We start from the raw sequence: 49962 nt of genomic DNA, 5'->3' as shown, positions 1-49962 counted from the left end.
GCCTGCGCCGGCCAGCGCGGGCACGAACACCGGCACCGTCGCGGGCTCGGGTTTCTTGCGCGCGAGCGCGGCCTGGCGGGCGGCGGCCAGGCGATCGGTGGTGGCGGCGGGCAGCGCGGCGGTACGCTCATCGAGCGCGCGGCGCACCTTCAGCGCGAATTCGAGTTCTCGGTTTTCGGGAGCGGAGCTCATAGCGTGATTCCTTTGGCCTTGAGCGCTTGCGCCAGGGTGTGGGTGGCTCGCGAGCAGTGCGTCTTGACGCTGCCTTCGGAGCACCCCATTGCGGCGGCAGTCTCGGCGACATCCATATCTTCCCAATAACGCATCAGGAACGCTTCCCGTTGACGCGCTGGGAGTTTCTGGATTTCTTCGTCGATCAGGGCCAGAACCTGCTCCCGTTCGAGCTGGTGCTCGCTGCTCTCGACGCCCGGCGTCTGGTCCGCCGATTCGAGCGTCTCGAGGGGGTCGAAGTCGTCGTCGTCCGTATTGTTGAGCGACGAAAAGAGCGTGACCCAGGTGTTGCGGACTTTCTGGCGGCGGAACCAGTCGTGGATCGCGTTCTGCAGGATCCGCTGGAACAGCAGCGGCAGTTCGGCAGGCGGGCGGTCGCCGTATTTCTCCGCCAGCTTGATCATCGCGTCCTGCACGATGTCGAGCGACGCATCGTCGTCACGGACCGCGTACGCAGCCTGCTTGAACGCGCGCCTTTCGACGCCCGCCAGAAAGTCGGCGAGTTCCTTGTCTGATGCCATTCCGTGAAGGTATGCGCTGCGAGCTGCTGCGTGAAGAGGGTCGAAAAATTTCGTAAAACCCGCGGATGCTAACAAATTTTCGCGATGCTTGGCACCGCATTGGGGGCCGCGCGTTGCGCGCGAACCGCGGCGCAGGGCCGTCCGAGGGCGGCGATGATGCACTGCGGGACATTTTGCTTGACGGCGCTCGCACGACCCGCTATCGTCGTCCGTTCGCAACATAAGTGATGGTCTCATTTGAGGCTGGCCCAAGAAGCCCGCCCTTCATCTGGACGCGCCGCTTGAACCCGAGCCACAAGCCCGGCAGAGAGCACCCGATCAATTTTTTGCCGAAAATTCGAAAGGTCAAAATGAACATGCCCAGCGCGGAATTCTCCACGTCGGAACCCCTTTCCCCTCCCGATAGCGACTCCATCGGCGCCACCGTGCTCATGAAGGCACTGGCCGACGAAAACGTCGAATTCATCTGGGGCTACCCCGGCGGCTCGGTACTCTACATCTACGACGAGCTTTACAAGCAGGACAAGATTCAGCACGTGCTGGTGCGCCACGAACAGGCGGCCGTGCACGCAGCCGACGCATATGCGCGTTCCACCGGCAACGTCGGCGTCTGTCTCGTGACGTCCGGCCCCGGCGTCACCAATGCGGTGACCGGCATCGCGACGGCCTATATGGATTCGATCCCGATGGTCGTGATCAGCGGCCAGGTGCCGACTGCGGCGATCGGCCAGGATGCATTCCAGGAGTGCGACACCGTCGGCATCACGCGTCCGTGCGTGAAGCACAACTTCCTCGTGAAGGACGTGCGCGAGCTCGCGGAAACGGTCAAGAAGGCTTTCTATATCGCCCGCACCGGCCGTCCCGGCCCCGTGCTGATCGACATCCCGAAGGACATCTCGAAGACGCCGTGCCAGTACGAGCCGGTCAAGAGCGTGTCGCTGCGTTCGTACAACCCCGTCACGAAGGGCCACTCGGGCCAGATCCGCAAGGCCGTGTCGCTGCTGCTGTCGGCCCAGCGCCCGTACATCTACACGGGCGGCGGCATCATCCTCGCCGACGCGTCGCGCGAGCTGAACCAGTTCGCGGACCTGCTCGGCTACCCGGTCACCAACACGCTGATGGGCCTTGGCGGCTATCGCGCGTCGGACAGGAAATTCCTCGGCATGCTCGGCATGCACGGCACGTACGAAGCGAACATGGCGATGCAGCACTGCGACGTGCTGATCGCGATCGGTGCGCGCTTCGACGACCGCGTGATCGGCGATCCGGCGCACTTCGCGTCGCGGCCGCGCAAGATCATCCATATCGACATCGACCCGTCGTCGATCTCGAAGCGCGTGAAGGTCGACATCCCGATCGTCGGCGACGTGAAGGAAGTGCTGAAGGAGCTGATCGAGCAACTGCAGACGGCCGAGCATGGCCCCGATACCGAAGCGCTCGCGCAATGGTGGAAGGACATCGAAGGCTGGCGCGCGAAGGACTGCCTGAAGTACGACCGCGAAAGCGAGATCATCAAGCCGCAATACGTGGTCGAGAAGGCGTGGGAGCTGACGGACGGCAACGCGTTCGTGTGTTCCGACGTCGGCCAGCACCAGATGTGGGCCGCGCAGTTCTACCGCTTCAACAAGCCGCGCCGCTGGATCAATTCGGGCGGCCTCGGCACGATGGGCTTCGGCCTGCCGGCAGCGATGGGCGTCAAGATGGCGCACCCCGACGACGACGTGCTGTGCATCACGGGCGAAGGCTCGATCCAGATGTGCATCCAGGAACTGTCGACCTGCCTGCAGTACGACACGCCCGTGAAGATCATTTCGCTGAACAACCGCTACCTCGGCATGGTCCGCCAGTGGCAGCAGATCGAATACAGCAAGCGCTATTCGCATTCGTACATGGATGCGCTGCCGGATTTCGTGAAGCTCGCCGAGGCGTACGGCCACGTCGGCATGCGCATTGAAAAGACTGCGGACGTCGAGCCGGCGCTGAAGGAAGCGCTGCGCCTGAAGGACCGCACCGTGTTTCTCGACTTCCAGACCGATCCGACCGAAAACGTCTGGCCGATGGTCCAGGCCGGCAAGGGCATCACCGAGATGCTGCTCGGATCGGAAGATCTGTAACGGCGCGACGCGCGTGGCCGCGGGCGGCCGCCTTCACGAAGGGCGGCACGGCACGCGGCAGTGCGCGGCGCGGGCCAATCGACACGGACATATTCTGGAAGAAGCGAACATGAGACACATCATTTCCGTCCTGCTGGAAAACGAACCGGGCGCGCTGTCGCGCGTGGTCGGTCTGTTTTCCGCACGCGGCTACAACATCGAAACCTTGACGGTGGCGCCGACCGAAGACCAATCGCTGTCGCGGCTCACCATCGTTTCCATCGGCTCCGACGACGTGATCGAACAGATCACGAAGCATCTGAACCGCCTGATCGAGGTGGTGAAAGTGGTGGACCTGACCGACGGTTCACACATCGAACGCGAGCTGATGCTGATCAAGGTACGGGCAGTGGGCAAGGAGCGCGAAGAGATGAAGCGGATGTCGGATATTTTCCGGGGCCGCATCATCGACGTGACCGAGAAGACCTACACGATCGAATTGACGGGCGCGAGCGACAAGCTCGACGCATTCATCCAGGGGCTGGACGCGAGCGCGATCCTCGAGACCGTGCGCACCGGCAGCTCCGGCATCGGACGCGGCGAGCGCATCCTGAAGGTGTGATGCCGAACAGGCACGCCGGGTGCGCCGTCATGTCCCGGCCCGCAGTACTCCAATTGAACGAATTGTTGAATTTTTGAATTAGCGAAGGAACCATCATGAACGTTTTCTACGACAAAGACGCCGACCTCTCCCTCATCAAGGGCAAGCAAGTCACGATCATCGGCTACGGCTCGCAAGGCCACGCACACGCGCTGAACCTGAAGGACAGCGGCGTGAACGTGACGGTCGGCCTCCGCAAGGGCGGCGCGTCGTGGAGCAAGGCCGAGAACGCCGGCCTCGCGGTCAAGGAAGTTGCTGAAGCCGTGAAGGGCGCCGACGTCGTGATGATGCTGCTGCCGGACGAGCAGATCGCCGACGTGTACGCGAAGGAAGTGCACGCGAACATCAAGGAAGGCGCGGCGCTCGCATTCGCGCACGGCTTCAACGTCCACTACGGCCAGGTGATCCCGCGTGCCGACCTCGACGTGATCATGATCGCGCCGAAGGCGCCGGGCCACACGGTGCGCGGCACGTACTCGCAGGGTGGCGGCGTGCCGCACCTGATCGCGGTTGCGCAGAACAAGTCGGGCGCAGCGCGCGACATCGCACTGTCGTACGCGGCAGCGAACGGCGGCGGCCGTGCCGGCATCATCGAAACCAACTTCCGTGAAGAGACGGAAACCGACCTGTTCGGCGAGCAGGCCGTGCTGTGCGGCGGTACCGTCGAGCTGATCAAGGCCGGTTTCGAGACGCTGGTCGAAGCGGGCTACGCGCCGGAAATGGCGTACTTCGAGTGCCTGCACGAACTGAAGCTGATCGTCGACCTGATCTACGAAGGCGGCATCGCGAACATGAACTACTCGATCTCGAACAACGCCGAATACGGCGAGTACGTGACGGGCCCGCGCGTCGTCACGGAAGAGACGAAGAAGGCGATGAAGCAGTGCCTGACCGACATCCAGACGGGCGAGTACGCAAAGAGCTTCATTCTCGAGAACAAGGCCGGCGCCCCGACGCTGCAGTCGCGCCGCCGCCTGACGGCCGAGCACCAGATCGAGCAGGTCGGCTCGAAGCTGCGCGCGATGATGCCGTGGATCGCGAAGAACAAGCTCGTCGACCAGTCGAAGAACTAAGCAGGATCTGCGCTTGCGGCCCTTCTAGTGGAGGGTCGGTATCAAAAAGCCGCCCGAAGGCAGCAGTGCCCCGGGCGGCTTTTGCTATCCTACGGGCTTTGGTGCGACGCGAGTCGCAACGACTGTCGGCGATGAGCCGACCTATTGGTGACCTTTGGTCACCCTTGTGAGAGGTGGGAACTGGCAGCAGTACGCTGGAACCTACCGGTGGCGAGGGGCGGTTGAAACTGACCGTCCATCGCATTGCATTGGCCTGATTACCGTCAGGTCCCGCATAGTTAGCGGCTTCAACTCCGCTAACAAAGCGGGTTGGTGTTTGCAATATCCCTGTAGCTTCCGGATGCAGGGACGCGATCTTAGTCGAGCGAATGCTCGGTGTGTCATTGTTTTACCTCGCCGGAACATTGGTGAGGGAGGAAACCCGTTGTACGACCAACGGTAGCCTAGGAGGACATGCGTCACTGGTAACGGTGGGGTGTGAAGCTCTTCCAACAACGTAGCCCCCGGAATTTTCGGGCATGCACGTGCCGTGAGGTGCGTGTGTGGCGACTCCTAGCAGCGATGGGGTCAAGGAGCAAGGCTGACCGACATGGTTAACGTATGTGAACTGCTGATAAACCTCGTAAGTAGTGGAAGTGCCTAAGCTGCTGTCAGGCATGAACCAAAAGGTGTGCGGTCGGATAACCCGCTCAAAGCTCGGGTTACGTCGTCGTTAGACCGTCGGGGGAGAGGCAGAACCTAAATCGGTCGTGTGACATGCCGGGAACGCGGTAAGCCCGTATCGCTGCCAACGCTGTAGGGTTGGCAGGCGAACCGTGAGGGACGCTGTTAGCGGTGCGGGTATGGGACGACGGAAAAAGCAAATGTCGGGCTGTAATGGCCCGGATAGAGGTTGAGACATTACCTCACGCGAAAGCGGGCAGACTTCCGTCTGGTCTACCGTCGCAAGACGGCTGACTGACCTTTTGACTTGGAGCAACGCGGGCACATGTGCCCGCTTGCAAGTACCAGTTCGAAGTATGGACGCACGTGCCCATACCTAGAACGAGAGTGGTTCCCCAGTGGGGCATATCTGCCCCACTGGGGCAGCTGTGTCCCTACTGGAGGGCTGATCACCCCAAGGTAGGAGAGCAGCATGAGAGTATCCGTTCGAAAGGACGGGTCTGCGCTTTCCCACGCGCCGGACCACTGGCACGCCGTAAATTGGCGTCGTGTGGAACGGAACGTGAGAGGGATGCAGATTCGAATTGCGAAGGCGACGCGGGAAGGTGACTGGCGCAGAGTGAAGGCCCTGCAAAGGATGCTGACCCGCACGTTGTCCGCAAAGTTGTACGCGGTACGACGTGTTACGCAAAACCAAGGTGCGCGAACGGCTGGAGTCGATCGCGAACTGTGGGACACGCCTGAGAGCCGATGGGAAGCTGTCGGCAAGTTGAAGCGGCGCGGATACAAGCCTCTGCCATTACGGAGAGTCTTTATCCCCAAAGCCAATGGAAAGTTACGTCCTCTGGGCATACCGACCATGCGGGACAGGGCGATGCAAGCCCTGTACTTGTTGGCTTTGGAGCCGGTGTCGGAATCGACGAGCGATCCGAACTCATATGGGTTCCGAAGTAATCGCTCGACGGCCGACGCTATGTCGCAGTTGTTTGTCTCGCTGTCTCAGAAGGCTTCGGCCCAATGGGTCTTGGAGGCAGACATCAAAGGCTGCTTCGACTACATCAACCATGATTGGCTGGTGAACCATGTCCCAATGGACAAGGAGATCCTTCGGAAGTGGTTGAAGGCTGGCCTGATTTACAAGGGACAGCTGCAGGCAACAGAGGCCGGTACGCCACAGGGAGGCATTATTTCCCCGACGCTGGCCAACGTGACGCTGAACGGGTTGGAACGTGAACTTATCGAGCACTTGCGTGCGCGATTCGGGATCGCGAAGGCCAAGAAGTTGAAAGTGAATGCGGTGCGGTACGCGGATGATTTCGTGATCACCGGCGACTCGCAAGAGACGCTGGCCAGCGAAGTCAAGCCTTGGGTGGAAGCATTCCTTGCGCAGCGAGGGCTGCAACTTTCCGAGGAGAAGACGCGCATCGTGCACATTGACGAAGGCTTCGATTTCCTCGGGTGGAATTTCCGGAAGTACTCGGGAACGCTACTCATCAAACCGAGCAAGAAGAACGTGCAGACGTTCTATCGCAAGGTTGCGGAGACGATCAGCGGCAACAAGGCGGCAAAGCAGTCGGACTTGATTCGATTGCTAAGCCCGATGCTACGAGGGTGGGCGCAGTATCACCGCCCCGTGGTGGCGAAGCAGGCGTACAGCCGCATGGAGTCTTTGGTCTTTCAGAGGCTCTGGCGGTGGTCGAGGAGGCGGCACCCGAAGAAGAGGGCCGATTGGGTGAGAAAGAAATATTTCCACACTGTCGGAACTCGACACTGGGTATTCGCTGTCCGAGCGGTTCGTGAAGACGGCAGTCAGGGGCTGAATGAGCTGTACCACCTCAGTGGTACGGAAATCAAACGGCACAAGAAGATCAAGGGCGGATACAACCCCTTTGATCTGGAGTGGGAGCAGTACGGCGAGCAATTGCGGCAGGAGCGGATGGGAGACACCATGCGCTACCGAAAACAATGGGCGAGCCTGTACATGTCGCAGGGCGGGTTGTGTGCGCACTGCGGCTGTGCCCTATCGGACGAGACGGGTTGGCACGACCACCATCTGGAATACCGGATGCATGGCGGCACCGATGCTCTGTCTAACCGGGTTTTGCTTCACCCCGACTGCCACCGGCAGGTGCACGCCGGTAAAATTGCGGTAACTAAGCCGGTCCGACCCCAGGTCGGGCTTTGATATACATGTAGGCTCGAGCCGTATGCGGGGAAACTCGCACGTACGGTTCCTAGGGGGCCCCTTTTCCGCAAGGAGAGGGGGCTACCCTACCATTTCACCGAGCACAGAACGAATCCATGAACTATCCTCATCCGATCATCGCGCGCGAAGGCTGGCCGTTCATCGCGATCGCAGCCGCCGTCGCGCTGTTGATCCATGCCGTCGGGGGCTTTGGCTTCGCGTGGCCGTTCTGGCTGCTGGTCGTCTTCGTCGTCCAGTTCTTCCGTGACCCGCAGCGCCCGATCCCGGCGCAGCCGAACGCGGTGCTGTGCCCGGCCGACGGTCGCATCGTCGCGGTCGAAACGACGCAGGACCCGTACGCGAACCGCGAAGCGCTGAAGATCAGCGTGTTCATGAATGTCTTCAATGTCCACTCGCAGCGTTCGCCGGTCGACGGTGCGGTGACCAAGGTCGAGTATTTCCCGGGCGCGTTCCTGAACGCGGCGATCGACAAGGCATCGACCGAGAACGAGCGCAACGCGGTCGTGATGCAGACGGCGAGCGGCAAGACCGTCACTGCGGTGCAGATCGCGGGCCTCGTCGCACGCCGAATCCTGTGCTACGTGCGCGCCGGCGAGCCGCTGTCGCGCGGCCAGCGCTACGGTTTCATCCGCTTCGGTTCGCGCGTTGACGTGTACCTGCCGATCGGCAGCCGCGCGAAGGTGTCGATTGGCGAGAAGGTCTACGCGTCGTCGACGATCCTCGCCGAACTCGAACAATAAGCGGCGGAGCGCACGATGGCCGCATTCAAACCGCGCCGGCCGCGCAACGGCAATACCCAAGTGCCGCGGCCGTTCCGCCGCAACAAGTCGATCACGCCCGATCCGGCGCCGATCGAAAGCCGCCGCGCCAAGCGCCAGCAGTTCCTGAAGACGCGCGGCATCTACCTGCTGCCGAATTCGTTCACCACGGCCGCGCTGTTCTGCGGATTCTTCGCGGTAGTGCAGGCGATGAACGTCCGCTTCGAGATCGCCGCGATCGCGATCTTCGCGGCGATGGTGCTCGACGGGATGGACGGGCGCGTCGCGCGCATGACGCATACGCAGAGCGCCTTCGGCGAGCAGTTCGACAGCCTGTCCGACATGGTGTCGTTCGGCGTCGCGCCGGCGCTCGTGATGTACGAATGGGTGCTGAAGGATCTCGGCCGCTGGGGCTGGCTCGCCGCGTTCGTCTACTGCTCGGGCGCCGCGCTGCGTCTCGCGCGCTTCAACACGAACATCGGCGTCGTCGACAAGCGCTTCTTCCAGGGGCTGCCGAGCCCGGCCGCCGCGGCGCTGATCGCCGGTTTCGTGTGGCTCGCGACCGACAACCGCGTGCCGATGAAGCTCGGCTGGCTGCCGTGGGTCGCGTTCGTGCTGACCATCTATGCAGGTGTGACGATGGTATCGAACGCGCCGTTCTACAGCGGCAAGGCGCTCGACGTGCGGCACCGCGTGCCGTTCGCGGCAACCCTGCTCGTCGTCGTCGCGTTCGTGCTCGTGTCGTCCGATCCGCCGCTGATGCTGTTCTGCCTGTTCGTGCTGTACGGCCTGTCCGGCTACGTGTTCTGGGCGTACATGGCGGTGCGCGGGCGCCCGAATCCGGCGCGCTCGTCGCAGCGCGAGCACTGACGCGCAAGCGCGCGCCATACGAACTCATACGCACATACACGCACATATACGCACCTGTATGCGCGGAAGCGGCGGCCTGAGGGTCGCCGTTTTTTATGCGCCCCTTTTCCGGCGCGCTTCGGGTGCGGTCCGATTGCGCGCGTTGCGGAATGCCGCTATAGTCGTCGGCATGACCGCATTTTCCCGCCTCTCCCTTCTTCTAGCCGGTGCGCCGCTACGCGCGCTAGCGCTAGCGCTAGCGCGCCTGCCGCGCTGACCGTTTTCGCCCCCCCGTCCAGGCTCGTCTGCTGTTCAGCGTCGCCAGCGGTGGCGCGAATCCATCTCGTTGTACCCCCGAACAAAGAGCCTTGGAGCCCCCCATGACAGACAAGCTGATCATTTTCGATACGACGTTGCGTGACGGTGAACAGTCGCCCGGCGCGTCGATGACGAAGGAAGAGAAGATCCGGATCGCGAAGCACCTCGAACGGATGAAGGTCGACGTGATCGAGGCCGGCTTCGCCGCCAGCTCGAACGGTGACTTCGACGCGATCCACACGATCGCGGGCCTCGTGAAGGACAGCACGATCTGCTCGCTGGCACGGGCGAACGACAAGGACATCCAGCGCGCGGCCGACGCGCTGAAGCCGGCCAACAGCTTCCGGATCCACACGTTCATCGCGACGTCGCCGCTGCACATGGAAAAGAAGCTGCGGATGACGCCGGACCAGGTGTTCGAGCAGGCGCGCCTCGCGGTGCGCTTCGCACGCAAGTTCACCGACAACGTCGAATTCTCGCCGGAAGACGGCAGCCGCTCCGACATGGATTTCCTGTGCCGCGTGCTGGAAGCCGTGATCGCCGAAGGGGCGACGACGATCAACATTGCCGACACGGTCGGCTACGGCGTGCCGGAGCTGTACGGCAACCTCGTGAAGACGCTGCGCGAGCGCATTCCGAACTCGGACAAGGCGATCTTCTCGGTGCACTGCCATAACGACCTCGGGATGGCGGTCGCGAACTCGCTCGCCGGCGTGAAGATCGGCGGTGCGCGCCAGGTCGAATGCACGATCAACGGTCTCGGCGAGCGCGCGGGCAACACGTCGCTCGAGGAAATCGTGATGGCGGTGAAGACCCGCAAGGACTATTTCGACCTCGACGTCGGCATCGACACGACGCAGATCGTGCCGACGTCGAAGCTCGTGTCGCAGATCACCGGCTTCGTCGTGCAGCCGAACAAGGCGGTGGTCGGCGCGAACGCGTTCGCGCATGCGTCGGGCATCCACCAGGACGGCGTGCTGAAGGCGCGCGACACCTACGAGATCATGCGCGCGGAAGACGTGGGCTGGACCGCGAACAAGATCGTGCTCGGCAAGCTGTCGGGCCGCAACGCGTTCAAGCAGCGCCTGCAGGAGCTCGGCATCGCGCTCGACAGCGAAGCCGACCTGAACGCCGCGTTCATGCGCTTCAAGGATCTGGCCGACCGCAAGGCGGAAATCTTCGACGAGGACATCATCGCGATCGTGTCCGAGGAGGCCGCGCAAGCCGCCGAGCAGGAGCACTTCAAGTTCGTGTCGCTGTCGCAGCATTCGGAAACCGGCGAGCAGCCGCACGCGAAGATCGTGTTCGCGGTCGAGGGCAAGGAAGTGACCGGCGAAGCGCGCGGCAACGGCCCGGTCGACGCGACGTTCAATGCGATCGAGGGCGAGGTCGGCAGCGGCTCCGAGCTGCTGCTGTACTCGGTCAACGCGATTACGACCGGCACCCAGGCGCAGGGCGAAGTGACGGTGCGCCTGTCGAAGAGCGGGCGGATCGTCAACGGTGTCGGCACCGATCCGGATATCGTCGCGGCATCCGCGAAGGCCTACATCTCGGCGCTGAACAAGCTGCAGGCGAAGGACGACAAGGTCAATCCGCAGCGCTCGTAAGCGCGTCGCGCGTGATCGAAACGCCCCGTGCGGCCGTGTGCCGCCGGGGCGTTTTTATTGGTCGCTCACTCGGCGGCCGGCGCGCGTCACGTCGACGATCATCGCCGCGCGGTCAGAAGAGATTGCGGCGGTCGGGGTCGTGCAGCGGGTCGGGTGTTTTCTGCGTGAGCCGCAATATGCCCTGGCTGTCGAAATAGAAGCTGTACATCATGTACCAGACGTTGTCCTCGAGATAACGGTAGGTCCACGCCTCACGCTTCATCAGCGGGAAGTAGGACGTCTCGACCGGGCGGCCGAAATTGACGAGCACGTCGGTCTTGGTCCACTTGCCGATCTCCGCCCGATAGAACTCGTTCGGCTGCAACACCTGCCGAACGTTGGTGATCTTGCCGGATCCGTCGACGTCGGCCGCGACGGTGATCTCGCCCATCGGCTGGGTCGGCCACATCAGGCGCTTGCCGCCGCCGGGCAGGTCGTAGATCTCGCGCGGCGGGCCCATGCGCGCGACGATCGCCGACTGGTCCTGGCCAGCCTGATATTGCTGCCACGGCTGCGCACAACCGGCGAAGAGCGCCGCGGTGCAGGCGAGCAGCACCGGCAGACGCGCGGGAATGCGAAAACGCATGGGGTTCTCCAGAAACACGGGAATATGCCTGTTGTATCACGGACCGCGCGCACCGGCACACCGTCCGGGGAAAAGCGGTGCGGGATCGCCGGCCGGCACCCGCGCTTGCCGCCGCGGGCGCGGACGGCCTATGATCCGCGCTTCTCATGCAGATTCGGGGGCAGGAAACCGATGCAGGTCTGGAAGCGTTGCGCGCTCGCATGGAGCGCAGGATGGTTGGTCGCGGCGTCAGCGTTCGCGGCCGGCGAGCCGGTGCAGATCGCGCTGATCGAGGGCATGTCCGGCCCGTTCGCGAACGCGGGTGCCGCGGTCGAGCGCAACCTGCGGTTCGGCGTCGAGCAGGTCAATGCGGCCGGCGGCGTGAAGCTGCGCGATGGCGCGCATCCGCTCGAACTCGTCGTGCTCGACAGCAAGGGCAGCCCGGAAGAGGCGCTCGTGCAGCTGCGTGCGGCGGCGGACCGGCACATCGGCTTCGTCGCGCAGGGCAACAGCTCGGCGGTCGCGGCCGCGCTCGTGGCTGCGCTGGACAAGCAGAACGCGCGCAATCCGGACGCCCGGATGCTGTTCGTCAACTACTCGGCCGACGACCCGGCGCTGACCGGCGCACGCTGCAGCTTCTGGCATTTCCGCTTCGACGCGCACGCGGGGATGCGGATGGCGGCGCTCGCCGACGTGATCGCGCGCGACCGCGCGCTGCGCAAGGTCTACCTGCTGAACCAGGACTACAGCTTCGGCCATGACGTCAGCACGCTCGCGCGGCAGGCGCTCGCCGCGCGGCGGCCGGACGTCGCGGTGGTCGGCGACGAGTTCCATCCGATCGGGCGGATCAAGGATTTCGCGCCATACGTCGCGAAGATCCGTGCCAGCGGCGCGGACGCAGTCGTCACCGGCAACTGGGGCAACGACCTGACGCTGCTCGTGAAGGCCGCGCGCGAGCAGGGGCTGAACGCGAAGTTCTACACGTTCTATGGCAACAGCCTCGGCGCGCCGGCGGCGCTCGGCGACGCGGGCGTCGGGCGCGTGGTCGCCGTTGCGGACTGGCATCCGAACGCGGGCGGCGCGAAGTCGGATGCATTCTACCGCGCGTTCCGGACCCGTTTCCCGGCCGCGCAGGACGACTACCCGGTGCTGCGGATGAGCCTGATGATCGAGATGCTGGCGGCCGCGATGAACCGCGCGGGCTCCGCCGATCCGGTGGCCGTCGCGCGCGCGCTCGAAGGGCTGTCGTTCGACAACGGCTTTCATGCGTCGACGATGCGCGCGCAGGATCACCAGCTGATCCAGCCCCTTTATGTGATGGACATGGACAAGGTCGGCGCGCCCGGCGTGCGCTTCGACAACGAGGGCTCGGGCTATGGCTTTCGCACGGTGCTGGCGGTGCCGGCGCAACGCACGGAGATGCCGTCCACCTGCTCGATGACGCGGCCATGACAAACCGGTTCGGCGTGGCGAAGACTTGTGCTACAATGCCCGCCGGTTGTAAATCACGGCACGGCCATTCTTCCGTGTCCGCCTGTTCAGTCAGAAAGGAAATCAAATGTCTGTCGCAGATATCAAGAAGTCGGAAGTCGTTGCTCAGTTCGCACGTGGCACCAATGACACGGGGTCGCCCGAAGTCCAGGTCGCACTGCTGACCGCACGTATCGTGGAACTGACGGGTCACTTCAAGACCCACGCGAAGGATCACCACAGCCGCCGCGGCCTGCTGCGCATGGTGAGCCGCCGCCGCAAGCTGCTCGACTACCTCAAGGGCAAGGATGCCGACCGTTACCGCGCGCTGATCGAGAAGCTGGGTCTGCGTAAGTAAGCGGCGCGATTGCCGTCAGCAAGATGCCTGTGTCAGTGCGCTGATACAGGCATTTTGTTTTTGCGCGGTGCGTAGCGTCACACGCACCGCGGGCAGTCCGGCCGTTTGATGCCGGGCCGCCCGAACGGCCGATACCGGGGTCGGGATTTGTGTCATTCCAGCGCGGTGCTGCGCAAGCGCCACGCTGGAATGGCATAAAAAACACACCTTGCTCCGGGTGATTCGGCCGGGACGCCGCCGCAACGGTTTGCCGGTGCGGCGAATGTTATGAACGAATCGAAAGGAGCAACCATGTCCATGTTCAACAAGGTCGTGAAGGAATTCCAGTGGGGCCAGCACAAGGTGCGCCTCGAAACCGGTGAAGTCGCGCGCCAGGCAAGCGGCGCCGTGATCGTCGACGTCGAAGACACCGTCGTGCTCGCGACCGTCGTCGGCGCGAAGTCGGCAAAGCCGGGCCAGGATTTCTTCCCGCTGACCGTCGACTACATCGAGAAGACCTACTCGGCCGGCAAGATCCCGGGCGGTTTCTTCCGCCGCGAAGGCCGTCCGTCGGAGCACGAGACGCTGACGTCGCGCCTGATCGACCGTCCGCTGCGCCCGCTGTTCCCGGAAGGCTTCTACAACGAAGTGCAGGTCGTGATCCACGTGCTGTCCGTGAACCCGGAAATCCCGGCGGACATCCCCGCACTGATCGGCGCATCGGCTGCGCTCGCCATTTCGGGCCTGCCGTTCAATGGCCCGGTCGGCGCGGCGCGTGTCGCGTACATCGACAACGCGTACGTGCTGAACCCGACGCGTGACCAGATCAAGGCGTCGAGCCTCGACCTCGTCGTTGCGGGTACGGAACGCGCGGTGCTGATGGTCGAATCGGAAGCGGAACAGCTGACGGAAGACGTGATGCTGGGCGCCGTGGTGTTCGGCCACGAGCAGATGCAGACGGCGATCGACGCGATCCACGAACTCGTGCGCGAAGGCGGCAAGCCCGAGTGGGACTGGCAGCCGGCGCCGAAGAACGAGGCGCTGATTGCGCGCGTGACCGAACTGGCGCAGAACGACCTGCTCGCCGCTTACCAGCTCCGCGACAAGCAAGCCCGCTCGGCGAAGCTGAAGGAAGTCTACTCGGCGACTTCGGCGAAGCTCGAGGAAGACGCGCAGGCGGCCGGCACGGTCGCGGCCGACAAGGCCACCGTCGGCAACGTCCTGTTCGACATCGAGGCAAAGATCGTCCGTTCGCAGATCCTGAACGGCGAGCCGCGTATCGACGGCCGCGACACGCGTACCGTGCGTCCGATCGAGATCCGTACGGGCGTGCTGCCGCGCACCCACGGTTCGGCGCTGTTCACGCGCGGCGAAACGCAGGCGCTGGTCGTCGCGACGCTCGGCACGAAGGGTGACGAGCAGATCATCGACGCGCTCGAAGGCGAATACCGCGACCGCTTCATGCTCCACTACAACATGCCCCCGTTCGCGACCGGCGAAACGGGCCGCGTCGGCTCGCCGAAGCGCCGCGAAATCGGCCACGGCCGCCTCGCGAAGCGCGCGCTCGTCGCGTGCCTGCCGAGCGCCGACGAATTCGGCTACTCGATCCGCGTCGTGTCGGAAATCACCGAGTCGAACGGTTCGTCGTCGATGGCGTCGGTGTGCGGCGGCTGCCTCGCGCTGATGGATGCCGGCGTGCCGATGAAGGCGCACGTCGCGGGCATCGCGATGGGCCTGATCCTGGAAGGCAACAAGTTTGCAGTGCTGACCGACATCCTCGGCGACGAAGATCACCTCGGCGACATGGACTTCAAGGTGGCCGGTACGGAGCAGGGCGTGACCGCGCTGCAGATGGACATCAAGATCCAGGGCATCACGAAGGAAATCATGCAGGTCGCGCTCGCGCAGGCGAAGGAAGGCCGCATGCACATCCTCGGCAAGATGACGTCGGCGGTGTCGGGTGCGAACACGCAACTGTCCGAATTCGCGCCGCGCATGATCACGATCAAGATCAACCCGGAAAAGATCCGCGACGTGATCGGCAAGGGCGGTTCGGTGATCCGCGCGCTGACCGAAGAAACGGGCACGACGATCGACATCTCGGATGACGGCGTCGTGACGATCGCGAGCACGAACAGCGAAGGCATGGCCGAAGCGAAGAAGCGCATCGAGAACATCACGGCCGAGATCGAAGTCGGCCAGGTGTACGAAGGCACGGTGCTGAAGCTGCTCGATTTCGGTGCGATCGTGAACCTGCTGCCGGGCAAGGATGGCCTGCTGCACATCTCGGAAATCGTCAACGAGCGTGTGAAGGACATCAACGATTACCTGAAGGAAGGCCAGCACGTGAAGGTCAAGGTGATCCAGACGGACGAGAAGGGTCGCGTGCGTCTGTCGGCCAAGGCGCTCCTGAACGAAGCGGCAGCGTCACAAGCGGATACGCCGCCGCAGCAGTAAGCGGACGGGCGGGTACGAACGGCCGGCTGCGCGAAAGCGCGCCGGCCGTTTTTTCTGTAGCATCGTGCGCGTGCAGCAGGCCCGTCATGCAACAGGCACGCGCGGTGGCGCCTGCGATGCGTCCCATGCCTGCGGGCGGGGCGCGCAATCCGAACCCGATCCTGGAGCGACGTACATGAAAGCCATCGAAATCACCGAATTCGGCGCCCCCGAAGTCCTGAAGCTCGCCGAGCGTCCGCGCCCCGAGCCGCAGCGCGGCGAAGTGCTGATCAAGGTGGCGGCGTCCGGCATCAACCGTCCGGACGTGTTCCAGCGCAAGGGCGCATATGCGCCGCCGCCGGGCGCGTCGGACCTGCCGGGCCTCGAGGTCGCGGGCGAGATCGTCGGCGGCGACCTGTCCGATCCTGCGCTCAACCCGTTCGGCCTGAAACTCGGCGATCGCGTCTGTGCGCTGCTCGCGGGCGGCGGCTACGCGGAATACGCGGTCGCGCCGCTGCCGCAATGCCTGCCGGTGCCGGACGGGCTGACCGACATCGAGGCCGCGTCGCTGCCGGAGACGTATTTCACGGTGTGGAGCAACGTATTCGACCGCGCGCAGCTGGGCGCGGGCGAGGGCGGTGCGCAGGAAACGCTGCTCGTGCAGGGCGGCTCGAGCGGCATCGGCGTGACGGCGATCCAGATCGCGCACGCACTCGGCTTCCGCGTGCTCGCGACCGCCGGCAACGCCGACAAGTGCCGCGCGTGCGAGGCGCTGGGTGCCGAGCGCGCAATCAACTACAAGACCGAGGATTTCGTCGAAGTCGTGAAGTCGCTGACGCACGATCGCGGCGTCGACGTGATACTCGACATGGTCGCGGGCGCGTACGTGCCGCGCGAGCTCTCCGCGCTCGCGGACGGCGGCCGTCTCGTGCTGATCGCGCTGCTCGGCGGCGCGAAGGCCGAGATCAACCTGAACGAGATCCTGCGCCGCCGGCTGACGGTGACCGGCTCGACGCTGCGGCCGCGCCCGGTCGAGTTCAAGGCGCGCATTGCCGCGCAACTGAAGGCGCGCGTGTGGCCGCTGCTCGCCGACGGTCGCATCAAGCCCGTGATCTACCGCGTGCTGCCTGCCGCGGAGGCCGCGCAGGCACATGCGCTGATGGAAAGCGGCGAGCATATTGGCAAGATCGTGCTCGATTGGGGCGCGAACAGCTGATCGGTACTTGACATGCGCGGTTTGACCGGTTCAATCGCGCCGCAGTAAAATCGCCGGTTTGCTTCGCCAGATCAAACCTGACGGCCGGTTACCGGCCCGTCGATGACGGGACAAACGATGTCGAAACAGAGAACAAAGCGTGTGATCGGCAACTGGAAGATGCACGGCCGGCTGGCCGGCAACCAGGCATTGCTGAACGAGGTGGCGCAGGGCGCGGAATCGGTGCCGGCAGAAACGGCGATCGGCGTGTGCGTGCCGTTCCCGTATCTCGCGCAGGTTCAGGGCCAGCTCGACGGCGGCCGGGTCGCGTGGGGCGCGCAGGACGTGTCCGCACACGAGCAGGGCGCGTATACGGGCGAGGTTGCCGCGGCGATGATCGCGGAATTCGGTGCGCGCTATGCGATCGTCGGTCACTCGGAGCGCCGCGCGTATCACGGCGAGCGCAACGAGACGGTCGCCGCGAAGACGCAGCGTGCGCTCGCGGCCGGCCTGACGCCGGTCGTGTGCGTCGGCGAGACGCTCGACGAGCGTGAGGCGGGGGCGACCGAGCAGGTCGTCGGCGCGCAGCTCGACGCGGTGCTGGCCGTGCTGTCGACCGACGAGGCTGCGCGCATCGTCGTCGCGTACGAACCGGTCTGGGCGATCGGTACGGGCAAGAGCGCGACGTCGGCACAGGCGCAGCAGGTGCACGCGTTCCTGCGTGCGCGGCTCGCGGCGAAGGGCGCGGCTGACGTGTCGGTGCTGTATGGTGGCAGCGTGAAGCCGGACAACGCGGAAGAGTTGTTCGCACAGCCGGACATCGACGGCGGCCTGATCGGCGGCGCGTCGCTGAAGGCGGAAGATTTTCTGGCGATCTGCCGGGCCGCGCGCTAAGCGGGCCGGGATCGAATTGAACCATGACGGCGGCCCGCGCAAGCGGGTCGCCTGATCCATACGGGTGGGTGTGATGCTGTATTTGAAAACGCTGATTATCGTGGTGCAGGTGCTGTCTGCACTGGGTGTGATTGGTCTCGTGCTGCTGCAGCACGGCAAGGGTGCCGACATGGGCGCTGCATTCGGCAGCGGCGCGTCGGGCAGCCTGTTCGGTGCGACGGGCTCCGCGAACTTCCTGTCGCGCACGACCGCCGTGCTGGCGACGCTCTTCTTCGTCGCGACGCTCGCACTGACCTACCTCGGTTCGTACAAGTCGCAGCCGTCGGTTGGCGTGCTCGGCGCTGCGGCAACCGCGTCGGCGCCGACGTCGGCAGCGTCCGCGCCTGCCGTTGCTGCGTCCGCGGCTGCGGGTTCGGCTGCGCATGCGCCGGGCCAGGACGTCCCGAAATAAAAATTTAAATTTTTTGCGTTTGTGCGTTGAACAATTCTGACAGTCAGGTTAGAATTTAATTCTTGAAGCGATTCGCGGGAAACAAGTAGTTACAACCCCGGTTGCATGCAGTGCCGACGTGGTGAAATTGGTAGACACGCTATCTTGAGGGGGTAGTGGCGAAAGCTGTGCGAGTTCGAGTCTCGCCGTCGGCACCAAAGTTACTCAATGCCAGCCGCTTCACGTGGCTGGCATTTTTCATTTGTGGGGTACGCTTGCGGTTGTCTTGCGATCGCAGGTAGTCCGAAATGATTCCTTCCGCCGGATAGTGTTATTCTCCGGACGCTCAGAACCAACCGATAGAGGATTGCCTTGAACCTCGCAGCCTATTACCCCGTCTTGTTGTTCCTCCTTGTGGGCACTGGTTTAGGTATAGCGCTGGTCAGTATCGGCAAGCTTCTCGGTCCCAGCAGGCCCGACGTCGAAAAGAACGCGCCGTACGAATGCGGCTTCGAAGCCTTCGAAGATGCGCGGATGAAGTTCGATGTCCGGTACTATCTCGTCGCCATCCTGTTCATCATCTTCGATCTCGAAACCGCGTTCCTGTTTCCGTGGGGCGTCGCGCTGCGCGACATTGGCTGGCCCGGTTTCATCGCAATGATGATTTTTCTGCTCGAATTCCTGCTGGGCTTTGCCTACATCTGGAAGAAAGGCGGCCTCGACTGGGAGTAATGGGTTAATCGCCGGTTTGCATGGGTGGCCACGCTCGGTCGCCCGTCTGGAGTGGAAAGCAAATGAGTATCGAAGGGGTCTTGAAGGAAGGGTTTGTCACCACCACGGCTGACAAGCTGATCAACTGGACGCGCACGGGCTCGCTGTGGCCGATGACGTTCGGGCTCGCGTGTTGCGCCGTCGAGATGATGCATGCGGGCGCGGCCCGCTACGATCTGGATCGGTTCGGGGTCGTGTTCCGTCCGAGCCCGCGTCAGTCGGACGTGATGATCGTCGCCGGCACGCTCTGCAACAAGATGGCGCCCGCGCTGCGCCGCGTCTACGACCAGATGGCCGAGCCGCGCTGGGTGATCTCGATGGGGTCGTGCGCAAACGGCGGCGGCTACTACCACTACTCGTATTCGGTGGTGCGCGGCTGCGATCGAATCGTGCCGGTCGACGTCTACGTGCCGGGCTGTCCGCCGACGGCCGAGGCGCTGGTCTACGGCGTGATCCAGCTGCAGGCGAAGATTCGCCGCACCAACACCATCGCCCGTCAATAAAGCCCCGAGCGTCCCCTCAATATGGCAAGCAAAATCGAGACCCTCAAGGCGAACCTCGAAGCCGCGCTCGGCGCGCGCGTGGTGAGCCTCACCGAAGCAGTTGGTGAACTGACGCTCGTCGTGAAGGCGAGCGATTACCTCGAAGTCGCAAAGACGCTGCGCGACGATCCGAAGCTCCGTTTCGAGCAGCTGATCGACCTGTGCGGCATCGACTACCAGACGTACGGCGACGGTGCGTACGACGGTCCGCGTTTCGCGGCCGTGTCGCACCTGCTGTCGGTGACGAACAACTGGCGCCTGCGCGTGCGTGTGTTCGCGCCGGACGACGATCTGCCGATCGTGCCGTCGGTCGTCGACATCTGGACCTCCTCGAACTGGTACGAGCGTGAAGCGTTCGACCTGTACGGCCTCGTGTTCGAAGGCCACCCGGACCTGCGCCGCCTCCTGACCGACTACGGTTTCATCGGCCATCCGTTCCGCAAGGACTTCCCGGTGTCGGGCTACGTCGAAATGCGCTACGACCCGGAAGAGAAGCGGGTCGTCTACCAGCCGGTGACGATCGAGCCGCGCGAAATCACGCCGCGCGTGATCCGCGAGGATCGCTATGGCGGTCTGAAACATTAAGAGGGCGTCATGGCAGACATCAAGAACTACACGCTCAACTTCGGCCCGCAGCACCCGGCAGCGCACGGCGTGCTGCGCCTCGTGCTCGAGCTCGACGGCGAAGTCATCCAGCGTGCCGATCCGCACATCGGCCTGCTGCATCGCGCGACCGAAAAGCTCGCCGAAACCAAGACCTTCATCCAGTCCGTGCCGTATATGGACCGTCTCGACTACGTGTCGATGATGGTCAACGAGCACGGCTACGTGCTCGCGATCGAGAAGCTGCTCGGCATCGACGTGCCGGAGCGCGCGCAGTACATCCGCGTGCTGTTCGACGAAGTCACGCGCGTGCTGAACCACCTGATGTGGATCGGCGCGCACGCACTCGACGTCGGCGCGATGGCGGTGTTCCTGTACGCATTCCGCGAGCGCGAAGACCTGATGGACGTGTACGAAGCGGTGTCCGGCGCCCGGATGCACGCGGCGTACTACCGTCCGGGCGGCGTCTATCGCGATCTGCCTGACGCAATGCCGCAATACAAGGCGTCCAAGATCCGCAACGAGAAGGCGCTCGCGCGGATGAACGAGGCGCGCCAGGGTTCGGTGCTCGACTTCATCGACGATTTCTTCACGCGCTTCCCGAAGTGCGTCGACGAATACGAAACGCTGCTGACCGACAACCGGATCTGGAAGCAGCGTCTGGTCGGCATCGGCGTGGTCAGCCCGGAACGTGCGCTGCAGATGGGCCTGACGGGCCCGATGCTGCGCGGCTCGGGCATCGCGTGGGACCTGCGCAAGAAGCAGCCGTACGAAGTGTACGACCGCATGGATTTCGACGTGCCGGTCGGCGTGAACGGCGACTGCTACGACCGCTACCTGGTGCGTGTCGAGGAAATGCGTCAGTCGGTGCGTATCGCGAAACAATGTATTGAGTGGCTCCGCAAGAATCCGGGCCCCGTGATGACGGACAATCACAAGGTTGCGCCGCCGTCGCGCGTCGGCATGAAGACGAACATGGAGGACTTGATCCACCATTTCAAGCTCTTCACCGAAGGTTTTCACGTGCCGGAAGGCGAAGCGTATGCGGCGGTCGAGCATCCGAAGGGCGAATTCGGCATCTATCTCGTGTCGGACGGCGCGAACAAGCCGTACCGCCTGAAGATCCGCGCACCGGGCTTCGCGCATCTCGCGTCGCTCGACGAAATGGCGCGCGGCCACATGATTGCTGACGCCGTCACGATCATCGGTACGCAGGACATCGTGTTCGGCGAAATCGATCGCTGATGGTTGCGCCGCCCGCGATACGGGCGGCGAGCAGCAAGTCACACGCGAAGCGCGCTGAACCGGCGCGGCTTCGCAAGCTGTCAACAGTGAGCGCCAGGTCTGCCGTCCATGCACCCCAGTGTGCGGCAGGTTGTTCGTTCGGTAGGAATTGAAAGAGTCGTGTCTGAAAATGATCTCAGCTGAAGGCCTGAAGGAAATCGATCGAGCGTTGACGAAGTATCCCGCCGATCAGAAACAGTCCGCCGTGATGTCGGCGTTGGCCGTTGCTCAGGAAGAGCATGGCTGGCTGTCGCCCGAACTGATGCAGTTCGTCGCGGACTATCTCGGCATGCCGGCCGTCGCCGTGCAGGAAGTCGCGACGTTCTACACGATGTACGAGCTCAAGCCTGTCGGCAAGCACAAGATCACGCTCTGCACGAACCTGCCGTGCCAGCTCGGTCCGCACGGTGGCGCGGAAGCGACCGCCGATTACCTGAAACAGAAGCTCGGCATCGACTTCGGCGAAACCACGCCGGACGGCAAGTTCACGCTGAAGGAAGGCGAATGCATGGGCTCGTGCGGCGATGCGCCGGTGCTGCTGGTGAACAATCACAGAATGTGCAGCTTCATGAGCCGCGAGAAGATCGACCAGCTGCTTGAGGAGCTCTCGAAATGACGTCCCTCCACGACCGTCACATCAAACCGCTGATCCTCGCTGGTCTGAACGGCGAGAACTGGCATCTCGAAGATTACGTTGCGCGCGGCGGCTACAAGCAGCTGCGCCGCATTCTCGAAGAAAAGATTACGCCCGAGCAGGTGATCGCCGACGTCAAGGCGTCGGGCCTGCGCGGCCGCGGCGGTGCGGGCTTCCCGACCGGCCTGAAGTGGAGCTTCATGCCGCGTCAGTTCCCGGGGCAGAAGTACCTCGTCTGCAACTCGGACGAAGGCGAGCCGGGCACGTTCAAGGATCGCGACATCCTGCGCTGGAACCCGCACGCGCTGATCGAAGGCATGGCCATCGGCGCGTACGCGATGGGCATCACCGTCGGCTACAACTACATCCACGGCGAAATCTTCGAAGTGTATCGACGCTTCGAGGCTGCGCTCGAGGAAGCGCGCCAGGCGGGCTTCCTGGGCGACAACATCATGGGCTCGGAATTCTCGTTCCAGCTGCACGCGCACCACGGTTACGGCGCGTACATCTGCGGCGAGGAAACGGCGCTGCTCGAATCGCTCGAAGGCAAGAAGGGCCAGCCGCGCTTCAAGCCGCCGTTCCCGGCGAGCTTCGGCGTGTACGGCAAGCCGACCACGATCAACAACACCGAGACGTTCGCCGCGGTGCCGTTCCTGCTGTCCATCGGGCCGCAGAATTACCTTGAAATCGGCAAGCCGAACAACGGCGGCACGAAGATCTTCTCGGTGTCGGGCGACGTCGAGCGTCCGGGCAACTATGAAGTGCCGCTCGGCACGCCGTTCGCGACGCTGATGGAGCTCGCGGGCGGGATGCGCGGCGGCAAGAAGATCAAGGCCGTGATTCCGGGCGGCTCGTCCGCGCCGGTGATCCCGGGCGACATCATGATGCAGACCGACCTCGACTACGACTCGATCGCGAAAGCGGGTTCGATGCTCGGTTCGGGCGCGGTGATCGTGATGGACGAGACGCGCTGCATGGTGCGCTCGCTGCTGCGCCTGTCGTACTTCTACTACGAGGAGTCGTGCGGCCAGTGCACGCCGTGCCGCGAAGGTACGGGCTGGCTGTATCGCGTCGTGAACCGTATCGAGCACGGCGAAGGCCGCCAGGAAGATCTGGACCTGCTGAATTCGGTGGCAGAGAACATCATGGGCCGCACGATCTGCGCGCTCGGCGATGCGGCGGCGATGCCGGTGCGCGGGATGCTCAAGCACTACTGGGACGAATTCGCGTACCACGTCGAGCACAAGCACTGCATGGTCGGCGGTCATGCGCACGCGGCAACGGCCGCGGCGGCTGCCTGAAGCGAAACCCGGTTGCGGAATTTGAGCGCGCGGTCGAGCGAATGCGCGAACGAGCGGAAATAGGTTAAGGACCATTCACCATCATGGTTGAACTTGAAATAGACGGCCAGAAGGTCGAGGTGCCCGAAGGCAGCATGGTGATCCAGGCTGCGCACAAGGCGGACAAGTACATTCCTCACTTCTGCTATCACAAGAAACTGTCGGTTGCGGCCAACTGCCGGATGTGTCTCGTCGAAGTCGAGAAGATGCCGAAGGCCGTGCCTGCCTGTGCGACCCCCGTGTCGGCCGGCATGATCGTCCACACCCAGTCCGACAAGGCGGTGAAGGCGCAGCAGTCGGTGATGGAATTCCTCCTCATCAACCACCCGCTCGATTGCCCGATCTGCGACCAGGGCGGCGAATGCCAGCTGCAGGATCTCGCGGTCGGCTACGGCAAGTCGTCGTCGCGCTACTCGGAAGAGAAGCGCGTGGTGTTCCACAAGAACGTGGGCCCGCTGATCTCGATGGAAGAGATGTCGCGCTGCATCCACTGCACGCGCTGCGTCCGCTTCGGCCAGGAAATCGCCGGCGTGATGGAGTTCGGCATGCTGGGCCGCGGCGAGCACTCGGAAATCACGACGTTCGTCGGCAAGACGGTCGATTCCGAAATGTCGGGCAACATGATCGATCTGTGCCCGGTCGGTGCGCTGACCAGCAAGCCGTTCCGCTACAGCGCCCGTACTTGGGAACTGTCGCGTCGCAAGTCGGTGAGCCCGCACGATTCCGTCGGCGCGAACCTCGTCGTGCAGGTGAAGAACAACCGCGTGATGCGCGTGCTGCCGTTCGAGAACGAAGCGATCAACGAGTGCTGGATCTCGGACAAGGACCGTTTCTCGTACGAAGGCCTCAACAGCGAAGAGCGCCTGACCAAGCCGATGCTGAAGCAGGGCGGCCAGTGGATCGAGACCGACTGGCAGACCGCGCTCGAATACGTCGCGAAGGGCCTGAAGGGCATCAGCGCGGATCACGGCGCGAATGCGCTGGCGATGCTCGCGAGCGCGCACAGCACCGCTGAAGAGCTGTTCCTCGTGAAGCAGCTCGCGAACGAACTGAAGACGCCGAACGTCGATTTCCGTCTGCGCCAGCAGGATTTCTCGGCACCGGTCCAGGGCGCGCCGTGGCTCGGCATGCCGATCGCCGACCTGTCGAACCTGAACGCCGCCTTCGTCGTCGGTTCGATGCTGCGCCGCGACCATCCGCTGTTTGCCGCACGCCTGCGTCAGGCCGCGAAGAGCGGTGCGAAGCTGCACTTCCTGCACGCGACCGGCGACGACGCACTGATCCCGACCGCGCAACGCATCGTTGCCGCGCCGTCGGCATGGCTCGACGAACTGGCCGGCGTGGCCGCAGCCGTCGCGCAACTGCGCGGCGTCGCGCTGCCCGACACGCTCGCGGGCGTCACGGCATCGCCGGCCGCGCAGGCTGTCGCGCAATCGCTCGCGAACGGCGAGCGCCGCGCAGTGCTGCTCGGCAACGCAGCGGTCCGTCATCCGGAATTCGCGAAGCTGCACGCCGTCGCGCAGTGGATCGCCGACAACACCGGTGCGACGTTCGGTTTCCTGACCGAAGCGGCGAACACGGTTGGCGCGCACGTCGTCAACGCGCTGCCGGGCGAAGGCGGCCTGAACGCGCGCGAAGCGTTCGCGCAACCGCGCAAGGGCTACGTGCTGCTGAACGTCGAGCCGGAATTCGACACCGTCGATCCGGCGCAGGCGCTCGCGGCACTGAACCAGGCCGAAATGGTCGTCGTGATGTCGCCGTTCAAGCATGGCCTCGACTACGCGGATGTGCTGCTGCCGATCGCGCCGTTCACCGAGACGTCCGGCACGTTCATCAACGCGGAAGGCACGGTGCAGAGCTTCAACGGCGTCGTACGCCCGCTCGGCGACACGCGTCCGGCGTGGAAGGTGCTGCGCGTGCTCGGCAGCCTGCTCGGCCTGCCGAACTTCGAATACGAAACCGCTGAAGAAGTGCGCGTGGCCGCACTCGGCGACGCGGGCGTTACGGGCGTCACGGGCCGGCTGTCGAACAAGACGGCAACCGCACCGTCGCGCGCTGCGCTGGCGGCGAACGGCGGCTTCGAGCGCCTCGCCGACGTGCCGATCTATCACGCCGACGCACTGGTGCGCCGCGCAGGTGCGCTGCACCTGACGGTGGCCGCGAAGACGGCGAACGCCGCAGGCCTGCCGGCTGCGCTGTTCGACAAGCTGGGCCTGAAGGATGGCGACGCGGTGCGCGTGCGCCAGGGCGATCGTACGGTGCAGTTGCCGGCCGTGCGCGACGAAAATCTTGCGGAGACGGTCGTTCGCGTGTCGGCGGCAACGCCTGCCGGCGCAGCGCTCGGCAGCCTGTCCGGTGAACTGGTGGTGGAGAAGGCGTAAATGAGCTTGTTCGATACGATCAACTCGGGCGGAACCGAGCTTCTCGGCGTCGCGTGGCCGACGGTGTGGGCGCTCGTGCGCATCCTCGTCGTCGCCGTCGTGATCCTGCTGTGCGTTGCGTACCTGATTCTGTGGGAACGCAAGCTGATCGGCTGGATCCACGTGCGTCTCGGCCCGAACCGCGTCGGCCCCGCCGGCCTGCTGCAGCCGATCGCCGACGTGCTGAAACTGCTGCTGAAGGAAGTGATCCAGCCGACCGCCGCAAGCCGCTGGCTGTACCTGATCGCACCGGTGATGACCGTGGTGCCGGCATTCGCGGTGTGGGCCGTGATCCCGTTCCAGGCCGAGGCGGTGCTCGCGAATATCAACGCAGGCCTGCTGTACGCAATGGCGATCTCGTCGGTCGGCGTGTATGCGGTGATTCTCGCCGGCTGGGCGTCGAACTCGAAGTACGCGTTCCTCGGCGCGATGCGCGCGGCCGCACAGATGGTGTCGTACGAAATTTCGATGGGCTTCGCGCTGGTGCTCGTGCTGATGACGGCCGGCAGCCTGAACCTGTCGGAAATCGTCGGCTCGCAGCAGCACGGCTTCTTCGCGGGCCACGGCGTGAACTTCCTGTCGTGGAACTGGCTGCCGCTGTTGCCGGCGTTCGTCGTCTACTTCATCTCGGGCATCGCCGAAACGAACCGCCACCCGTTCGACGTGGTGGAAGGGGAGTCGGAAATCGTTGCCGGTCACATGATCGATTACTCGGGCATGGCGTTCGCGCTGTTCTTCCTCGCCGAGTACATCAACATGATCGTGATCTCGGCGCTCGCGGCAACGCTGTTCCTCGGCGGCTGGGACGCGCCGTTCGAATTCCTGTCGTTCATCCCGGGCATCTTCTGGCTGGTGCTGAAAGTCTTCGCGCTGCTGTCGGTGTTCATCTGGGTCCGTGCGACGTTCCCGCGTTACCGTTACGACCAGATCATGCGTCTGGGCTGGAAGGTGTTCCTGCCGGTGACCGTGATCTGGGTGGTCGTGGTCGGCTTCTGGATCATGTCGCCGCTCAACATCTGGAAATAAAGGTCGGACGAAATCATGACGGCAATCCAACATTTCTTTAAGACCTTCTTCCTGACCGAGCTGCTGAAGGGGCTCGCACTGACCGGGCGTTACGCGTTCCGACGCAAGTTCACCGTGCAGTTCCCGGAAGAAAAGACGCCGATTTCGCCGCGTTTCCGCGGGCTGCACGCGCTGCGCCGCTACGAGAACGGCGAAGAGCGCTGCATCGCGTGCAAGCTGTGCGAAGCCGTGTGCCCGGCGATGGCGATCACGATCGAATCGGAAACGCGTGCGGACAATACGCGCCGCACGACGCGCTACGACATCGACCTGACGAAGTGCATCTTCTGCGGTTTCTGCGAAGAGAGCTGCCCGGTCGATTCGATCGTCGAGACGCAGATTCTCGAGTACCACGGCGAAAAGCGCGGCGATCTGTACTTCACGAAGGAAATGCTGCTCGCGGTGGGCGATCGCTACGAGAAGGACATCGCAGCGGCGAAGGCTGCCGACGCGCCGTATCGTTGATTGTGTATGGAGTGCCGGCCCGACACGTGCGGGCCGAGCCGCCGCGACGGGTGCGGCACGCGACCTGCGTTTCGCAAGCCGCGCCTGACTATGGCCTAACGATGAACCGGTAATCATGGAATTCACGACCGTACTGTTCTACATCTTCGCGCTGCTCCTGGTGGTATCAGGGCTGAAGGTGATCACTTCGCGCAACCCGGTGGCGTCTGCGCTTTTCCTTGTGCTGGCGTTCTTCAACGCCGCTGCGATCTGGATGCTGCTGGAAGCGGAGTTCCTCGCGATCCTGCTGGTGCTGGTCTACGTGGGCGCCGTGATGGTGCTGTTCCTGTTCGTCGTGATGATGCTCGACATCAACATCGACTTCCTGCGGCGCGACTTCAGGAAGTTCGTGCCGATGGCGACCGTCGTCGGCGCGATCATCGTCGTCGAGACCGCACTGATCCTGTGGCGCGGCTACGGCGCGACGGAAGCGCCGGTGCATGCGATGGCGTCGGGCGCGTACACCGGCTGGGCGAACACGCGCCTGATCGGCAAGATCATCTACACCGACTACATCTTCGCATTCGAAATCGCGGGCCTCGTGCTGCTCGTCGCGATCATCGCCGCGGTCGCGCTGACCGAGCGCAAGGGCAAGGACAGCAAGCGCCAGCGCGTGTCGGATCAGGTCAAGGTGCGTCGCAACGACCGCGTGCGCCTCGTGAAGATGGAAGCGGAAAAGCCGCAGCCGGAAACGGCCCAGAGCGAAGCCGGCACGGGCGCCAACGGCTAAGCGGAGGAGAGAAAACCATGTTGAGTCTTGCTCATTACCTTGTGCTCGGCGCGATCCTGTTTGCGATCGCGATCGTCGGGATCTTCCTGAACCGCCGCAACATCATCATCATCCTGATGGCGATCGAACTGATGCTGCTCGCGGTGAACACCAACTTCGTCGCGTTCTCGCACTACCTCGGCGACGTGCACGGCCAGATCTTCGTGTTCTTCGTGCTGACCGTCGCCGCAGCGGAAGCCGCGATCGGTCTCGCGATTCTGGTGACCCTGTTCCGTAAGCTCGACACGATCAATGTCGAGGATCTCGATCAGCTCAAAGGTTAATTTCAGGCAACGCTGTTATGTCAACGACACTCAATGAAAACCTGCTGCTGGCGATTCCGCTCGCTCCGCTGGCCGGCTCGCTGATTGCGGGGCTGTTCGGGAACGCAGTCGGGCGCAAGGGCGCACACCGGATCACGATCCTCGGCGTGATGATCGCGTTCCTCCTGTCGGCGAAAGTCTTCGTCGACGTGATGGGCGGCGCGAGCTTCAACGCGACCGTCTACGAATGGATGAACGTCGGCTCGCTGAAGATGGAAGTCGGCTTCCTCGTCGATTCGCTGACCGCGATGATGATGGTCGTCGTGACCTTCGTCTCGCTGATGGTGCACATCTACACGATCGGCTACATGTCGGAAGAAGACGGCTACCAGCGCTTCTTCTCGTACATCTCGCTGTTCACGTTCTCGATGCTGATGCTCGTGATGAGCAACAACTTCCTGCAGCTGTTCTTCGGCTGGGAAGCGGTGGGTCTGGTGTCGTACCTGCTGATCGGCTTCTACTTCACGCGTGAGAGCGCGATCTACGCGAACATGAAGGCGTTCCTCGTGAACCGCGTCGGCGACTTCGGCTTCCTGCTCGGCATCGGCCTGCTGCTCGCGTTCGCCGGTTCGATGAACTACGGCGACGTGTTCGCGAAGCGCGCGGAACTCGCGAGCCTGCACTTCCCGGGCACCGACTGGGGCCTGCTGACCGTCGCCTGTATCTGCCTGTTCATCGGCGCGATGGGTAAGTCGGCACAGTTCCCGCTGCACGTGTGGCTGCCGGACTCGATGGAAGGCCCGACCCCGATCTCGGCGCTGATTCACGCGGCGACGATGGTGACGGCCGGCATCTTCATGGTCACGCGCATGTCGCCGCTGTTCGAGCTGTCGGACACCGCGCTGTCGTTCATCACGGTGATCGGTGCGATCACGGCGCTGTTCATGGGCTTCCTCGGGATCGTCCAGAACGACATCAAGCGCGTCGTCGCGTACTCGACGCTGTCGCAGCTCGGCTACATGACGGTCGCGCTCGGCGTGTCCGCCTACCCGGTCGCCGTGTTCCACCTGATGACGCACGCGTTCTTCAAGGCGCTGCTGTTCCTCGGCGCGGGTTCGGTGATCATCGGCATGCACCACGACCAGGACATGCGCAACATGGGCGGCCTGCGCAAGTACATGCCGATCACGTGGATCACGTCGCTCGTCGGTTCGCTCGCGCTGATCGGCACGCCGTTCTTCTCGGGCTTCTACTCGAAGGATTCGATCATCGACGCGGTGAAGCTGTCGCACCTGCCGGGTTCGGGCTTCGCATACTTCGCAGTCGTCGCGAGCGTGTTCGTCACGGCGCTGTATTCGTTCCGCATGTACTTCCTGGTGTTCCACGGCGAAGAGCGCTTCCGCAAGCCGAAGCATCCGGAATCGCCGATGGGCGCGGCGGCCGCGCACGGTCATGACGATCACGGCCATGGCCACGGTCACGACGACCACGCGCACGAGCCGCACGAGACCCCGTGGGTCGTGTGGGTGCCGCTGGTGCTGCTCGCGATTCCGTCGGTGATCATCGGTGCGTTCGCGGTCGGCCCGATGCTGTTCGGCGACTTCTTCCAGCACGGCGTGGCATTCGAGAAGGTGATCTTCATCGGCGAAAACCACCCGGCGCTCGAGGAAATGGGCCATGAGTTCACCAACTGGTGGTCGATGGGCCTGCACTCGGTGTCCGGCCTGCCGGTGTACCTCGCGCTCGCCGGCGTCATCGTCGCATGGTTCCTGTACCTGAAGCGTCCGGAACTGCCGGCGTCGATCCGCCGAGCGTTCGGTCCGATCTACACGCTGCTGGACAACAAGTACTACATGGACAAGATCAACGAAGTGGTGTTCGCCCGCGGTTCGGTGGCGATCGGCCGCGGCCTGTGGAAGGAGGGCGATGTCGTCGTGATCGACGGCCTCGTCAACGGCAGCGCCAGGTTCATCGCCTGGTTCGCCGGTGTGATCCGCTTCCTCCAATCCGGTTACATCTATCACTACGCGTTCGCCATGATCATCGGCATGCTGGGGCTCCTGACCCTGTTTGTAACGCTCGGCGGCAAATAAGGCGGGGGACAACTTAATGCACGCTTTTCCGATTCTCAGTACCGCGATCTGGCTGCCGATCGTCTTCGGCCTCCTCGTGCTCGCGGTGGGTAACGATAAAAATCCGGGGCCGGCTCGCTGGCTCGCGTTGATCGGCTCGCTGCTCGGGCTCGTGGTGACGATTCCGCTCGTCACCGGCTTCGATGCCAGCACGGCCGCGCTGCAGTTCGTCGAGCAGTCGACGTGGATCGAGCGCTTCAACATCACGTATCACCTCGGCGTCGACGGCATCTCGATGTGGTTCGTCGTGCTGACTGCGCTGATCACCGTGGTCGTCGTGATCGCAGGCTGGGAAGTGATCACCGAGCACGTGGCGCAGTACCTGGCGGCATTCCTGATCCTGTCCGGGATCATGGTCGGCGTGTTCTCGTCGGCCGACGGCCTGCTGTTCTACGTGTTCTTCGAGGCGACGCTGATCCCGATGTACATCATCATCGGGGTGTGGGGCGGCCCGAACCGCGTGTACGCGGCGTTCAAGTTCTTCCTGTACACGCTCGCCGGCTCGCTGCTGATGCTGGTCGCGCTGATCTACCTGTACACGGAAACGCACTCGTTCGACCTCGCGACGTGGCAGAACGCGAAGATCGCGATGACGCCGCAGATCATGCTGTTCATTGCGTTCTTCCTCGCATTCGCGGTGAAGGTGCCGATGTGGCCGGTGCACACCTGGCTGCCGGACGCGCACGTGGAAGCGCCGACGGGCGGCTCGGTCGTGCTGGCGGCGATCATGCTGAAGCTCGGCGCGTACGGTTTCCTGCGCTTCTCGCTGCCGATCACGCCTGACGCGAGCCACTTCCTGGCGCCCGTCGTAATCACGCTGTCGCTGATCGCGGTGATCTACATCGGCCTCGTCGCGATGGTGCAGGCCGACATGAAGAAGCTGGTCGCGTATTCGTCGATCGCGCACATGGGCTTCGTCACGCTCGGCTTCTTCATCTTCAACCAGCTCGGCGTCGAAGGCGCGATCGTGCAGATGATCTCGCACGGCTTCGTGTCGGGCGCGATGTTCCTCTGCATCGGCGTGCTGTACGACCGCGTGCACTCCCGCGAGATCTCGGCCTACGGCGGCGTCGTGAACGTGATGCCGAAGTTCGCGGCATTCGCGATGCTGTTCTCGATGGCCAACTGCGGCCTGCCGGGCACGTCGGGTTTCGTCGGCGAGTTCATGGTGATCCTCGCGTCGGTCCAGTACAACTTCTGGATCGCGTTCGGCGCGGCGTTCACGCTGATCCTCGGCGCGGCCTACACGCTGTGGATGTACAAGCGCGTGTACTTCGGCGCGGTTGCGAACGATCACGTCGCGAAGCTCAAGGACATCAACCGCCGCGAGTTCACGATGCTGGCGATTCTCGCCGCCTTCACGATGCTGATGGGCCTGTATCCGAAGCCCTTCACCGACGTGATGCACGTTTCGGTGGAGAACCTCCTCTCTCACGTCGCGCAGTCGAAGCTGCCGCTGGCCCAGTAAGCGCGAGCGGAGGAAATCAAGATCATGCAAAACGCTCCTATGAATGTCCTGTTGCCTGACGCGCTGGTGATGGCCGCCATCGTCGTCGCATGGCTGAACGACACCTTTACCGGCGCGGCCGGCCGCCGCCTGACCTACCTGATCGGGGTGGTGGCGTCGGTGGTCGCCGGCGTCTGGTTCGCCGTGCAGGCGCTCGACCCGCAGCAGTACTACTTCTTCTCGAAGATGATCGTCGTCGACTCGTTCGCGAGCCTGATGAAGGCCGTCGTGTCGATCGGTTTCGCGGTGACGCTCATCTATTCGCGCAAGTACCTCGAAGATCGCGACCTGTTCCGCGGCGACGTGTTCCTGCTCGGCATGTTCTCGCTGCTCGGGCAGCTGGTCATGGTGTCGGGCAACAACTTCCTGACGCTGTACCTCGGTCTGGAACTGATGTCGCTGTCGCTGTACGCGATCATCGCGCTGCGTCGCGATGCGGCGCAGTCGAGCGAAGCCGCGATGAAGTACTACGTGCTGGGCGCGCTCGCGTCGGGCTTCGTGCTGTACGGCATCTCGATGCTCTACGGCGCGACCGGCTCGCTCGAACTGGGCGAGGTGTACAAGGCCGTCGAAGGCAACACCGATCCGGCCGTGCTGATGTTCGGCGTGATCTTCATCGTCGCCGGTGTCGCGTTCAAGCTCGGCGCCGTGCCGTTCCACATGTGGGTGCCGGACGTCTACCAGGGCGCACCGACCGCGATGACGCTGTTCGTCGGCGGCGGCCCGAAGGTCGCGGCTTTCGGCTGGGGCCTGCGTTTCCTGGTGATGGGTCTGCTGCCGCTCGCGCAGAACTGGCAGACGGCGCTCGTGATCCTCGCCGCGCTGTCGCTGATCGTCGGCAACATCACCGGTATCGTCCAGCGCAACATCAAGCGGATGCTCGCGTATTCGGCGATCTCGAACATGGGCTTCGTGCTGCTCGGCCTGCTCGCGGGCATCGTGAAGGGCGACGCGACGGCACCGGCGAGCGCATACAGCTCGGCGATGTTCTACGCGATCGTGTACCTGATCACGACGCTCGGTTCGTTCGGTGTGGTCATGCTGCTCGCCCGCCGCGATTTCGAAGCGGAAACGATCGACGACTTCAAGGGCCTGAACAAGCGCAGCCCGGTGTTCGCGTTCGTGATGATGGTGATGATGTTCTCGCTGGCCGGCATCCCGCCGACCGTCGGCTTCTATGCGAAGCTCGCGGTGCTCGAGGCGACCGTCAACGCGGGCCTCACGTGGCTGGCCGTGCTTGCGGTGATCACGTCGCTGTTCGGCGCGTTCTACTACCTGCGCATCGTCAAGCTGATGTACTTCGATGCACCGCAGGATACGACGCCGATCACCGGCGATTTCTGCAAGCGCACGATCCTGGCGCTGAACGGCGTCGCGGTCGTCGTGCTCGGCCTGATCCCGAGCCCGCTGCTGACGGCCTGCCTGCAGGCAGTTCGTCACACGCTGCCGCTCTAATGTCGGCAGCTGGCTGGTTTATCGTGCTGTTGGCGCTCGCGGGCGCCAACCTGCCGTTCCTGAACCAACGCCTCTTCGCCGTCGTGCCGCTCGGCGCGACGAAGAAGAGCGCGTGGGTGCGGATCGGCGAGCTGATCGTGCTGTACTTCGTTGTCGGCGCGCTCGGCTTCTGGCTCGAATCGCGCGCCGGCAACCGTTTTGAACAAGGCTGGCAGTTTTACGCGATCACGTTCAGTCTCTTCGTCGTGTTCGCGTTTCCCGGCTTCACGTTCCAGTATCTCGTCAAACGACGCTGACGGCACAGGGCCTGTTCCCCTGGCCGTCGCGCTCAACCTTGGAGCCGCCGATGGCCGAATTGCCGAATCACGACGCCGCACTGACCGAAACGTGTCTCGAAAGCGAGGCCATCTTCGACGGCGCGTTCCTCAAGCTCAAGCGTGACACCGTGCGCCTGCCCGACGGCAAGCACGCGACGCGCGAATACGTGCAGCACCCGGGCGCGGTGATGGTGATCCCGCTGTTCGACGATGGTCGCGTGCTGATGGAAAGCCAGTACCGCTACCCGATCGGCAAGGTGATGGCCGAATTCCCGGCCGGCAAGCTCGACCCGAACGAAGGGGCGCTCGCGTGCGCGGCGCGCGAGCTGCGCGAAGAAACGGGCTATACCGCGCGCGAATACGTGTTCCTCGCGCGGATTCACCCGATCATTTCCTACTCGACCGAGTTCATCGACCTGTATCTCGCGCGTGGCCTGACGGCCGGCGAGCGCAAGCTCGACGACGGCGAATTCCTCGAGACCTTCACCGCGACGCTGCCAGACGTGCTCGAATGGGTGCGGACCGGCCAGATCACCGACGTGAAGACGATCATCGGCACGATGTGGCTCGAAAAGGCGCTGTCCGGCACCTGGCCGCTCGGCCCGGCCGTCACGCCCTGACGGCGTCAGCGGCCGCGGGAACGCCGCGCTACAATTCGATGACACGGCGCCGCGCGCCGTCGGATTCTGATTTAGCACGACCGTTCACAAAATCGCTTTTTGCGCTACACTCGTCAAACGCCCTGATTCAGCATGAAGGTCCTCGATTTACAGTGCCCGCACGGTCATCGGTTCGAAGGCTGGTTCGCTTCCGCCGATGAATTCGAAGCGCAGTTGTCCCGCAAGCTGGTCGAATGTCCGGTGTGCGGGGCGACCGAGGTCAGCCGCATGCCGTCCGCGCCGCGCCTGAACCTGTCGGGCGCGACGCAGGCGAAGCCGGCCGATCCGCGCGCGCTGCAGGCGCAGGTGATGCGCGCGCTGCGCGAGGTACTGGAGAAGACCGAGAACGTGGGCGAGCGCTTTGCCGAGGAAGCGCGGCGCATTCACTACAACGAAGCGCCGGCGCGCAGCATCCGGGGCGTCACGACGCCGGAGGATGCGCAAGCCTTGGTTGAAGAAGGCATCGACGTGATGCCGCTGCCGATTCCTGCCGCGCTGAAAGAACCGCTGCAATAAGCCTGCGCAGCGTGTCCTTGCCGGGGCCGGTCGGCCGCGGCGAGGAGACACTTCGCATGGATCTGGATTATTCCCCCGCCGACGACGCGTTCCGCGCCGACATTCGCGCATGGCTCGAGGCGAACCTGCCTCACGCACTGCGCGCCAAGGTTCTCGATCACAAACGACTCAACCGCGACGACTACGCAAGCTGGCACCGGATTCTCGGCCAGCGCGGGTGGTCCGCGCCTGCGTGGCCGGCCGAGTATGGCGGCCCGGGCTGGAACGCGACGCAGCGGCACATCTGGGACGAGGAATGCGCATGGATCGGTGCGCCGACCGTGCTGCCGTTCGGCGTGTCGATGGTCGCGCCGGTGCTGATGAAGTACGGCAGCGACGCGCAGAAGCGCCGCTACCTGCCGCGCATACTCGACGGTTCCGACTGGTGGTGCCAGGGCTACTCGGAGCCGGGTTCCGGCTCGGATCTCGCGTCGCTGCGCACGCGGGCCGAGCGCCACGGCGACCATTACGTCGTCAACGGACAGAAGACCTGGACGACGCTCGGCCAGCACGCCGACATGATGTTCTGCCTCGTGCGCACCGATCCCGCCGCGAAGAAGCAGGAGGGCATCTCGTTCCTGCTGATCGACATGAAGACGCCCGGCATCACCGTGCGGCCGATCATCACGCTCGACGAGGATCACGAAGTCAACGAGGTGTTTTTCGAGGACGTGAAGGTGCCAGTCGAGAACCTCGTCGGCGACGAGAACCGCGGCTGGACCTATGCGAAATACCTGCTCGGGCACGAACGCACGGGGATCGCCCGCGTCGGCGGGTCGAAGCGTGAGCTCGCGTTCCTGAAGCGGGTGGCGCTGAACCAGCAGAAGAACGGCAAGCCGCTGCTCGCCGATCCCGTGTTCGCCGCAAAGGTCGCGGCGCTCGAGGTCGAGCTGATGGCGCTCGAGGTGACCGTGCTGCGCGTGGTCAGCCGCGAGACGAGCGGCAAGGGGCCGGGCCCCGAAGCGTCGATGCTGAAGATCAAGGGCACCGAGGTGCAGCAGGCGCTCACCGAGCTGATGTTCGAAGCGATCGGCCCGCTTGCGGCGCCGTTCGACGTGCGGTTCCTCGAAGGCGAGAGCGACCATAGCGCCGCCGGCGACGATGATGCCGCGCCGCTCGCCGCGTACTACTTCAACTTCCGCAAGACGTCGATCTATGGCGGGTCGAACGAAATTCAGAAGAACATCATCGCGCAGATGATTCTCGGACTGTGAGGAGCGGTATATGGATTTCACCTTTACCGATGAGCAGCAGCAATTCGCCGACGCGCTGCGTCGTTATCTCGGCGAACAGTACGGCTTCGAAGCGCGCCAGGCGATCGTGCGCAGCGCTGCCGGCGTGTCGGACACGCAATGGCAGGCGTTCGCGGAGCTCGGCCTGACGGCGCTGCCGGTGCCGGAAGCGCAGGGCGGTTTCGGCGGGAACGCGGTCGACATGCTGGTCGTGATGCAGGAACTCGGCCGCGCGCTCGTCGTCGAGCCGTACTGGGCGACGATGGTTGGCGTCGAGGCGTTGCGCATCGCCGGGTCCGCCGGCGCTCAGGATGCCGCGCTGCTGGAACGCGTCGCGCAAGGGCAGGCGCGCGTTGCTGTCGCATTCCACGAACCGCACGCGCGCTACGACCTGTTCGCGCTCGACACGCATGCGCGCGGCCAGGACGGCGCCTATCGCGTGACCGGCGCCAAGTCGGTCGTGCAGCACGGTGCGCAGGCCAGCGCGTGGATCGTGCCCGCGCGGCTCGACGATGGCGCGGTGGGCCTGCTGGTCGTCGAGCAGGGTGCGGCAGGCACGGATATCGTCGACTATCGGACGATCGACGGGCAGCGCGCGGCCACGATCCGTTTCAACGACACGCCCGCGCGCCTGCTGACGGGCGGCGCACGCGACGCGGCGGCGCTCGAGCAGGTCGCTGACTATGCGACCGTGCTGCTGTGCGCGGAAGCGATCGGCGCACTCGACGAACTGAATCGTGCAACGGTCGAATATACGAAGACGCGCGAGCAGTTCGGCGTGCCGATTGCGCGTTTCCAGGCGTTGCAGCACCGGATGGTCGACATGCTGATCCACGCGGAGCAGGCGCGCTCGCTGACCTTTCTGGCAGCGGTGCGTTATGCGAGCGACGACGCGGATGCGCGACGCAAGGCCGTGTCCGCAGCGAAGGCGCGGGTCGGCCAGGCTGCGCGCTTCGTCGGCCAGCAGGCGGTCCAGCTGCACGGCGGAATGGGCGTGACCAACGAGGTCGCCGCCGCGCATCTGTTCAAGCGGCTCGCGATCATCGAGACGACGCTCGGCGACACCGATCATCATCTCGCCCGCATCGCGGCATTGCCCGGTTTCATGCAGACCGAAACCGCATGACGGCAGCGCGCATGCGCGTCACACAAGGAGAGACAACATGGGCGTCAGTTACGAGGACATGGTAGTGGGCAGTACCACCGAAGTCGGCCGCTATACGTTCGAGGCGGACGACATCAAGGCGTTCGCGGAGCGCTACGACCCGCAGCCGTTCCATGTCGACGAGGTCGCTGCGGCGGCGTCGCCGTACGGCGGGCTCATCGCGAGCGGCTGGCATACCTGTTCCGTGTTCATGGGCATGCTCGTGCGCAATGTGCTGCCGGGCTCGACCGGCATGGGGTCGCCGGGCATCGACGAGATCCGCTGGCTCAAGCCCGTGCGCGTCGGCGACACGATCACGATGTACCAGAAGATCAACGACAAGCGCGTATCCGGGAGCAAGCCCGATCGCGGCATCGTGTCGACCGAATGGATCGGCGTCAACGGCAGCGGCGAGACCGTGATCACCGTACGCTCGAAGGTGATCTTCGGGCTGCGCGATCCGGCAGGAGGGAACGCTTGACGCAAGCTCCGCTGCCGCTGATCGCATCGGCGCAGGCGCTTCAGGCACTGGCCGCGCGCGTCGGCGAAGCGCCGCTCGCGAGCGGCTGGATGGAGGTCGACCAGCACCGCGTCGATCGTGTCGATGCGCCGCTAGTCGTGCGCGCGGCGGAATTCATCACGCTGCATTACTTCTGACGCGCGTTCGGGTTCGCGCATGGGGGCGCGACACAATGTGTGGCCCCATGCGCGACGCTCAGTGCTTCGCGTACTGCGTTGCGCCGAACAGCACTTCGCGCGCCTTGTCGTCCTGCAGCGGCTGACGCAGCGACGCCAGCACCTCGACGCCACGCTGCACGGCGGGACGCGCGGCAATCGCTTCGTGCCAGCGCTTCACATTCGGCAATTCGTCGAGCACGATCCCCTGGTTTTGCCACGAACGCGTCCACGGGAACGTCGCAATGTCCGCAATCGTGTACTCGTCGCCGGCGAGATACGCGGTTTCGCCGAGCCGCTTTTCCATCACGTTGTAGAGGCGCTTCGCTTCGTTCGTGTAGCGGTTGACTGCGTACTCGATCTGTTCGGGCGCGTAGAGGCGGAAGTGATGTGCCTGCCCGAGCATCGGGCCGATGCCGCCCATCTGGAACATCAGCCATTGCAGCGTCGCGTAGCGCGCGGCCGGATCGGTCGGCAGGAAGCGGCCGGTCTTTTCCGCGAGATAGATCAGGATCGCGCCGGACTCGAACAGCGCGATCGGCTTGCCACCCGGACCGTCCGGGTCGACGATCGCGGGGATCTTGTTGTTCGGGCTGATCTTCAGGAACTCCGGCGTGAACTGGTCGCCGTTGCCGATATCGATCGGGTGCACGCGATACGCGAGGCCGGTTTCCTCGAGCAGGATATGCACCTTGTGGCCGTTCGGGGTCGCCCAGCTGTAGACGTCGATCATCGTCAACTCCATGGTTGCATGCGCGAAAGCGGCGCCTCAGGGGGCCTCAGGGGGGCGCCGCGACAGGCGCTCATTAGAGCATGGATCGTCGCGCGCTGCAGACGCCCGCTTCGCGCTATCCGGCGTAGCGCGCGAGCTCGAGTTTCGCGATCGCGATGCGCTTCAGCGCACCTTCAGCGCGTACTGCCACGCCAGTTCCGCCATCGGCCACGCGCGCCGGCCGGCGTCGAACGCCTGCGCACACGATGCGGTGCCAACGAACGCCGTGTAGTCGGTGCCCCGCGACGCGTTATCGTTCGGATGCGCCATCGTGTCTCCTCCAGGCGATGTAACGATCAGCGTTGCGCGAACGCCTGGTACTGCTGATACAGCACTTCCATCGTCGTGTTGCGCGTGTCCCGGTGCAGCGCTTCGGGCGGCGAGTAGTTGAGCAGGCGGATCACCCAGTCGTGCGGCGCGTCGCCGACGTCGAGCGCGTTGATGCAGCCGGTCGACTGCGACAGGTGGCCGATGAAGATCCGCTGGCCGGGCACCGTCGCATGCGACAGCAATGCGCAGTTGACGCCACCGTGCAGCACGAGCAGCACCGTGTCCCATGTCTGGTCGTCCCGCAGCGCGTCGAGCGGCGGCAGCACGCGGTCGATCAGTTCGCCGATCGTCTCGCCGCCGAGAAAGCGCGTGTCCTCGGGCACGATGCCGTCGAGCACGCGAAGGAATGCGTCGCGATGCTGGTCCGACGGAATCTCTGCCAGATGTCCGCCGCGGATTTCGCGCCACGCGGGTTCGATCTCGATGTCGATACGTTGCCCGGTTTCCGCGAGCACGCGTTGCGCGGTTTCGATCGTGCGCGGCAGGCCGCTTGCGATCACGCGGTCGAAGCGGATGTCCTGTTCGGCGAACACGCGGCCGGCAGCGCTCGCCTGCTCGCGGCCGCGGGCGTTGAGCGGCACGCTGTCGGGATCGATCGCACGACCGGAATCGTCGAAATAGGTGACGTCGCCGTGCCGCATCAGGTAGATGCGGCGGCGTCGGGGCAACTCGTAACGTGACATGGCGGGCTTAGCGTTTGTAGACGGGCGGACGTTTTTCGAGGAACGCGGTGATGCCTTCGTGCGCATCCGCGTGATACAGCGACGCGACGAAATGGTCGCGTTCGGTCACGAGATGGGCGTCGAGCGGCTGCGCGGCGGCGTCGTCGAGCAACGCCTTGATGCGCGTCAGCGCATTCGGCGAGATGCCGGCCAGCGTGTCGGCCCATGCGAGCGCATCGGCGAGTGCGGCGCCGGGTGCCGCGACGCGATTGACCACGCCGAGTGCGTGCAGGCGCTCGGCCATCACGGGCTTGCCTTCGAACAGGATCTCCGCGGCGAGTGCGCGCGGCAGTGCGCGGGCGAGGAACCACGAGCCGCCGCCGTCCGGCGTCAGGCCGACGCGCGCATATGACATCACGAACTTCGCGTCGCGCGCGGCGACGATCAGGTCGCAGGCGAGTGCAAGCGAGAAGCCGGCGCCGGCCGCGGCGCCTTCGACCGCCGCGATGACCGGCTTCGTCGACGCGCGGATCGCGGCGGCCCACGCACCGAGCAGATCGATGCTGTCGGCCTGGTACGCGGGATCCTTCGAACGGTTGTCGAGCAGCCGGTTCAGGTTGCCGCCCGCGCAGAAGAAATGGTCGGCGCCCGTGAGCACGACCGCGCGAATCGCGGGGTCGCGTTCGGCGGTGGCGAGCGCTTCGACGCCCGCTGCATACATGTCGGGGTGAAGCGCGTTGCGTGCACCGGGGTTGGATAACGTGAGGACAAGCGTCGATTCGCTTTCAGGCGGGCGTGATGCGAGCAGTTCAGCACTCATGCGAGTGTGTCTCCATCGGATGGCGTGGTTGCGAGCGATGCCGAATCCGTTGTATCGGCAGCCGGCGATGCTGCTACCTTGAATATATGGACGTCATGGCGGACGTGAAACTGTTTTAGACTAGCACGAACGTGCTTTTCAGCGCGACGAATCCCCGCGTGCCAGGCGTCGATCCGGCCGCGTCCCAGCGAGGAAGGAGGCTCCGATGCTACAGCTGTGCGGTATTCCGTTGTCCAACTATTACAACAAGGTGAAATTCGTCCTGCTCGAGTACGGCATTCCGTTCGAGGAATCGACGTGTGGCCTGCCGATCACCGACGAGGCCGTGCTGGCCGATACGCCGCTCGGCAAGATTCCGTTCCTGAAGACCGAACAGGGCGCGCTGTTCGAATCGCAGGTGATCATCGAATATCTCGCGGCGCGTTATCCGGACAAGCCGATTTTCCCGTCCGACCCGTTTGCGGCCGCGAAGGTGCGCGAACTTGTCGAGACGCTCGAGCTGTATCTCGAATGGACCGCGCGCGAAGTCTATACGGAAGCATTCTTCGGCGGGAAAGTCAGCGACGGGATGAAGGCGCACGTCGAGAAGCGTCTGCCGCGCGCGATCGACGCATTCAAGAAGATGACGCGATTCTCGCCGTATGTGCTCGGCGATTCGTTCGGATTGGCCGACATCGCCGCGTCGATCCACCTGCCCGTGATCGGGATGGCGACGAAGGCGATCTTTGGCCGCGATTTCCTGCTCGAAGCCGGCATCGACTGGAAGGCGCACGCGCAGAAGGTCGCCGAACGTCCGGCGGCGCAACGTGTCGCCGACGATCGCAAGGCGTATCTCGCGGCGGCGAACGGCAAGCGTCCGTGAGCGCAGTGCGGGTCGCAGTGTCGGTCGTAGTGTTGGTATAACGCATGCCCCGCGATGCGCGGGGCATGGGCGTCGGCAGGGTGCCACGCGCGACGCGGGAGGCGGGCGACACGTCGTCGCCCGGATGTGGATTACAGGCTGAGGCTTACAGGCGCGCGAGCCGTTCGAGCGCCGTCGCGAGCGTGCTTTCCTGCTTCGCGAAGCAGAAGCGCACGACACCCGATTCGTGCGGCTCGTGATAGAACGCGGACACCGGAATCGCGGCGACACCGACTTCCGCGGTGAGCCACTTCGAGAACTCGGCTTCGGGCAGATCGCTGATCGCCGAATAGTCGACGCACTGGAAATACGTGCCCGAGCACGGCAGCAGCTTGAAGCGGGTGCGCTCGAGGCCGGCGCGGAAAAAGTCGCGCTTGTTCTGATAAAAATCGGCGAGCGTCAGGTAGGGCGCCGGGTCGCGCATGTAATCGGCAAGCCCGAGCTGCATCGGCGTATTCACCGTGAACACGTTGAACTGGTGGACCTTGCGGAACTCCGCGGTCAATGCGGCGGGCGCGGCGACATAGCCGACCTTCCAGCCCGTCACGTGATAGGTCTTGCCGAAGCTCGACACGATGAAGCTGCGCGCGGCCAGCTCCGGATAGCGCGCGACGCTCTCGTGGCGCGCACTGTCATACACCATGTGTTCGTACACTTCGTCGGAAACGATCAGCACGTTGGTGCCGCGCACGATCTCCTCGAGCTTGCGCATGTCCGCGTCGCGCCACGTGGTGCCCGTCGGGTTGTGCGGCGTGTTGATCAGGATCATGCGCGTCTTCGGCGTGATCGCGGCCGCGACGCGATCGAACGGGATCGCGTAGTCCGGCGCTTCGAGCGTGACGAATACCGGCTTGCCGCCCGCGAGCTCGATCGACGGCAGATAGCTGTCGTAGGTCGGCTCGACGACGATCACTTCATCGCCCGGATGCACCGCGCACAGGATCGCGGTGAGCAGCGCCTGGGTCGCGCCGGCCGTCACCGTGATCTCGGTCGCCGGGTCGTAGCGGCGGCCGTAGACGTGCGCGATCTTGTCCGCGATCGCTTCGCGCAGCGGCGCGACACCGGCCATCGGCGGGTACTGGTTGTGGCCGCTGCGCATCGCGGCCGCGACCGCATCGACGATGCGCGGGTCGCAATCGAAATCCGGAAAGCCCTGGCCGAGGTTCACGGCGCCTTTCTCGGCGGCGAGCGCGCTCATGACCGTGAAGATCGTCGTGCCGACGTTCGGCAGGCGCGAAGGGAAAACGGGAGTCGTAGGCATGTCGGAAGAAGCGTTCATCGGAACAGTCGGAAGAAATGGGCGTGGCGCGGGTCAGGCCGGCGTTGCGGTTTGGTCCGGCGCCGTGTCGAGCGCGCAGGCGTCGACGAATGGCGCGGGCTGCGCAATCCGGAAACCGAAGTCGCGCGCGGTGCGTTTGGCGAGCTTCAGCAGCGCCCGGTCCTTCGATACGAGCCAGTCGGCCTGCACGGCGCGAGCGAGTTCGAGAAACTTCTGGTCGTCGCGGTCCTTGCATTTGGGCAGCGGCGGCGCGTCGGCGTCGACAGGGGGCGGCTCGACATCACGTGTGAGACGCGCGACGGTCGCGAGCGCGGCCGCCTTGTCGACCGCGCGTGCCTGGAATTGCGGATAGTCGAGCACATGCTCGAGCTCGGTCCGGCAGCGGCCGTCGATCATCGCGACGAGCGTGCCGCGTTCCAGTGCGGCCCGGATCGGGCGGGTGGCGGGATCGTCGAAGACAAGAATATCGATCCAGACATTCGAATCGAGCACGACGCGACATTCGGCGTGCGGGGCGAGGGAGCTGGGCATTCGTTACAATCGGTGGTTTTCGTCTGACCGCGCGGCACGGCGTGCCAGCGAGCCTCTATGATAATCGTTCTCTCTCCCGCGAAATCCCTCGACTACGACACCCCCGCCCATGTCCCGACCTACACGGAGCCGGCGTTCGTCGGCGACGCGTCGGAGCTGATCGACGGCCTGCGCAAGCTGTCGCCGCAGGACATCGCGACGCTGATGGACATTTCCGATCCGCTCGCGCGCCTGAACTTCCAGCGCTATGCGGACTGGTCGCCGGTGTTTTCCACAGCGAACGCGAAGCAGGCCGTGCTTGCGTTCAACGGCGACGTCTACGAGGGATTCGACGCGAAATCGCTGTCGGCCGCGGATCTCGACTACGCGCAGCGGCACGTGCGCGTGCTGTCGGGGCTGTACGGGCTGCTGCGCCCGCTCGACCTGCTGCAGCCTTACCGGCTCGAGATGGGCACGCGTTTCGCGAACGCGCGCGGCAAGGATCTGTACGCGTTCTGGGGCGACCGGATCACGCGGGCGCTGAACGAGCAGCTGGACGCGCGCAGCGGCGCATCGCGCGTGCTGATCAATTGCGCGTCGACCGAATACTTCAAGTCGGTCAAGCCGAAACTGCTGAGCGCGCCCGTGATCACGCCGGTGTTCGAGGACTGGAAGGGCGGCCGCTACAAGATTATCAGTTTCCACGCAAAACGCGCGCGCGGCCTGATGGCGCGTTATATCGTCGAGAACCGCATCGCCGAGCCGCAGGCGCTGAAGGATTTCGCGGTGGAAGGCTATGCGTTCGACGATGCCGCGTCGAACGATTCGACTTACGTATATCGCCGGCGTGTCGGCGAGTGATCGCCCGGGCAATTCACAAGACTGCCGGGCAGCTGTGCATGGAGCCGGAGCAAGCGCTAAAGCGCCGACTCTGGTCGACCGCGAAGCATGGGACCAGAGTAAGCGCTAAAGCGCTAACTCTGGTCGACAAAGGAGAGATGATGACCCTTTCAATCACCAGTAATTTCGACGCCGGCGCGATCGACGTCGTGTCGTGCGAGCGCCCGGACGCGATCCGTCTGCGCGTGCGTGGCGACAACCAGGCCGAGTTCGCGCAATGGTTCTACTACCGCGTGACGGGCGCGCGCGGCGAGCAGTGCGTGATGACGTTCGAAAATGCAGCCGAATGCGCGTACCCGTCGGGCTGGCGCAATTACCACGCGGTCGCGAGCTACGACCGCGTCGACTGGTTCCGCGTGCCGACGACGTTCGACGGCAAGACGATGACGATCGACCATACGCCCGAATTCGACAGCATCTATTACGCGTACTTCGAGCCGTACTCGGAAGAGCGGCATGCGGCGTTTCTCGGCGCGGTCCAGCAATTGCCGCACGCGAGCGTCACCGAACTCGGCCGGACCGTCGAAGGGCGACCGATGTCGCTGCTGACGCTCGGCACGCCCGAGACCGACGGCGCGCCGAAGAAGAAGGTGTGGATCATCGCGCGTCAGCATCCGGGCGAGACGATGGCCGAATGGTTCGTCGAGGGGCTCGTGAAGCGCCTGGCCGGGTGGGGCGACTGGGCGGGCGATCCGGTCGCGCGCAAGCTCTACGACCGCGTGACGTTCCATATCGTGCCGAACATGAACCCGGACGGCAGCGTGCATGGCAACTTGCGTACCAACGCGGCCGGCGCGAACCTGAACCGCGAATGGATGGAGCCGGACGCGGTGCGCAGCCCCGAAGTGCTGGTCGTGCGCGACGCGATCCACGCGATTGGCTGCGACATGTTCTTCGACATTCACGGCGACGAGGATCTGCCCTATGTGTTCGTCGCGGGCTCGGAGATGCTGCCGAGCTTCACCGAGCAGCAGGGTCAGGCGCAGACGGCCTTCATCGACGCGTTCAAGGTCGCGAGCCCTGATTTCCAGGACGAGCACTGCTACGCGGCAAGCAAGTACAAGGAAGATGCGCTCAAGCTGGCGTCGAAATACATCGGGCATCAGTTCGGCTGTCTGTCGCTGACGCTCGAGATGCCGTTCAAGGACAACGCGAACCTGCCCGACGAGCGTGTCGGCTGGAACGGCGAACGCAGCGCGTCGCTCGGCGCGGCGATGCTCGCTGCGATCCTGCGTCAGGTCGAAACCTTCGCATAAGCGCGTACTCGGCAGCTGTCAGGCGCTAGAAAAAAAGTCGGGGCATCGTTTGATGCCCCGACTTTTTTGCGTCTGTCGTTGCCGCCCGGTCGACGGTCGTATCAGGACTTTTTCGCCGACGATTTCTTCTTCACGGCTTTCTTCTGGCCGGTGGATTTCTTCGTTGCGACAGCCTTCCTGGTGGTGCGGCCCGTGGCCTTGGCCTTGCCCTTGGCCGATTTGCCCTTGAATTTCTTCGTCGTCGGCGCGGGCCGTTCGACGCGCGGTTTCAGCGGCGGAACCGGGTCGTTCCAGCTGAACGCGAGCATCTGCTGGCCGACGTAGCCGCAGCGAAACTTCAATGGAACGGAGTCGCCGCCGTCCTTGGGGATGCCGAGCCCGTCGACGGTGACGATATTGTCGACCTTGGTGCGCTGTTTGCCCTGATCGAACGAGTCGTTCCAGGGCGTGATCGCTGCATTGCCGTTGTCGAACGCGTTCGGCGGGAAATCGACACGATCGAAGGCCGACGACGTGCTGGCGATGAAGCTGCCGTGCGCTGCGCAGTCTGCGACGAGCGGGTCGGCGTGCATGTCGTTGACGAATTTGTTGATCAGTTCGGAGCGCTGGTCGAGTAGGTCGGCGAGTACCGGCGCCGGGAGCGCAAGCGACAGGCCCGCGACACAGGCTGCCAGCTTGCCGAACGCTCTGAAAATCCGGAGCGAGGCGGGTGAGCTGTCCATCTGGTTATTGGTGAGGAGCGAATGAGACATCGGGCAGGTATAGAGGCCCGATGAAGAACAGGAGTTCAATCTTAGCGCAAAAAAATCGTGCAGCAGTAGACGGCGTACTCTCGTGCGCTTCGCAAGCGACGCATCGGCATGCACAACGGCATCGCAGCAGATTCGCGGCCGACGCAGACTTATGCGCGCGGCCCGCCAAGGCGATAGCGGCGGACGTCGAACGTCGTGACCCATGCCGGCCGATAGACGGCGATGAGTGCTGTCGCGAGGCCGGTGAACCAGGCTTCGCCGAGGGCGAGCAACGTGGTGTTCAGCAGGTAGCCGGACGGAATCACGATCGCGGCGCCGTCCGCAAGCGCGAACTGCACGCCGGCTGCTGCCGCTGCCACCACGACGATCGTGATGGCCGGCGACAGGAACCCCTGGCCCGTGATGAACGACGACAGGTTGTGCGGCAACCACGCGATTGCGGCGCGCTGCAGCAATGACGACACCACGACCGGCAACGCGCCGTAGATCAGGTATGTCATCCCGATGCCCTGCCAGGGGGCGTCGAAGATGATCGCGGCGACCGCCGTGACGACACCCATCGCGATCAGCGCAAGCGTCCAGTCGAACAACGTGACGAGCAGGGTAGCGCCGAGCAGGTGCATGACGAGCCCGTCCTCGAGCCAGGCGTTCGACGCCCAGAGGACCGTGATCGCCGTGACGAGCGCGAGCCAGACGTGCTGCAGCGTCGCGTCCTGAAGCCGGACAAACGGGCGATTCCATATCGCCAGCGCGAGCAACACCACGGTGGCGATCCAGCCACCGACGCCAACCCAGAGCGGAAGCGGTGTGAAGAGGAAACCCATGCGTCCATATTACTCGTTGAACATCAAAGGTGGGAATCCACACGAGCATCGACCGTCGCAATATTGAGACTGTCCTGTCCGGCTAACGATCGCGGCGGAACCGCGCCGGCGGCTCGGCAGCCTGCGGGGTGTTCTGAAGGCCATCGTTCGCCGCCGGCGACGGGTACTTGCGGTCGGCGCGCATCGCCCGCAGTGGCATCGGGCCGCGCTCGCCGAGCGACGGCTTGCGCACGCTGTCGCGGTTCGACAACAGCACCTCGAGATGCGGGGACAGCCAGCCGTTGTAGATCGCGACCGCGGCGGCGCGATTGGCAGCGCCGAGCTGCTGGAAAATGCTCGCGAGATGAATTTTCACGGTGCCTTCGCTGATGCCGAGCGTGCGGGCGATCATCTTGTTGGTGCTGCCCATGTGGACGAAACGCATGATCTGCGCTTGTCGCGGCGACAGGATCCGGGACGGCGGGCGGCGGGGAAGCGATCCGGCGAGTTCCTCGAGATGTGAGTCGTGGCGGGCCGCGAACGACGATGGCAGGAGGTTGAGGGCGATCGGCGGGATGTAATGTCCGCCGAGCAGAACCATCTCGAGCGCGCGCACGATCAGGTAGGGTCGCGTGGAGCGCGGGATCACGCCAGTGACGCCGCAATTGAAGAGCCGCCGCACGACTTCCGGCGTGGGCTCGTCGATCAGCACCGCGGCGGGGGCAGGGGCGCAGGCGCTGCAGAGCGCCTGAAGCTCGCTGAGCCGGCCGACGTCCTGCCAGTCGATCGCGACCAGATCGAAACGCTGACTTCGCAACACCCGACGGGCCTGGAAGCCGTCAGGCGCTTCGTTGTATCCGGCGTGGCGATCGATCTGCCGCAACAAGACCTTTAGTCCGTCACGCCGCTCCGCGTCTGAGTTGAGCACCAGGAACCGCATATTCAGCCTCCATAAGGGTGAGTCATTGAGCTGCCGGCGTCATGCCTTGGGCTTGATGATGACAAACACCTTACATGATGTCTGCTTGGCTGAAAGGCTTAGGATAAGTCCGAAGGATTGGCGGGCAAGAAAAAAGCCGCTCCGGCAGCAACCTGGAGCGGCTTGCGACGGGCGGCCGTTTCGGCCGTGCGTACGTGCGTGTCAGTGGAAGTGCGGTTGCGCGGGCGACGCGTCTTCCGGCATTTCGGCATGGACGATTTCGCCGAGCGGATCCGCGTACAGCGGAACGCCGCAATCGTCGCAGTATTCGGGCTCGAAGCGGCCCGCATGCCGGCGGACGTCCGTCACGCCGCATTCCTTCAGCAGGCTTACGATCTCCTCGAGCGGGCCCTCGATCGGCATGTCGCTTTCGAGCGTCGCGTTGTCGATTGCAACATCGCCGTTTTCGCGGCCGTAAAGCGGCCAGACGACGCCATAGATCACGTCGTTATTGCCGCGGCGCGTGAATCCGATCCGGTACTCGTCGATCCGACGTTCGCCGAATCCGGCGACCACCGCACGCAGTTCCTGCGGTGCTGCACCAAGTGTGTCGAAAAGATAACGAATGGCGGTTCGGACGGTGTGCGGACGCACGCGTTCGTCCGCATCGCGGCACGCCGAATAGTACGCGTCCGGAAGCAGGCATTCGAACTCGCACCCTGGCAGCGCGAGCGCGAGATTCGGGCCACCTTGCGCTGTCCATTGTTCAAGGCACTGGCCTCGCTCGATCCGGGCGCCGTGCTCTTCTTCCTGCCAGCGGAACAGCGACGCACCGGCGGGGGCGGCCACGACTGCGAGCAGGAAGCGCGGGTCTGCCAGGATCGGCGACGTTTCGGGCAGGTCGCCGTAATTGATCTTGGCGGCGTGCTGGCCGAGCGCGGCGTGCGCGAGCTGCTGCGCGAGCCGATAGGTCTCGACGTGGTGTCGTGGCAACTGGTCGATGCTGTAGAGGAAAGGAGCAAGCCCGACGAGCGTGCCGCTGGCGAGCACGTGCGCCTGCAGATGCGTGCGCAGGGCATCGACGATATCGCCCTTCAGCGGACCCGACGGGATCATGTAGCGCGTCCAGGCCAGCACCGGCACCGCGACGAGCAGTGCGTCGTACGGCTGGCCGTCGTGCTCGACCACCATCGACTCGCTGTGCGTCTCGGCCATGTCGGCGAGCGCGCCATACGCGTCGGGATGGTTCTGCTGCAGATGATCGAGGGCCGCGTCGAGCGTGGTCTGGTTACCGTTGCGCACGATCTTGGCGAGCAGCGCATCGAGCTTTGCTTCCCAGAAGCGGTCCTCGATGCGGCTGCCGGATGCGAAGAGCGCAAGCGACAGGCCGACCAGTTTGTCGGCATCGGGAGGGAGACGTTTGGCGATTCGCTGGCGCATGTTAAATACGTATAGAAAGGGGCGATGAGCCTCACATTCTAGTCCGTTCTGTGCGCTATACGCGGTCTTGCGCCGCAGCATGATGTTCGGGCAGCTTGGCGGACAATGTGAAAAACTGCATCAAAGCCCTTGCGCAGATCGCGAGAGGTGCCTAGAATCACGCCTCTTTCGCGCTAACGGCAACGCGGCGCGGGAGAAGGGGAAGCGAAGTTGGCTGGATGTCTGGTTAGACGTTTGGCTGGCGAAGGAAGATGAACCCCGCAGTCGCAACGATGTAGTAAAAAGTTGTTGACGAACTGCGAAACAGTGTTCATAATCTCATTTCTCTGCTGCTGAAAACGCAGCGCTGCTGAGAAGCCAAGCTTCTCGCAGAAACGCTCTTTAAAAATTAACAGCCGATA

Annotated in this window: 50 protein-coding genes, 1 tRNA gene and 1 pseudogene; 38 read left to right on the top strand and 14 right to left on the bottom strand. The window is 64.1% G+C overall.

Going from position 1 to position 49962, the window contains the following annotated elements; genetic code table 11:
- On the bottom strand, positions 1-192 hold a 192-nt coding region (locus G3N94_RS17470; RefSeq protein WP_205793875.1), incomplete at its 3' end, for a DUF3619 family protein.
- Complete coding sequence (locus tag G3N94_RS17465) at positions 189-752, bottom strand: RNA polymerase sigma factor (RefSeq protein WP_124602551.1); 564 nt, start codon at positions 750-752, stop codon at positions 189-191. The genes G3N94_RS17470 and G3N94_RS17465, both read right to left, overlap by 4 nt.
- Before the next feature lie 350 nt (positions 753-1102).
- Here G3N94_RS17465 and G3N94_RS17460 point away from each other — a divergent pair, with 350 nt between their 5' ends.
- The 7 genes from G3N94_RS17460 (at position 1103) to G3N94_RS17430 (ending at position 10980) form a co-directional block, all read left to right on the top strand.
- On the top strand, positions 1103-2866 hold the full coding sequence (locus tag G3N94_RS17460) for an acetolactate synthase 3 catalytic subunit (RefSeq protein ID WP_205793874.1): 1764 nt from the start codon (positions 1103-1105) through the stop codon (positions 2864-2866).
- A 109-nt stretch (positions 2867-2975) separates the two neighbouring features.
- Positions 2976-3467, top strand: a complete 492-nt coding sequence (ilvN, locus tag G3N94_RS17455; protein ID WP_205793873.1) for an acetolactate synthase small subunit — start codon at positions 2976-2978, stop codon at positions 3465-3467.
- Between the two features lie 95 nt (positions 3468-3562).
- Positions 3563-4579, top strand: a complete 1017-nt coding sequence (gene ilvC / locus G3N94_RS17450) for a ketol-acid reductoisomerase (protein WP_205793872.1) — start codon at positions 3563-3565, stop codon at positions 4577-4579.
- 1135 nt (positions 4580-5714) lie between these two features.
- Entirely contained in the window at positions 5715-7427 is a 1713-nt protein-coding gene (gene ltrA / locus G3N94_RS17445) for a group II intron reverse transcriptase/maturase (protein ID WP_205793871.1), read from the top strand.
- A 116-nt stretch (positions 7428-7543) separates the two neighbouring features.
- A complete protein-coding gene (locus G3N94_RS17440; RefSeq protein ID WP_205793870.1) occupies positions 7544-8188 on the top strand; it encodes a phosphatidylserine decarboxylase in 645 nt (214 codons plus the stop codon).
- A gap of 15 nt (positions 8189-8203) precedes the next feature.
- The gene (gene pssA, locus G3N94_RS17435) at positions 8204-9076 is read left to right on the top strand and encodes a CDP-diacylglycerol--serine O-phosphatidyltransferase (protein WP_124602536.1); all 873 of its coding nucleotides are present in this window, start codon (positions 8204-8206) and stop codon (positions 9074-9076) included.
- 359 nt (positions 9077-9435) lie between these two features.
- Complete coding sequence (locus tag G3N94_RS17430; RefSeq protein WP_205793869.1) at positions 9436-10980, top strand: 2-isopropylmalate synthase; 1545 nt, start codon at positions 9436-9438, stop codon at positions 10978-10980.
- 112 nt (positions 10981-11092) lie between these two features.
- On the opposite strand, the gene G3N94_RS17425 is transcribed toward G3N94_RS17430, so the two are convergent.
- Positions 11093-11605, bottom strand: coding sequence for a hypothetical protein (locus G3N94_RS17425; RefSeq protein WP_205793868.1), 513 nt, complete (start codon positions 11603-11605; stop codon positions 11093-11095).
- Positions 11606-11776: 171 nt separating this feature from the next.
- Here G3N94_RS17425 and G3N94_RS17420 point away from each other — a divergent pair, with 171 nt between their 5' ends.
- The 28 genes and pseudogenes from G3N94_RS17420 to G3N94_RS17285 all read left to right on the top strand — a co-directional run.
- On the top strand, positions 11777-13036 hold the full coding sequence (locus G3N94_RS17420; RefSeq protein WP_205793867.1) for a branched-chain amino acid ABC transporter substrate-binding protein: 1260 nt from the start codon (positions 11777-11779) through the stop codon (positions 13034-13036).
- A 106-nt stretch (positions 13037-13142) separates the two neighbouring features.
- The gene (gene rpsO, locus G3N94_RS17415) at positions 13143-13412 is read left to right on the top strand and encodes a 30S ribosomal protein S15 (protein ID WP_006398792.1); all 270 of its coding nucleotides are present in this window, start codon (positions 13143-13145) and stop codon (positions 13410-13412) included.
- 291 nt (positions 13413-13703) lie between these two features.
- Positions 13704-15848 carry a polyribonucleotide nucleotidyltransferase gene (pnp, locus tag G3N94_RS17410; protein ID WP_205793866.1) on the top strand — a complete coding sequence of 715 codons (2145 nt, stop codon included), beginning with the start codon at positions 13704-13706 and terminating at the stop codon, positions 15846-15848.
- A 175-nt stretch (positions 15849-16023) separates the two neighbouring features.
- Positions 16024-17043, top strand: coding sequence for an NAD(P)H-quinone oxidoreductase (locus G3N94_RS17405; protein ID WP_124602532.1), 1020 nt, complete (start codon positions 16024-16026; stop codon positions 17041-17043).
- A gap of 117 nt (positions 17044-17160) precedes the next feature.
- A complete protein-coding gene (gene tpiA / locus G3N94_RS17400; RefSeq protein ID WP_205793865.1) occupies positions 17161-17916 on the top strand; it encodes a triose-phosphate isomerase in 756 nt (251 codons plus the stop codon).
- 73 nt (positions 17917-17989) lie between these two features.
- A complete protein-coding gene (gene secG / locus G3N94_RS17395; protein WP_205793864.1) occupies positions 17990-18367 on the top strand; it encodes a preprotein translocase subunit SecG in 378 nt (125 codons plus the stop codon).
- A gap of 112 nt (positions 18368-18479) precedes the next feature.
- A tRNA-Leu gene (locus G3N94_RS17390) sits at positions 18480-18564 on the top strand.
- A gap of 154 nt (positions 18565-18718) precedes the next feature.
- A complete protein-coding gene (locus tag G3N94_RS17385) occupies positions 18719-19078 on the top strand; it encodes an NADH-quinone oxidoreductase subunit A (RefSeq protein WP_124602529.1) in 360 nt (119 codons plus the stop codon).
- Positions 19079-19140: 62 nt separating this feature from the next.
- Positions 19141-19620, top strand: a complete 480-nt coding sequence (locus G3N94_RS17380; protein ID WP_006398799.1) for an NADH-quinone oxidoreductase subunit B — start codon at positions 19141-19143, stop codon at positions 19618-19620.
- 21 nt (positions 19621-19641) lie between these two features.
- On the top strand, positions 19642-20244 hold the full coding sequence (locus tag G3N94_RS17375) for an NADH-quinone oxidoreductase subunit C (protein WP_205793863.1): 603 nt from the start codon (positions 19642-19644) through the stop codon (positions 20242-20244).
- A 9-nt stretch (positions 20245-20253) separates the two neighbouring features.
- Positions 20254-21507 carry an NADH-quinone oxidoreductase subunit D gene (locus G3N94_RS17370; protein WP_205793862.1) on the top strand — a complete coding sequence of 418 codons (1254 nt, stop codon included), beginning with the start codon at positions 20254-20256 and terminating at the stop codon, positions 21505-21507.
- 169 nt (positions 21508-21676) lie between these two features.
- Positions 21677-22162: an NADH-quinone oxidoreductase subunit NuoE gene (gene nuoE, locus G3N94_RS17365; protein WP_009694121.1), complete on the top strand. Its 486-nt coding sequence runs from the start codon at positions 21677-21679 to the stop codon at positions 22160-22162.
- Positions 22159-23481, top strand: a complete 1323-nt coding sequence (nuoF, locus tag G3N94_RS17360) for an NADH-quinone oxidoreductase subunit NuoF (protein WP_205793861.1) — start codon at positions 22159-22161, stop codon at positions 23479-23481. The genes nuoE and nuoF overlap by 4 nt, the downstream gene beginning before the upstream one ends.
- Positions 23482-23564: 83 nt before the next feature.
- On the top strand, positions 23565-25901 hold the full coding sequence (gene nuoG, locus G3N94_RS17355) for an NADH-quinone oxidoreductase subunit NuoG (protein WP_205793860.1): 2337 nt from the start codon (positions 23565-23567) through the stop codon (positions 25899-25901).
- Positions 25902-26966: an NADH-quinone oxidoreductase subunit NuoH gene (gene nuoH, locus G3N94_RS17350; RefSeq protein ID WP_205793859.1), complete on the top strand. Its 1065-nt coding sequence runs from the start codon at positions 25902-25904 to the stop codon at positions 26964-26966. It abuts the gene before it with no gap.
- 15 nt (positions 26967-26981) lie between these two features.
- On the top strand, positions 26982-27470 hold the full coding sequence (nuoI, locus tag G3N94_RS17345) for an NADH-quinone oxidoreductase subunit NuoI (RefSeq protein WP_010091199.1): 489 nt from the start codon (positions 26982-26984) through the stop codon (positions 27468-27470).
- 115 nt (positions 27471-27585) lie between these two features.
- Positions 27586-28239 carry an NADH-quinone oxidoreductase subunit J gene (locus tag G3N94_RS17340; protein ID WP_205793858.1) on the top strand — a complete coding sequence of 218 codons (654 nt, stop codon included), beginning with the start codon at positions 27586-27588 and terminating at the stop codon, positions 28237-28239.
- 17 nt (positions 28240-28256) lie between these two features.
- The gene (gene nuoK / locus G3N94_RS17335) at positions 28257-28562 is read left to right on the top strand and encodes an NADH-quinone oxidoreductase subunit NuoK (protein ID WP_205793857.1); all 306 of its coding nucleotides are present in this window, start codon (positions 28257-28259) and stop codon (positions 28560-28562) included.
- Positions 28563-28579: 17 nt separating this feature from the next.
- Positions 28580-30634, top strand: coding sequence for an NADH-quinone oxidoreductase subunit L (gene nuoL / locus G3N94_RS17330; protein ID WP_205793856.1), 2055 nt, complete (start codon positions 28580-28582; stop codon positions 30632-30634).
- A gap of 16 nt (positions 30635-30650) precedes the next feature.
- Positions 30651-32141, top strand: coding sequence for an NADH-quinone oxidoreductase subunit M (locus G3N94_RS17325; protein ID WP_205793855.1), 1491 nt, complete (start codon positions 30651-30653; stop codon positions 32139-32141).
- A 39-nt stretch (positions 32142-32180) separates the two neighbouring features.
- Positions 32181-33635, top strand: a complete 1455-nt coding sequence (gene nuoN, locus G3N94_RS17320; RefSeq protein ID WP_205793877.1) for an NADH-quinone oxidoreductase subunit NuoN — start codon at positions 32181-32183, stop codon at positions 33633-33635.
- Entirely contained in the window at positions 33635-33931 is a 297-nt protein-coding gene (locus G3N94_RS17315; protein WP_059930402.1) for a DUF2818 family protein, read from the top strand. The genes nuoN and G3N94_RS17315 overlap by 1 nt, the downstream gene beginning before the upstream one ends.
- A 50-nt stretch (positions 33932-33981) precedes the next feature.
- Positions 33982-34572: an NUDIX hydrolase gene (locus G3N94_RS17310; protein WP_205793854.1), complete on the top strand. Its 591-nt coding sequence runs from the start codon at positions 33982-33984 to the stop codon at positions 34570-34572.
- Between the two features lie 132 nt (positions 34573-34704).
- Positions 34705-35127 (top strand): DUF1178 family protein, encoded by a 423-nt coding sequence (locus G3N94_RS17305; protein WP_124602518.1) that lies wholly within the window; start codon positions 34705-34707, stop codon positions 35125-35127.
- 56 nt (positions 35128-35183) lie between these two features.
- Positions 35184-36380 carry an acyl-CoA dehydrogenase family protein gene (locus tag G3N94_RS17300; protein ID WP_205793853.1) on the top strand — a complete coding sequence of 399 codons (1197 nt, stop codon included), beginning with the start codon at positions 35184-35186 and terminating at the stop codon, positions 36378-36380.
- Positions 36381-36390: 10 nt separating this feature from the next.
- Positions 36391-37524, top strand: coding sequence for an acyl-CoA dehydrogenase (locus tag G3N94_RS17295; protein WP_205793852.1), 1134 nt, complete (start codon positions 36391-36393; stop codon positions 37522-37524).
- A 37-nt stretch (positions 37525-37561) separates the two neighbouring features.
- Positions 37562-38023 (top strand): MaoC family dehydratase, encoded by a 462-nt coding sequence (locus tag G3N94_RS17290; protein ID WP_205793851.1) that lies wholly within the window; start codon positions 37562-37564, stop codon positions 38021-38023.
- A pseudogene (locus tag G3N94_RS17285) lies at positions 38020-38142 on the top strand (MaoC family dehydratase); the annotation flags it as partial. The gene G3N94_RS17290 and the pseudogene G3N94_RS17285, both read left to right, overlap by 4 nt.
- Positions 38143-38257: 115 nt before the next feature.
- Here G3N94_RS17285 and G3N94_RS17280 read toward each other — a convergent pair.
- From G3N94_RS17280 to G3N94_RS17265, 4 genes are all read right to left on the bottom strand, one after another.
- Entirely contained in the window at positions 38258-38950 is a 693-nt protein-coding gene (locus tag G3N94_RS17280; RefSeq protein WP_205793850.1) for a glutathione binding-like protein, read from the bottom strand.
- A gap of 162 nt (positions 38951-39112) precedes the next feature.
- Positions 39113-39259 carry a hypothetical protein gene (locus G3N94_RS17275; RefSeq protein WP_205793878.1) on the bottom strand — a complete coding sequence of 49 codons (147 nt, stop codon included), beginning with the start codon at positions 39257-39259 and terminating at the stop codon, positions 39113-39115.
- Between the two features lie 26 nt (positions 39260-39285).
- A complete protein-coding gene (locus G3N94_RS17270) occupies positions 39286-40002 on the bottom strand; it encodes a histidine phosphatase family protein (RefSeq protein WP_205793849.1) in 717 nt (238 codons plus the stop codon).
- A 7-nt stretch (positions 40003-40009) separates the two neighbouring features.
- A complete protein-coding gene (locus tag G3N94_RS17265; RefSeq protein WP_205793848.1) occupies positions 40010-40801 on the bottom strand; it encodes an enoyl-CoA hydratase in 792 nt (263 codons plus the stop codon).
- Between the two features lie 205 nt (positions 40802-41006).
- Here G3N94_RS17265 and G3N94_RS17260 point away from each other — a divergent pair, with 205 nt between their 5' ends.
- Positions 41007-41663 (top strand): glutathione S-transferase, encoded by a 657-nt coding sequence (locus tag G3N94_RS17260; protein ID WP_205793847.1) that lies wholly within the window; start codon positions 41007-41009, stop codon positions 41661-41663.
- A gap of 145 nt (positions 41664-41808) precedes the next feature.
- On the opposite strand, the gene G3N94_RS17255 is transcribed toward G3N94_RS17260, so the two are convergent.
- Positions 41809-42981: a pyridoxal phosphate-dependent aminotransferase gene (locus G3N94_RS17255; protein ID WP_205793846.1), complete on the bottom strand. Its 1173-nt coding sequence runs from the start codon at positions 42979-42981 to the stop codon at positions 41809-41811.
- Between the two features lie 33 nt (positions 42982-43014).
- The gene (locus G3N94_RS17250; protein ID WP_205793845.1) at positions 43015-43512 is read right to left on the bottom strand and encodes a putative toxin-antitoxin system toxin component, PIN family; all 498 of its coding nucleotides are present in this window, start codon (positions 43510-43512) and stop codon (positions 43015-43017) included.
- A gap of 57 nt (positions 43513-43569) precedes the next feature.
- Between G3N94_RS17250 and yaaA the strand changes: the two genes are divergently transcribed.
- Positions 43570-44352 carry a peroxide stress protein YaaA gene (gene yaaA, locus G3N94_RS17245; RefSeq protein ID WP_205793844.1) on the top strand — a complete coding sequence of 261 codons (783 nt, stop codon included), beginning with the start codon at positions 43570-43572 and terminating at the stop codon, positions 44350-44352.
- 140 nt (positions 44353-44492) lie between these two features.
- On the top strand, positions 44493-45647 hold the full coding sequence (locus G3N94_RS17240; RefSeq protein WP_205793843.1) for a M14-type cytosolic carboxypeptidase: 1155 nt from the start codon (positions 44493-44495) through the stop codon (positions 45645-45647).
- 101 nt (positions 45648-45748) lie between these two features.
- Here G3N94_RS17240 and G3N94_RS17235 read toward each other — a convergent pair whose 3' ends face one another.
- From G3N94_RS17235 to G3N94_RS17215, 5 genes are all read right to left on the bottom strand, one after another.
- Positions 45749-46399, bottom strand: coding sequence for a hypothetical protein (locus G3N94_RS17235; protein WP_205793876.1), 651 nt, complete (start codon positions 46397-46399; stop codon positions 45749-45751).
- 149 nt (positions 46400-46548) lie between these two features.
- Positions 46549-47223, bottom strand: a complete 675-nt coding sequence (locus G3N94_RS17230; protein ID WP_205793842.1) for an energy-coupling factor ABC transporter permease — start codon at positions 47221-47223, stop codon at positions 46549-46551.
- An 82-nt stretch (positions 47224-47305) separates the two neighbouring features.
- Entirely contained in the window at positions 47306-48142 is an 837-nt protein-coding gene (locus tag G3N94_RS17225; protein ID WP_205793841.1) for a response regulator transcription factor, read from the bottom strand.
- Between the two features lie 201 nt (positions 48143-48343).
- Entirely contained in the window at positions 48344-49561 is a 1218-nt protein-coding gene (locus tag G3N94_RS17220; protein ID WP_205793839.1) for a DUF2863 family protein, read from the bottom strand.
- A 173-nt stretch (positions 49562-49734) separates the two neighbouring features.
- The coding region (locus tag G3N94_RS17215) for a hypothetical protein (RefSeq protein WP_205793837.1) at positions 49735-49962 on the bottom strand (228 nt) is incomplete at its 5' end.

Origin of the sequence: Burkholderia sp. Ac-20353 (genome assembly GCF_017104785.1) — a bacterium.
Classification (GTDB): Bacteria; Pseudomonadota; Gammaproteobacteria; order Burkholderiales; family Burkholderiaceae; genus Burkholderia.
Note: the sequence above shows the minus strand (reverse complement) of the source record. Positions and strands in the feature narration are given on the sequence as shown.

Excerpts from the sequence above, each read along its gene's own strand:
- G3N94_RS17300 (WP_205793853.1), top strand. The coding sequence starts at position 35,184 with ATGGATCTGGATTATTCCCCCGCCGACGACGCGTTCCGCGCCGACATT.
- G3N94_RS17465 (WP_124602551.1), bottom strand. The coding sequence starts at position 752 with ATGGCATCAGACAAGGAACTCGCCGACTTTCTGGCGGGCGTCGAAAGG.
- yaaA (WP_205793844.1), top strand. The coding sequence starts at position 43,570 with ATGATAATCGTTCTCTCTCCCGCGAAATCCCTCGACTACGACACCCCC.
- G3N94_RS17240 (WP_205793843.1), top strand. The coding sequence starts at position 44,493 with ATGACCCTTTCAATCACCAGTAATTTCGACGCCGGCGCGATCGACGTC.
- G3N94_RS17340 (WP_205793858.1), top strand. The coding sequence starts at position 27,586 with ATGGAATTCACGACCGTACTGTTCTACATCTTCGCGCTGCTCCTGGTG.
- G3N94_RS17460 (WP_205793874.1), top strand. The coding sequence starts at position 1,103 with ATGAACATGCCCAGCGCGGAATTCTCCACGTCGGAACCCCTTTCCCCT.
- nuoN (WP_205793877.1), top strand. The coding sequence starts at position 32,181 with ATGAATGTCCTGTTGCCTGACGCGCTGGTGATGGCCGCCATCGTCGTC.
- G3N94_RS17420 (WP_205793867.1), top strand. The coding sequence starts at position 11,777 with ATGCAGGTCTGGAAGCGTTGCGCGCTCGCATGGAGCGCAGGATGGTTG.
- G3N94_RS17270 (WP_205793849.1), bottom strand. The coding sequence starts at position 40,002 with ATGTCACGTTACGAGTTGCCCCGACGCCGCCGCATCTACCTGATGCGG.
- G3N94_RS17430 (WP_205793869.1), top strand. The coding sequence starts at position 9,436 with ATGACAGACAAGCTGATCATTTTCGATACGACGTTGCGTGACGGTGAA.
- G3N94_RS17255 (WP_205793846.1), bottom strand. The coding sequence starts at position 42,981 with ATGAACGCTTCTTCCGACATGCCTACGACTCCCGTTTTCCCTTCGCGC.
- nuoL (WP_205793856.1), top strand. The coding sequence starts at position 28,580 with ATGTCAACGACACTCAATGAAAACCTGCTGCTGGCGATTCCGCTCGCT.
- G3N94_RS17295 (WP_205793852.1), top strand. The coding sequence starts at position 36,391 with ATGGATTTCACCTTTACCGATGAGCAGCAGCAATTCGCCGACGCGCTG.
- G3N94_RS17235 (WP_205793876.1), bottom strand. The coding sequence starts at position 46,399 with ATGTCTCATTCGCTCCTCACCAATAACCAGATGGACAGCTCACCCGCC.
- nuoF (WP_205793861.1), top strand. The coding sequence starts at position 22,159 with ATGACGTCCCTCCACGACCGTCACATCAAACCGCTGATCCTCGCTGGT.
- G3N94_RS17290 (WP_205793851.1), top strand. The coding sequence starts at position 37,562 with ATGGGCGTCAGTTACGAGGACATGGTAGTGGGCAGTACCACCGAAGTC.
- pnp (WP_205793866.1), top strand. The coding sequence starts at position 13,704 with ATGTCCATGTTCAACAAGGTCGTGAAGGAATTCCAGTGGGGCCAGCAC.
- G3N94_RS17370 (WP_205793862.1), top strand. The coding sequence starts at position 20,254 with ATGGCAGACATCAAGAACTACACGCTCAACTTCGGCCCGCAGCACCCG.
- G3N94_RS17325 (WP_205793855.1), top strand. The coding sequence starts at position 30,651 with ATGCACGCTTTTCCGATTCTCAGTACCGCGATCTGGCTGCCGATCGTC.
- G3N94_RS17310 (WP_205793854.1), top strand. The coding sequence starts at position 33,982 with ATGGCCGAATTGCCGAATCACGACGCCGCACTGACCGAAACGTGTCTC.
- ilvC (WP_205793872.1), top strand. The coding sequence starts at position 3,563 with ATGAACGTTTTCTACGACAAAGACGCCGACCTCTCCCTCATCAAGGGC.
- G3N94_RS17380 (WP_006398799.1), top strand. The coding sequence starts at position 19,141 with ATGAGTATCGAAGGGGTCTTGAAGGAAGGGTTTGTCACCACCACGGCT.
- secG (WP_205793864.1), top strand. The coding sequence starts at position 17,990 with ATGCTGTATTTGAAAACGCTGATTATCGTGGTGCAGGTGCTGTCTGCA.
- G3N94_RS17220 (WP_205793839.1), bottom strand. The coding sequence starts at position 49,561 with ATGCGCCAGCGAATCGCCAAACGTCTCCCTCCCGATGCCGACAAACTG.
- G3N94_RS17375 (WP_205793863.1), top strand. The coding sequence starts at position 19,642 with ATGGCAAGCAAAATCGAGACCCTCAAGGCGAACCTCGAAGCCGCGCTC.
- G3N94_RS17230 (WP_205793842.1), bottom strand. The coding sequence starts at position 47,223 with ATGGGTTTCCTCTTCACACCGCTTCCGCTCTGGGTTGGCGTCGGTGGC.
- G3N94_RS17305 (WP_124602518.1), top strand. The coding sequence starts at position 34,705 with ATGAAGGTCCTCGATTTACAGTGCCCGCACGGTCATCGGTTCGAAGGC.
- pssA (WP_124602536.1), top strand. The coding sequence starts at position 8,204 with ATGGCCGCATTCAAACCGCGCCGGCCGCGCAACGGCAATACCCAAGTG.
- G3N94_RS17260 (WP_205793847.1), top strand. The coding sequence starts at position 41,007 with ATGCTACAGCTGTGCGGTATTCCGTTGTCCAACTATTACAACAAGGTG.
- rpsO (WP_006398792.1), top strand. The coding sequence starts at position 13,143 with ATGTCTGTCGCAGATATCAAGAAGTCGGAAGTCGTTGCTCAGTTCGCA.
- ilvN (WP_205793873.1), top strand. The coding sequence starts at position 2,976 with ATGAGACACATCATTTCCGTCCTGCTGGAAAACGAACCGGGCGCGCTG.
- nuoG (WP_205793860.1), top strand. The coding sequence starts at position 23,565 with ATGGTTGAACTTGAAATAGACGGCCAGAAGGTCGAGGTGCCCGAAGGC.
- G3N94_RS17280 (WP_205793850.1), bottom strand. The coding sequence starts at position 38,950 with ATGATCGACGTCTACAGCTGGGCGACCCCGAACGGCCACAAGGTGCAT.
- nuoH (WP_205793859.1), top strand. The coding sequence starts at position 25,902 with ATGAGCTTGTTCGATACGATCAACTCGGGCGGAACCGAGCTTCTCGGC.
- G3N94_RS17405 (WP_124602532.1), top strand. The coding sequence starts at position 16,024 with ATGAAAGCCATCGAAATCACCGAATTCGGCGCCCCCGAAGTCCTGAAG.
- G3N94_RS17440 (WP_205793870.1), top strand. The coding sequence starts at position 7,544 with ATGAACTATCCTCATCCGATCATCGCGCGCGAAGGCTGGCCGTTCATC.
- G3N94_RS17250 (WP_205793845.1), bottom strand. The coding sequence starts at position 43,512 with ATGCCCAGCTCCCTCGCCCCGCACGCCGAATGTCGCGTCGTGCTCGAT.
- G3N94_RS17225 (WP_205793841.1), bottom strand. The coding sequence starts at position 48,142 with ATGCGGTTCCTGGTGCTCAACTCAGACGCGGAGCGGCGTGACGGACTA.
- G3N94_RS17265 (WP_205793848.1), bottom strand. The coding sequence starts at position 40,801 with ATGAGTGCTGAACTGCTCGCATCACGCCCGCCTGAAAGCGAATCGACG.
- nuoI (WP_010091199.1), top strand. The coding sequence starts at position 26,982 with ATGACGGCAATCCAACATTTCTTTAAGACCTTCTTCCTGACCGAGCTG.
- tpiA (WP_205793865.1), top strand. The coding sequence starts at position 17,161 with ATGTCGAAACAGAGAACAAAGCGTGTGATCGGCAACTGGAAGATGCAC.
- G3N94_RS17425 (WP_205793868.1), bottom strand. The coding sequence starts at position 11,605 with ATGCGTTTTCGCATTCCCGCGCGTCTGCCGGTGCTGCTCGCCTGCACC.
- ltrA (WP_205793871.1), top strand. The coding sequence starts at position 5,715 with ATGAGAGTATCCGTTCGAAAGGACGGGTCTGCGCTTTCCCACGCGCCG.
- nuoE (WP_009694121.1), top strand. The coding sequence starts at position 21,677 with ATGATCTCAGCTGAAGGCCTGAAGGAAATCGATCGAGCGTTGACGAAG.
- nuoK (WP_205793857.1), top strand. The coding sequence starts at position 28,257 with ATGTTGAGTCTTGCTCATTACCTTGTGCTCGGCGCGATCCTGTTTGCG.
- G3N94_RS17315 (WP_059930402.1), top strand. The coding sequence starts at position 33,635 with ATGTCGGCAGCTGGCTGGTTTATCGTGCTGTTGGCGCTCGCGGGCGCC.
- G3N94_RS17275 (WP_205793878.1), bottom strand. The coding sequence starts at position 39,259 with ATGGCGCATCCGAACGATAACGCGTCGCGGGGCACCGACTACACGGCG.